Annotated in this window: 51 protein-coding genes and 1 riboswitch (1 of these 52 running past the window's edge); of the genes, 17 read left to right on the plus strand and 34 right to left on the minus strand. The window is 33.0% G+C overall.

The annotated features are described in order from the left end of the window. The 3 genes from KPL50_RS05670 to KPL50_RS05680 all read right to left on the minus strand — a co-directional run. On the minus strand, positions 1–149 hold a 149-nt coding region (locus KPL50_RS05670), incomplete at its 3' end, for an acyl-CoA dehydrogenase family protein (protein ID WP_216297677.1). Positions 150–223: 74 nt separating this feature from the next. Then, positions 224–1003 (minus strand): short-chain-enoyl-CoA hydratase, encoded by a 780-nt coding sequence (locus KPL50_RS05675; RefSeq protein ID WP_216297495.1) that lies wholly within the window; start codon positions 1001–1003, stop codon positions 224–226. Between the two features lie 198 nt (positions 1004–1201). After that, a complete protein-coding gene (locus tag KPL50_RS05680) occupies positions 1202–1840 on the minus strand; it encodes a redox-sensing transcriptional repressor Rex (protein WP_216297496.1) in 639 nt (212 codons plus the stop codon). 265 nt (positions 1841–2105) lie between these two features. Between KPL50_RS05680 and KPL50_RS05685 the strand changes: the two genes are divergently transcribed. Next, positions 2106–4031 (plus strand): ABC-F family ATP-binding cassette domain-containing protein, encoded by a 1926-nt coding sequence (locus KPL50_RS05685; protein WP_216297678.1) that lies wholly within the window; start codon positions 2106–2108, stop codon positions 4029–4031. A 412-nt stretch (positions 4032–4443) separates the two neighbouring features. On the opposite strand, the gene KPL50_RS05690 is transcribed toward KPL50_RS05685, so the two are convergent. Further along, a complete protein-coding gene (locus KPL50_RS05690) occupies positions 4444–5715 on the minus strand; it encodes a M14 family metallopeptidase (protein ID WP_216297497.1) in 1272 nt (423 codons plus the stop codon). 214 nt (positions 5716–5929) lie between these two features. Here KPL50_RS05690 and KPL50_RS05695 point away from each other — a divergent pair, with 214 nt between their 5' ends. Further along, positions 5930–6373: a cell wall hydrolase gene (locus tag KPL50_RS05695; protein WP_216297498.1), complete on the plus strand. Its 444-nt coding sequence runs from the start codon at positions 5930–5932 to the stop codon at positions 6371–6373. A gap of 351 nt (positions 6374–6724) precedes the next feature. Beyond that, positions 6725–7204, plus strand: a complete 480-nt coding sequence (locus tag KPL50_RS05700) for a hypothetical protein (protein ID WP_216297499.1) — start codon at positions 6725–6727, stop codon at positions 7202–7204. Positions 7205–7485: 281 nt separating this feature from the next. On the opposite strand, the gene KPL50_RS05705 is transcribed toward KPL50_RS05700, so the two are convergent. The 12 genes from KPL50_RS05705 to KPL50_RS05760 all read right to left on the minus strand — a co-directional run bounded on the left by KPL50_RS05705 (position 7486) and on the right by KPL50_RS05760 (position 19923). Continuing rightward, entirely contained in the window at positions 7486–8274 is a 789-nt protein-coding gene (locus KPL50_RS05705; protein ID WP_216297500.1) for an OAM dimerization domain-containing protein, read from the minus strand. Further along, entirely contained in the window at positions 8274–9830 is a 1557-nt protein-coding gene (locus tag KPL50_RS05710; RefSeq protein WP_216297501.1) for a lysine 5,6-aminomutase subunit alpha, read from the minus strand. The genes KPL50_RS05705 and KPL50_RS05710 overlap by 1 nt, the downstream gene beginning before the upstream one ends. Position 9831: 1 nt before the next feature. Continuing rightward, positions 9832–11301, minus strand: coding sequence for a hypothetical protein (locus KPL50_RS05715; RefSeq protein ID WP_216297502.1), 1470 nt, complete (start codon positions 11299–11301; stop codon positions 9832–9834). Between the two features lies 1 nt (position 11302). Continuing rightward, positions 11303–12346 (minus strand): hypothetical protein, encoded by a 1044-nt coding sequence (locus KPL50_RS05720; RefSeq protein ID WP_253200472.1) that lies wholly within the window; start codon positions 12344–12346, stop codon positions 11303–11305. Position 12347: 1 nt separating this feature from the next. Continuing rightward, complete coding sequence (gene ablA, locus KPL50_RS05725) at positions 12348–13601, minus strand: lysine 2,3-aminomutase (protein WP_216297503.1); 1254 nt, start codon at positions 13599–13601, stop codon at positions 12348–12350. Between the two features lie 125 nt (positions 13602–13726). Beyond that, positions 13727–14764 carry an L-erythro-3,5-diaminohexanoate dehydrogenase gene (locus KPL50_RS05730; RefSeq protein ID WP_216297680.1) on the minus strand — a complete coding sequence of 346 codons (1038 nt, stop codon included), beginning with the start codon at positions 14762–14764 and terminating at the stop codon, positions 13727–13729. A gap of 12 nt (positions 14765–14776) precedes the next feature. Next, positions 14777–15442, minus strand: coding sequence for a 3-oxoacid CoA-transferase subunit B (locus tag KPL50_RS05735; RefSeq protein ID WP_216297504.1), 666 nt, complete (start codon positions 15440–15442; stop codon positions 14777–14779). Position 15443: 1 nt separating this feature from the next. After that, a complete protein-coding gene (gene atoD / locus KPL50_RS05740; protein WP_216297505.1) occupies positions 15444–16097 on the minus strand; it encodes an acetate CoA-transferase subunit alpha in 654 nt (217 codons plus the stop codon). A gap of 42 nt (positions 16098–16139) precedes the next feature. Beyond that, the gene (locus KPL50_RS05745; protein WP_216297506.1) at positions 16140–16955 is read right to left on the minus strand and encodes a 3-keto-5-aminohexanoate cleavage protein; all 816 of its coding nucleotides are present in this window, start codon (positions 16953–16955) and stop codon (positions 16140–16142) included. A gap of 67 nt (positions 16956–17022) precedes the next feature. Then, positions 17023–17403 carry a hotdog domain-containing protein gene (locus KPL50_RS05750; protein ID WP_216297507.1) on the minus strand — a complete coding sequence of 127 codons (381 nt, stop codon included), beginning with the start codon at positions 17401–17403 and terminating at the stop codon, positions 17023–17025. 204 nt (positions 17404–17607) lie between these two features. Beyond that, a riboswitch (Lysine riboswitch) is annotated at positions 17608–17787 on the minus strand. Positions 17788–17897: 110 nt separating this feature from the next. Next, positions 17898–18791, minus strand: a complete 894-nt coding sequence (locus KPL50_RS05755; RefSeq protein ID WP_216297508.1) for an N-acetyltransferase — start codon at positions 18789–18791, stop codon at positions 17898–17900. A 160-nt stretch (positions 18792–18951) separates the two neighbouring features. Next, a complete protein-coding gene (locus KPL50_RS05760; RefSeq protein ID WP_216297509.1) occupies positions 18952–19923 on the minus strand; it encodes an AraC family transcriptional regulator in 972 nt (323 codons plus the stop codon). 394 nt (positions 19924–20317) lie between these two features. Here KPL50_RS05760 and KPL50_RS05765 point away from each other — a divergent pair, with 394 nt between their 5' ends. The 6 genes from KPL50_RS05765 to KPL50_RS05790 all read left to right on the plus strand — a co-directional run bounded on the left by KPL50_RS05765 (position 20318) and on the right by KPL50_RS05790 (position 26500). After that, positions 20318–21301, plus strand: coding sequence for an ABC transporter substrate-binding protein (locus KPL50_RS05765; protein WP_216297510.1), 984 nt, complete (start codon positions 20318–20320; stop codon positions 21299–21301). Positions 21302–21357: 56 nt separating this feature from the next. Beyond that, positions 21358–22329, plus strand: a complete 972-nt coding sequence (locus KPL50_RS05770) for an iron ABC transporter permease (RefSeq protein ID WP_253200473.1) — start codon at positions 21358–21360, stop codon at positions 22327–22329. Beyond that, complete coding sequence (locus KPL50_RS05775) at positions 22326–23339, plus strand: iron ABC transporter permease (protein ID WP_216297512.1); 1014 nt, start codon at positions 22326–22328, stop codon at positions 23337–23339. Before KPL50_RS05770 ends, KPL50_RS05775 begins: the two co-directional genes overlap by 4 nt. Before the next feature lie 11 nt (positions 23340–23350). Then, on the plus strand, positions 23351–24136 hold the full coding sequence (locus KPL50_RS05780; protein ID WP_216297513.1) for an ABC transporter ATP-binding protein: 786 nt from the start codon (positions 23351–23353) through the stop codon (positions 24134–24136). A 17-nt stretch (positions 24137–24153) separates the two neighbouring features. Continuing rightward, entirely contained in the window at positions 24154–25878 is a 1725-nt protein-coding gene (locus tag KPL50_RS05785) for an ABC transporter ATP-binding protein (RefSeq protein WP_216297514.1), read from the plus strand. Between the two features lie 238 nt (positions 25879–26116). Beyond that, positions 26117–26500 (plus strand): metal-dependent transcriptional regulator, encoded by a 384-nt coding sequence (locus KPL50_RS05790; RefSeq protein ID WP_216297515.1) that lies wholly within the window; start codon positions 26117–26119, stop codon positions 26498–26500. A 58-nt stretch (positions 26501–26558) separates the two neighbouring features. Here the strand turns inward: KPL50_RS05790 and KPL50_RS05795 are convergent, their stop codons facing one another. The 6 genes from KPL50_RS05795 to KPL50_RS05820 form a co-directional block, all read right to left on the minus strand. Further along, positions 26559–27770, minus strand: coding sequence for a sensor domain-containing diguanylate cyclase (locus KPL50_RS05795; protein ID WP_216297516.1), 1212 nt, complete (start codon positions 27768–27770; stop codon positions 26559–26561). Between the two features lie 59 nt (positions 27771–27829). Next, entirely contained in the window at positions 27830–28687 is an 858-nt protein-coding gene (locus KPL50_RS05800) for a formate/nitrite transporter family protein (protein ID WP_216297517.1), read from the minus strand. Between the two features lie 190 nt (positions 28688–28877). After that, positions 28878–29297, minus strand: coding sequence for a hypothetical protein (locus tag KPL50_RS05805; protein ID WP_216297518.1), 420 nt, complete (start codon positions 29295–29297; stop codon positions 28878–28880). 138 nt (positions 29298–29435) lie between these two features. Continuing rightward, positions 29436–30548, minus strand: a complete 1113-nt coding sequence (locus KPL50_RS05810; protein ID WP_216297519.1) for a hypothetical protein — start codon at positions 30546–30548, stop codon at positions 29436–29438. Between the two features lie 268 nt (positions 30549–30816). Continuing rightward, complete coding sequence (locus KPL50_RS05815) at positions 30817–32844, minus strand: urocanate hydratase (RefSeq protein ID WP_216297520.1); 2028 nt, start codon at positions 32842–32844, stop codon at positions 30817–30819. A gap of 188 nt (positions 32845–33032) precedes the next feature. Next, positions 33033–33503, minus strand: a complete 471-nt coding sequence (locus tag KPL50_RS05820) for a two-component system response regulator (RefSeq protein ID WP_216297521.1) — start codon at positions 33501–33503, stop codon at positions 33033–33035. A 328-nt stretch (positions 33504–33831) separates the two neighbouring features. Between KPL50_RS05820 and KPL50_RS05825 the strand changes: the two genes are divergently transcribed. Next, on the plus strand, positions 33832–34938 hold the full coding sequence (locus KPL50_RS05825; protein ID WP_216297522.1) for an AI-2E family transporter: 1107 nt from the start codon (positions 33832–33834) through the stop codon (positions 34936–34938). A gap of 4 nt (positions 34939–34942) precedes the next feature. On the opposite strand, the gene tsaD is transcribed toward KPL50_RS05825, so the two are convergent. Beyond that, on the minus strand, positions 34943–35965 hold the full coding sequence (gene tsaD, locus KPL50_RS05830) for a tRNA (adenosine(37)-N6)-threonylcarbamoyltransferase complex transferase subunit TsaD (RefSeq protein WP_216297523.1): 1023 nt from the start codon (positions 35963–35965) through the stop codon (positions 34943–34945). Between the two features lie 215 nt (positions 35966–36180). Between tsaD and KPL50_RS05835 the strand changes: the two genes are divergently transcribed. The 3 genes from KPL50_RS05835 to KPL50_RS05845 all read left to right on the plus strand — a co-directional run bounded on the left by KPL50_RS05835 (position 36181) and on the right by KPL50_RS05845 (position 38376). Beyond that, a complete protein-coding gene (locus KPL50_RS05835) occupies positions 36181–36816 on the plus strand; it encodes a RusA family crossover junction endodeoxyribonuclease (RefSeq protein ID WP_216297524.1) in 636 nt (211 codons plus the stop codon). A 128-nt stretch (positions 36817–36944) separates the two neighbouring features. Beyond that, positions 36945–37088: a hypothetical protein gene (locus KPL50_RS05840; RefSeq protein WP_216297525.1), complete on the plus strand. Its 144-nt coding sequence runs from the start codon at positions 36945–36947 to the stop codon at positions 37086–37088. A gap of 259 nt (positions 37089–37347) precedes the next feature. Next, the gene (locus tag KPL50_RS05845; RefSeq protein ID WP_216297526.1) at positions 37348–38376 is read left to right on the plus strand and encodes a branched-chain amino acid aminotransferase; all 1029 of its coding nucleotides are present in this window, start codon (positions 37348–37350) and stop codon (positions 38374–38376) included. Positions 38377–38427: 51 nt separating this feature from the next. Here KPL50_RS05845 and KPL50_RS05850 read toward each other — a convergent pair whose 3' ends face one another. From KPL50_RS05850 to glgP, 3 genes are all read right to left on the minus strand, one after another. After that, on the minus strand, positions 38428–39801 hold the full coding sequence (locus tag KPL50_RS05850) for an MATE family efflux transporter (RefSeq protein WP_216297527.1): 1374 nt from the start codon (positions 39799–39801) through the stop codon (positions 38428–38430). Positions 39802–39837: 36 nt separating this feature from the next. Further along, a complete protein-coding gene (locus KPL50_RS05855) occupies positions 39838–40671 on the minus strand; it encodes a hypothetical protein (RefSeq protein WP_216297528.1) in 834 nt (277 codons plus the stop codon). A 117-nt stretch (positions 40672–40788) separates the two neighbouring features. Then, a complete protein-coding gene (gene glgP / locus KPL50_RS05860) occupies positions 40789–42408 on the minus strand; it encodes an alpha-glucan family phosphorylase (protein WP_216297529.1) in 1620 nt (539 codons plus the stop codon). Between the two features lie 330 nt (positions 42409–42738). Between glgP and KPL50_RS05865 the strand changes: the two genes are divergently transcribed. Further along, positions 42739–43290: a DUF4230 domain-containing protein gene (locus KPL50_RS05865; protein WP_216297530.1), complete on the plus strand. Its 552-nt coding sequence runs from the start codon at positions 42739–42741 to the stop codon at positions 43288–43290. Between the two features lie 55 nt (positions 43291–43345). Here the strand turns inward: KPL50_RS05865 and KPL50_RS05870 are convergent, their stop codons facing one another. From KPL50_RS05870 to KPL50_RS05885, 4 genes are all read right to left on the minus strand, one after another. Then, on the minus strand, positions 43346–44290 hold the full coding sequence (locus KPL50_RS05870) for an ROK family protein (RefSeq protein ID WP_216297531.1): 945 nt from the start codon (positions 44288–44290) through the stop codon (positions 43346–43348). 363 nt (positions 44291–44653) lie between these two features. Then, entirely contained in the window at positions 44654–45475 is an 822-nt protein-coding gene (locus KPL50_RS05875) for a YgcG family protein (protein ID WP_216297532.1), read from the minus strand. A 10-nt stretch (positions 45476–45485) separates the two neighbouring features. After that, positions 45486–46055 (minus strand): LemA family protein, encoded by a 570-nt coding sequence (locus tag KPL50_RS05880; protein ID WP_216297533.1) that lies wholly within the window; start codon positions 46053–46055, stop codon positions 45486–45488. Positions 46056–46319: 264 nt separating this feature from the next. Then, a complete protein-coding gene (locus tag KPL50_RS05885) occupies positions 46320–47336 on the minus strand; it encodes a MarR family transcriptional regulator (protein ID WP_216297534.1) in 1017 nt (338 codons plus the stop codon). Positions 47337–47693: 357 nt separating this feature from the next. Between KPL50_RS05885 and KPL50_RS05890 the strand changes: the two genes are divergently transcribed. Continuing rightward, on the plus strand, positions 47694–49358 hold the full coding sequence (locus KPL50_RS05890; RefSeq protein WP_216297535.1) for a SulP family inorganic anion transporter: 1665 nt from the start codon (positions 47694–47696) through the stop codon (positions 49356–49358). A 94-nt stretch (positions 49359–49452) separates the two neighbouring features. Here KPL50_RS05890 and KPL50_RS05895 read toward each other — a convergent pair whose 3' ends face one another. Further along, positions 49453–50847 carry a PTS transporter subunit EIIC gene (locus KPL50_RS05895; RefSeq protein WP_309245141.1) on the minus strand — a complete coding sequence of 465 codons (1395 nt, stop codon included), beginning with the start codon at positions 50845–50847 and terminating at the stop codon, positions 49453–49455. A gap of 264 nt (positions 50848–51111) precedes the next feature. On the opposite strand from KPL50_RS05895, the gene KPL50_RS05900 reads away from it, so the two are divergent. Then, the gene (locus tag KPL50_RS05900) at positions 51112–52311 is read left to right on the plus strand and encodes an enolase C-terminal domain-like protein (RefSeq protein WP_216297536.1); all 1200 of its coding nucleotides are present in this window, start codon (positions 51112–51114) and stop codon (positions 52309–52311) included. A 138-nt stretch (positions 52312–52449) separates the two neighbouring features. Here KPL50_RS05900 and KPL50_RS05905 read toward each other — a convergent pair whose 3' ends face one another. Then, entirely contained in the window at positions 52450–53163 is a 714-nt protein-coding gene (locus KPL50_RS05905) for a GntR family transcriptional regulator (RefSeq protein WP_216297537.1), read from the minus strand. Positions 53164–53388: 225 nt separating this feature from the next. Here KPL50_RS05905 and KPL50_RS05910 point away from each other — a divergent pair, with 225 nt between their 5' ends. Further along, on the plus strand, positions 53389–55389 hold the full coding sequence (locus KPL50_RS05910) for a fructose-1,6-bisphosphatase (protein ID WP_216297538.1): 2001 nt from the start codon (positions 53389–53391) through the stop codon (positions 55387–55389). 45 nt (positions 55390–55434) lie between these two features. On the opposite strand, the gene KPL50_RS05915 is transcribed toward KPL50_RS05910, so the two are convergent. Together KPL50_RS05915 and pepT are read right to left on the minus strand one after the other, a co-directional pair. Beyond that, on the minus strand, positions 55435–56673 hold the full coding sequence (locus KPL50_RS05915; RefSeq protein WP_253200474.1) for a S1C family serine protease: 1239 nt from the start codon (positions 56671–56673) through the stop codon (positions 55435–55437). 355 nt (positions 56674–57028) lie between these two features. Beyond that, positions 57029–57671, minus strand: partial view of a peptidase T gene (gene pepT, locus KPL50_RS05920; protein ID WP_216297539.1) — the 3' portion only. 584 nt of this gene lie beyond the right edge of the window; the window shows 643 of its 1227 coding nt (coding positions 585–1227); the start codon falls outside the window, past its right edge — the gene reads right to left on this strand; its stop codon occupies positions 57029–57031.

A 57671-nucleotide genomic window follows, 5' to 3' on the forward strand; every position in this document is an offset into this window, starting at 1 on the left:
ATATGGTATCTAGCCATTTTCTCTACAGTTTCTGAAGGAAATCTTTCTGTTCTATCTATTTCTGCAGCTATTGGTTCAACTTCATTTATTGTAAATTCCCTTACCATTTGTCTTACAAATTCTTGTTCTTTTGTCAATCCGAAATTCATAAACCTTCCTCCTCGCTATTCTATGATAAAGATAACAAGTAGTAATTGTTATCCTTCTCTTGTTTTTTTAAAATTTATTTATTTTTAAAGCATTTTTCTGATTTTTCAAGAAATGCTATCATTCCATTTTTTTGGTCTTCAGTCGCGAAACATGCTCCAAAAATCTCAGCTTCATAAGTTAAAGCTGTATCTATATCCATTTGCATCCCCCTATTAATTGCTGTTTTACATAACTTAACAGCTATAGGTGCATTACTTGCAATTTTCTTAGCTAATAGTTTTGCTTCTTCAATTAAATTTTCAGGTTCTACTACCTTATTAACAAGACCTATTCTTAAGGCTTCTTCTGCATTTATAATTTCTGCAGTAAATAATAATTGTTTAGCCATACCCATACCTACTAGTCTAGCTAGTCTTTGAGTACCTCCAAATCCAGGCGTAATTCCAAGTCCGGTCTCAGGTTGTCCAAATTTTGCTTTTGATGAAGCTATTCTGATATCACAAGCCATAGATAGCTCACAACCTCCACCTAGCGCAAAACCGTTTACTGCTGCTATTATAGGTTTTTCTAAAGTTTCTAGTTTTCTAAATACTTTGTTTCCTAAATTGCCAAATCTTCTAGCACCCATTACATCAAGATCTTTCATTTCTGAAATATCAGCTCCAGCAACGAAAGCCTTCCCATCTCCTGTTATAATCACTGCGTAAATTTGGTCATCATTAGCAATATCATCAATTGCGAGTTCTAGCTCTTTTAATGTTTCTGTGTTTAATGCATTTAGAGCTTTGGGTCTGCTAATTGTAATAACTGCAACCTTGTCTTCTTTTTGAAGAACAACATTTTTGTATTCCACAACATCCACTCCTTACGAATTAATCCATTATTAACTATTTGTTAATAATATAACAAATGAAATTTAAAAATAGTTGAAGCACTTCGCTCCAACTACATTATATATCTTTATAGCACTTATTTCAACAAAAAAAACGCTTTTTTATTTTAAAAGCAGTGTTTTTTAAATTTTAATTGTGCTTAGTTAACCATCACAATTTTATGGATATGTTCTGTCATTCATTAAACAACTAAGAGTTAAAAGACTTTCACTCAAGTGTACATTTTCCACTATTATTTCTTCCGGCACCTCTAAATCCACAGGTGCAAAATTCCATATACCCTTAACCCCATTTGTTACCAACATGTCAGCCACTGTTTGCGCATTGTTTTTCGACACACAAATTACACCAATATCTACTGGTGTGGCTTTAAGAAATTCCACTAATTCATCTATGTCACTTACTTCAACATCTCTGATTTTTAGTCCTATTAGCTTTGGATTAATATCAAAAATACCTGATAAGTTAAATGCTAACTTTTCAAAACGAGTATAATTGGCAATAGCTTGACCAATATTCCCTGCACCTATTATTATCATCTTATATTCTTTTGATAATCCTAGGATCCCACTTATTTCATTTAATAGTTCTTTTACATTATATCCGTATCCTTGTTGTCCAAAATCTCCGAAACAGTTCAAGTCTTGTCTAATTTGCGATGCTGTAAACCCAATTTTTTCGCCTAATTCTTTTGAAGATATTCTATCAACATCATTTTTTAAAAGTTCTCTTAAATATCTATGGTATTTAGGCAATCTTTTAATAACTGCCATTGATATATTTTTTTTTCTTTCCACAGTTTTCACCCCTCCGCCAACATCATGAAATTCATATTGTTATTTTACCACATTATTATAAGTTAGCACTACTTTTTATTACAATTTTAATAGTTCTTATGATATTTTCGCCATTTTAGCTTGTTTCTAAACTATTTTTTAGAATTATTAAAACATATATTTATTTTTTACTACAAAAATTTCAATATAAATAGTACAATAATATATAAACGGACTTTAATTACTACTATAATAGTAATACTACAGAGCAGGGAAGGTGAACATAATAATAGTTCTAAGTTGCAAAGATATTCACAAGAGTTACGGGATAGATGTTATTTTAGACAAAATAACTTTTAGTATAAATGAAGGTGAAAAAATTGGTTTTATTGGTGCTAATGGAGCAGGCAAATCTACACTTTTTAAAATACTCACAAATCAATTAGATTATGATAATGGTGAGCTATTTATAGATAAAAATAAGAAAGTTGGCTATCTATCTCAGGATCTAACATTAAACTCTGATAGCACCATATACGAAGAAACACTTTTAGTATTCGATAATCTATTAAGCCTTGAAAAAAACCTTAAAGATTTAGAATCAAAAATGAATGAGCCTTATGATGCTTCAAAAGAGGAATATACTAATAGAATAATAAAAGAATATACATTAACTTATGACCTTTACAATAATCGCGGCGGATACACCTATAAAGGAGAAATTAGTAGGGTTCTTAAAGGCCTTGGCTTTATGGAAGAAGATTATGATAAGCCAATAAACATATTAAGTGGAGGTCAAAAGACCAGGGTTGCACTATGCAAGTTATTGCTTAAAAACCCAGATATACTATTACTGGATGAACCCACTAACCACCTAGACTTGGATGCTATAGAATGGTTAGAAGATTATTTGAAAGCCTATAAAGGAACCATGTTTATAATATCTCATGATAGATTCTTTTTAGATACTATTTCTAATAAAACTTTTGAACTTCTTAATGGTCATGTGGATTGTTATAATGGAAACTATACAACTTTTATTGATTTAAAGAAAATAAATTATGAAATTCAATTAAAGGCCTACAATTTGCAACAGATAGAAATAAAAAGGCAAGAAGATATTATAACTAAATATAAGTCCTTTAACAGAGAAAAAAGCGTAAGGGCTGCAGAGAGCAGACAAAAATCCTTGAACAAAATGGAAAGGATTGATCAACCTGACAAGGATCCTAGGGAAACTAGGATTAATTTTGAAACAGAAATCAAAAGTGGAAATGATGTCCTTCATATAGAAAATTTATCAAAATCCTTTGGAGACAATCTTTTGTTCGAAAATTTGAATTTAGATATGAAAAGGTCAGATAAGATTGCGCTTATTGGTGAAAACGGAAGAGGTAAAACCACTCTTTTTAAAATCATAATGGATAAAATGCAAAGTGATAAAGGCATAAAAATATTAGGCAAAAATATTTTTGTAGGATATTATGACCAAGAACAATCAAATTTGAATGAAGAAAAAACCATAATAGATGAGGTTTGGGATGAATTCCCTAAACTTACTACCACAGAACTACGTACTGCTCTGGCCGCATTTTTATTTATAGGTGAAGATGTTTTTAAAAATATATCCACATTAAGTGGTGGAGAAAGATGTAGGATTAATCTTTTAAAAATCATGCTATCTAAATCTAACTTCTTGCTATTAGATGAGCCAACAAATCACTTAGACATTATGTCTCGTGAAGCACTAGAGGATTCATTAATAGCATATGATGGCACCGTTATTGTAATATCTCATGATAGATATTTTTTAAATAAGGTAATTTCTAAAATACTTGAATTGAACCAAGATGGTCTTAAAGAGTATTTAGGTAATTATAATTATTATGTAGAAAAAAAGAAAAATCCTCTTAGGTTTCAAGTAGAAGAAGCACAAGCAGGAATGTCAAAGACTCAAATTAATTTTGATAAAAAGAAAAAAAGAGAAGAATCAAAGTTAGAAAAACAAAAGAAAACAGATCTAAAAGATCTAGAAGATAAGATTGCTTCATTGGAACAAGAATCAGAAAAATTGAATAATGACCTTTGCCTAGAAGAGGTCTATTCAAACCCTACTAGAAGTTCTGATGTAAACAATCAACTTTCAAATGTTAAAAAGGAGCTTCAAGATCTTTATGAAGCTTGGGAAGACTTTATAGATGACGCAGAATAAAAAAATCTGTTTTAACATTTTAAGGTTCGAAATGTAGAATGTTCGGATATCCGATAATTCGTTAACAGACTCTAAGTTTATTCCATGAAAAATTTCCTAACGCACTTATTCGACGTCCTGTCTCAAAAGTGCTAGCAGACCGTCCTGGTCTGCTTACGGAAATTTTTCATTGCATAAACTAAGAGTCTGTAAAACTTATTATATACTATCTGCCACATTCTACATTTCGAACCTTACTTATTATAATTTGACTTTATTGATGAAGTACAATGAAAAAGTATAAAATTTATCCGAAGTGACTTGCAACAAGAAACGAACAAAAGATTAGAATTTCTTAGTCGAATTTCCTGTTTGGAGTTCGGTTGCAAGGCACGTAGGATAAATTTCATACTCTTTTAGTATTTATATACGGTTAAACCAACGCTCCTTCTAATAATACTTTGATGTTATCCTTATAAATTTTATTAAACTGACTTATTGGAAGAGGATTCTCTCCAAGTCCAACTTCAATGGTATAACCTGGTTTTCTATATTTATCTATAAACCAATCCTTATATCCTGCAAAACTTGTAATTCCATAGGTTTCTGCAAGTTCATAACCACTTAGACCTGAAAATATCTCTCCTATTTTTCTAGCTTCCGGACTAGCCAAATTTTGAAAATCCCAGTATATTACCTCCCCTTGACTGTGATAAGCTATTACTAATCTAAAGTTGTTTTTTCTTGTAAAATCTGCTACAGCTTTAGACTCTGATTCTGACTCTGGTGCCGTGCCTGAATATCTTGAAGGTCCTGGTCCATATACTCCATAGCTTTTTTCTGCGTCCTTTGACTTTTGCCACAGAGCATCATAATTATGATTAAGGTCTACCCCCCTTATATTTGCACTCCAATTTTTAGAAAAATCAGTACTTCCATTATTCCACTTAATTAAATCATTGTAGTATGGGTTACTCCTATCTAACCCGTTAAGCACTAAGTCAACTCCATCTGGATTTACCATAGGCATTATATATATACTGCTTTTATTCCATATATCCTGAGCATTATAACCTTCTAAAGGTTGACCCAAAGCATAGGCTTTAGCAAAATTTTCAATAAACTTCATTAAAAGTACAGTAGTTATCCATTCATTAGCATGATGAGATCCATTATAAAAAATCTTATTAGGCCCTTTTCCTAGTTTCACATAATAAAGTTCTTTTCCTAGCTCACTCTTCCCTGCACTAGCAACTTCAATAAATGGATACCGAGCCTTTAGTCCTTCTAGGTCTTTTTTCATAATGTCATAAGTGTAGTCAATATTTGTATAAACCACCTCCAATGAATAAGGAACTATAATCTCACGTCCAACTTGCAAATTATTAGGATTTATTTGAGGATTAGCAGTAATTATACTTCCTACGGTTGTGTAATACCTTCTTGCTATAAGATATAATGTATCTCCCGGTCTAATTCTATAAGTATCATAACCTATTAGAAATCTATTCATAAGTTTATACGTATCATTATTTACTATTCCTGTAGGTGATAGGCCAAAATATCTTTGGAACTTCACAACTGCTGCTGCAGTTTTGGGTCCATAAATTCCATCTATCCCGTCCACGCTATAACCTAATTTATTAAGTAGTGCTTGTATTTCCATTACCTCGGTTCCTCTTGAGCCTATCTTTAGGATTTGCAAATTCCCCCTCCTAAAATTTCTTATACTACTATTTTATGAAATTTTCTTAAAAATGTTACAGTTAAAATGAATAAACTCCATGACTTCTTTAATCATTGTAAACATACTCTGCTTTTAAAATCTATACCGTATTATTCAATAATAAATTTTAAGTGCAATTCTTCATATTATGAATATAATAATACTGTAAAGTAATTTAAGGAGATGGCTATTATTGGCTTACAGTGTTAGAGAGTTATTGGCTAGATTATTAAAGTGTGAAGCTGGTGGAGAAGGTGATAACGGAATGCGAGCGGTTGCTTCCGTAGTTATGAACAGAGTAAACGTAGCCGCTGGTGAGTATCTTAGGATAGGTGAAGGCGATTTAAGAAAAGTCATATTTCAAGAAGGACAATTTGATTGTGCAACTTCTGTACTTGCTGGCATTGCTAATCCACAAACTATTTGGGCAAGTCCACCAGATCAGATTCATTATGATATTGCTGATTGGGCTATAGCTGGCAATAGGCTATATACTACAGGCGAATCACTATGGTATTTCAATCCATTTTTACCAGGTTGTCCATATGAATTTCCATTTAACGGTAGCGGTACATTTCAAGTTACTGTAGGTAATCATTGCTTTTACAATCCCACCGCACTCTATTATAAAACTTAACTGAAATCATTACTAATAATATATTTAGATGATAATTTAAAATAGTTTTTCAAATTGGATATTTATATTTATAGTCCCACCTACCATATGCCTTATTTAGGAGCTAGTTAATCTTATAAGCATTATCCTTTTGAATGTATTCTTTTGTATTATATAATAAGAATATAAGCCCAAAAATATAGAAGGAACTGAGTTCCTTCTATATTTTTGGATCTAACTTATATATATTGAAAAACAAATTGAATGTAAATAAACTAGTATTATATCTCTTTTATTTTAAAGTACCATTATTAAGATTATGAATATAATAATAGTATAAAATAATGTAATAAGTTTTTAGGAGGATATTTTATGTTCATAGACCCATCTTACAATTACAATCAAATTCCAATGTGGAGAGATATTCCTATGTTTCCAGAAGCACCAATGAGGCCATTGCCATCTTCTTATAACAATGATAATGCAAATCAAAAATCTATGCCCGCGACTCCCGCTGCTATGCCTCAACCAGATAAAGTTATGAAAGAACCTAGTAAGACTATGCCCAAGGTAAATGCTGATTACCAAAATCCAGAGATTCCACCTACCTCGCCTATAATAAATAATCCACTATATAATCAAGGTTGGTTAAAAACACAAATAGGTAAATTTATAAGTATAGATTTTTTAATTGGCAATATGTATATTGATCGTCAAGGTATTCTAGAAGAAGTTGGAATTAGTTATATCGTAATTAAAGAAAGCGGTACAAATAATATGTTAATGTGTGATATATATTCTATTAAATTTGTAACAGTTTTTGGTGATCAAGCCAGTAAATGTAGGGTATAAGATAAGGAATAAATTTAATCACAATGTAGCCTATAGGTTAAAAGCTATAGTATACATACCCTTAGCCCATTATATGTATCCATATGAATCAAATAATTAGGTGCCTATATAACGATATAACATCACTTCCTGTATTTAGTCAGTATATAATATGCGGCTTGATTGGAAATGATATAAAAAAATGACGTGCTAATTTATATTTTAATTAGCACGTCATTCCCACTTGTATTTATTAAAAAAGCTTCAAAATTGACCCGTTAAGATTTCTCTAGACTTATTTTTTAAACGAGCCCTCTCTCAACCATCTCTGTAATAGCAAAACTTGCTATGTCCCCAGCGAATTTTCCTGGTCCGAAACCTGCATCGTATCCAAGTTCTTTAGCAAGCTCATGTGTTATTCTTGGACCTCCACAAATTAATACAACTTTATCTCTAATTCCTTCGGCTTCTAATAATTCTACTAGGTTAGTAAGGTTTTGAATGTGTACATCCTTTTGAGTTACAGTTTGAGAAACTAGAAGAACGTCTGCTTTAAGTTCTATAGCTTTTTTAATAAATTCTTCATTCTCAACTTGGCTTCCTAAGTTCAAAGCTTCTATCATAGGGTATCTCTCAAGACCATAGTGTCCTGCAAAACCTTTCATGTTCATTACAGCATCTATACCAACTGTATGAGCATCTGTGCCTGTACTAGCTCCAATTATTACTACATCACGTTTAATGTTTTCTTTTATATACTCTCCAACTTCTTTCATATCCATTACGTCACACTCTACAGTTTGAACATGGATTTCTTCATAGTTTACAGTATGTGTTAATGAACCGTAAATCACATAGAAAGCAAATTCTTTATCTAACGAACCATGATGAGCGCAGATTGGATCTTTAAGTCCCATAGATCTAGCAAGTTGAAGCGCGGCTTCTACTCCTCTTTCATTATCCTCTACTGGAAGGGTAAAGCTCACTTGAACCTTACCATCATTCATTGTATCTCCATAGGGTTTAAGCTTTGTTAAATCTAAACTTTTATCATACTCTTTAACTTCTAATGAATATTGTCCTTCGCTCATTACTTTTTCCCTCCTAACATTAAATCTATAAATGGGTTGAAATAAGCTTTTTCTTTTTGAACAACTCCTGCAAGGCCTTTCCCACCTGTTAAAGGTCTTTTAATTCCTGCAAATTTCCCTTGTTGCAGCGTACTGAATAAGCCTTCTTTTTCAATTTCGCAAATTAAATCTGTGGCTTTATTTAATACCTCATCAACTCTTGTTTCCATCATGCCACCTTTTTTGAAGGTGATTTCTGATCCTAAATCCTTCATAGTGTTAAATATATATTGAGCATTATCTATTGATATCGCTCTATCAGCCATAAATGGAGTATGTATTGCTTCTGTAAGCATTCCAAGAAGATGTAATTTTTGTCCTGTCATAATAGTAACCATGTTAAATAATGCATCTTGCACTTGGCCTTTAAATATATCTCCAGTCTTAAACTTAGTTGGAGGCATATATTTGAGTGGAGCTTTAGGGAAGATTTCTCTTGCCATTTGTGCTTGTGCAAGTTCAAATAAGAATCCATTTTCAACATCTGGGCTTATTTCAAAGGCATGACCAAGTCCCATTTGTTCTTCTGGAATTCCAGCAACTAATGCAAATTGTTCATTTATAAATTGAGATGCAAGTACAGTATGAGCTTCTTCTACTGCATCTGCTGTGGTTAAGTAGTTATCTTCCCCAGTGTTTATTATAACTCCAGCAAATCCATTGATTATTCTTGAGAAATATTGGTCAACTATAGTTCTTTGCATGTTGATATCTCTAAAAAGAATTCCGTATAGAGCATCATTGAGCATAACATCCAATCTTTCTATAGCTCCCATAGCAGCTATTTCAGGCATACATAATCCAGAACAATAGTTACAAAGTCTTATGTATCTTCCAACCTCTTCTCCAACCTCATCAAGAGCTGCTCTCATAAGTCTGAAGTTTTCTTGGGTTGCAACTGTTCCTCCGAAGCCCTCTGTTGTAGCTCCGTATGGAACAAAGTCAAGTAAGCTTTGTCCTGTAGTTCTTATAACTGCAATTACATCTGCGCCTTGCTTTGCAGCTGCTCTTGCTTGAATTATATCCTCATATATATTCCCTGTAGCAACTATTACGTAAAGATATGGACCACTTTTATCACCGAATCTTTCAAGGTATGCTTCTCTCTTACCTCTATTTTCACTAATTTTAGAAGTCATTTCTTTAGCAACTTTATCTACAGCCATTTTGATTTCAAATGCATCATGCATAGGAAGTTTAGTTAAATCTATTTCACCTTTTGCTACTTTTTCTGCAATTTCTTGCGGAGTGCAGCCAGTTTCGATCATAGCATTTCCAATAAACATTGCGGCACCAAGTGCTAATCCATTGCCATTTTTAATGTTGTCTACTACGACATTTGGAATAGGTACTCCAACTTCATCTACCCCATCAATGCCTAAAAGTCTACAAACAGTTCTTTCTACTGTTACTGTAGTATGTATATCAATAAATTCTTGAGTATCTTTTGCTATATTTTTAGCTGATTGTCTAGCTTTATCAACTACAGCCCAATTTAAATTTAATTTGCTTTCCATATTATTCCTCCTCATTATAAAATGTTTTTGCTATATCTACTATTTCCTTTTCAAGTCCTAATAATACGGCTATGTTAAGTGCATCTTTTGGAACTTTATTTTCTTTTGAAACCTTCTCTAGCCTATACTCCATATGCTCTTGTATTATTTCAACAGAGTGAGTTTTATTCAAATCTATCTTATATTTCAAGTCATTAAAGTCTACATTTTTAAGACCTGTTACTTGATAGTGATCCATAGTATCCTCTACCACTCCGTCATAATGAGTTGAAATTAAGCTTACTGACTTAAATTTAGTCAAGTATTTAGAAAGAGATTTCACAAGGTAGTACCCTTCTTTCGGATTAGTACCTCTTGCAAACTCATCTAAAGCTATAAATCCATTCTCTCTTTTTGCACACTCTACCACTTCTTTTAACTTTATTATTTCCGCTCCAAATGTGCTTAAGCCTTTGGTGATAGACTGCATATCATCTGAAACAAAATGAATAAATCCTAGGATTGGAAATTGTGCACTTTCTGCAAACACAAAAAAACCCATTTGACCCAGTAGTAAATTTAGAACAATAGTCTTTAAAGTAACACTTTTCCCACCCATATTAGCTCCAGTTATAATAGTTGTACCAAAACCTAGATCTATGCTAACTGGTGTAAATCGTTTTTTACCTTTTTCTAATATCTCTTTAACTTCGGGGTTAAATGCCTCAGTAAAGTGAATTTTCATATCATCACAAATTTCTGGTCTTATACCATTATAGTCTATGGATAATTTTGCTTTAGCAATTAAAAAATCTAATTTACCTATAGCTTTTATATTCTGCTTAAAGTTCTCAGTTTTTTCGGAAATTTGCAACGTTAATTCTTTTCTAATCCTTAACTCTTCATCTTCTTCTTCTATAACTAAATCTAACCTTAGCTGCTTTAGCTTACTAATTTTTTCCTGAGTATCTGCAGTGAAAATCTCATTTTCCTTTTGTCTTTTCTTTTCCCGAATAGACTTTAAAGTTTTAGAGTACTCATCATAAACATAAAAAGTCGATATTCCACTGCCTTGTGGGTCAAGGAGAGAAATAATTTCTTCTAAAGAGTTCAGATGAACTTCTTCTATATCAAGATCTAACTTATCCAAGATATTTTTTAATTCCGATACTAATATTGAAAAATATTTTAATTCATATAATTCAACTTCGTCTAATATTTCGGATTCACTACATCTTTTAATAGAATTTCTAATATCCTTGAGCTTACAAAAAATTCTTCCAATTTCATTATACTCTTGAGTATATAGTCTCATGGATTTAATTGTATTTTCTAAGCTATTTAATTCATGAGTTAATTCATTTATTTCTGAAGCTTTAAAGGGCACAATATTTTTTCTTTCCTCTAGTCCATAGGTGGTAGTTATTCCTAGTTTATCCATAACAAAAGAAAACCCAATTTGTTCTCTCTGCTGCTTATCTAAAAATTTCATTTTACTCCCCTCCAATTACATCAAATACAGGTACATTTAAATTATTCCTAAGTCCATCTAAAAACTTATACTTATCAAATTCATACCCATAAGGTGATTTTGGATTAGATGTAACACATACTATATTAATTGGATTTATTGTTTTTATGATTCCACCTTGAACTTTGAATTTATAAAGTGTATCCCTAGTTAAAAACAGCTTTGTTCCATCTTCAATTAGGAAAGTTACGCCTTTATACATTTTTGTGGTACTCATTATGTCTTCTAGAAGGTTATTTGAAACTACGCCCTTAATAACTACATAAGAGGTATTTTCATCCATTGCCTCAGCAATTTCCTTAGAAGATCCAAGCGCTGTAAGTACATCTAGAATTTTCATATTATTGTCGGAACGTATAATACCTATTCTTCCTTTGCACAAAACTTCACTGGCCAGCTTTAATATTTCATCATCTACTTCATTTTCTGTGGATAATAATTTAACAGCATGACTAGTTTCTTCTATAACCACAGCCATACTTTTTGAAAGTGCTGCTCCAGTTGATAAAATTGTAGCATTTGTAATTGCTGGAGAAGCAAAAGTTTTTCTACTAAGTGCCCCATCCACAATTACTAGCTTACTTCCAAACTTTTTAAGATCCTCACATATTAAAGTCATATAAGAATTTACGGATGGACCGCCGAGTTCTACATATCCGTCACTTAGTGCTCTGCATATAACTATTTCTCCCATAGGAGTATTAAAACCAGTAGTTTTTAAAATCTCCCGAGTTATATCACTATTTAATAAACATTGCTTCGCAGTAGCAATTACAGTTCCGCACTCTACGTAAATTTTAGGTTTTTCTGTGGCAGTTACTAGATCTTGATCTTCTCCGTCTCTTCCTATAGAGGTAAGGCCAAGGGATATTCTCCCTCTGGCCTCTTTTAATATATGATTTAAGGTTGTTGTTTTTCCTACATTTTTATTCATTCCTATTATAGAAATGCTCTCATATTTTTGAACCATTTGGAAAATACTAGGCATTTCTTGATTGTGTATCATTTTACTCGTGATGTGCTCTTAAATTTCTTTCAAGTCCAACTGGTTCCATTGCCATTCCCTCATGATTTAATAGACCTGCTACTCCTACTTTGTGAACCTTTTTCTTGCCTTCGCAAACGTCGCAGTGGCAGTCTGATGTATAACTAGTTGGTTGCTCATAAGAAGTTATAACACCTTCAAAATTTCTAAGTACTACTTTTTCAGGACTTTGAGATATAAGATAGCTTGGCATTACTGGAATTTTTCCACCACCACCTGGCGCATCAACAACAAATGTTGGTATACAGAATCCTGAAGTATGCCCTCTTAGTGCTTCAATAATTTCTATTCCTTTTGATACTGGTGTTCTAAAGTGCTCAAGTCCCATAGAAAGATCACATTGATAGATATAGTATGGTCTAACTCTAATTTTAACAAGATCATGAACTAAATCCATCATTATATGTGCACAATCATTAACTCCTTTTAAAAGAACAGATTGGTTTCCTAGAGGTATTCCTGCATCTGCCATACGAGCGCAAGCAAGTTTTGACTCTTCTGTAATCTCATTTGGATGATTGAAATGGGTGTTAAGCCATATTGGATGATATTTCTTTAACATATCTACAAGTGCAGGTGTAATTCTTTGTGGAAGAACTACTGGTACTCTTGAACCTAATCTTATTATTTCAACGTGTGGGATCTCTCTTAATTTTTTAATTATATATTCTAATTTATCATCTGAAATAAGTAATGCATCTCCACCTGATAATAATACGTCTCTAATTTGTGGAGTTTTTCCGATGTATTCGATAGCTTTATCTATTTTTTCCATTGGCATAGCATTGTCACTTTGACCTGCGAATCTTCTTCTTGTACAATGTCTGCAATACATTGAACACATGTCAGTTACTAATATTAATGCTCTGTCTGGATATCTATGAGTAAGTCCTGGTACTGGAGAATCTGCATCTTCATGTAATGGATCCAATAAATCAGCGTCTGCCTGGTGAAGTTCTAATGCAGTTGGTATAGCTTGCTTTCTTATTGGATCATGTGGATCACTTGGGTCTATTAATGCTAAGTAATAAGGAGTTATAGCCATTCTTAATGTTTGAACACATTGTTTAACCCCTTCTTCTTCATCTGCTGTTAGAGGTATATATTTTTTAAGTTCCTCTACAGTTTCAATTCTATTTTTAACTTGCCATTTCCAATCGTTCCACTGCTCATCTGTTGCATCTTTAAATAATTCAAATCTCCTATTAACTTTCATGTTAATCCCTCCAGATATAATATTTTTAATTTTATTATTTATATGTCATATATTAATGTGTTTTAGAAAATCTAATATAGCTTTATACCATATTTCTAAAGTACAATTAAATCATCATCTTATGTTTAAACGTATAATTCTTCGAATACACTTCTTAATATTTCATTTTCTCTTAGCTCTTCAAGAGTTATTTCTGCATGCCCTTTAGTATAACCATTTCCTACTATCATAGTAATATCCTTACCTACTCCTTCTGCTCCAAGTGCAGCTTTTGTAAAGCTTGTAGCCATTGAGAAAAAGTAAGCTATTCCGTCATCTTTAACTGGCAGTATTGTTGACATTTCAGTATTTTGAACGTTAACTATATTTATTGCTACGTCTACTTCCTGTCCATTGTTGTGTTCTAAAGTAGCGTTCATTACATCGATAGCGTTTCTAGCATCTCCAATAACTATATGCATTCTTAACCCTAATCTTGCGAGTCTTGTTGCCTCTTCCTCGTTTCTTACAAGACCTATAACATTTCCTGTAGGTCCCACTCTCTTAACTGCTTCATATGAGCAAAGCATTCCTGATTTTCCTGCTGCGCCGAGTAATAGAACTGAATGACCTGGTTTAACAAGTTTAGCAACTTGAGCTGGTGCTCCTGCAACGTCTAAGGCTGCTAACGCTAAATTTTCATCCATATCTTTTGGAAGTTTTGCATATAACCCACTTTGGAACAAAATAGCTTTTCCTTTTATTACAACTCTATCGATGTCTGGCTTAATATCTATAATTTCATCTATTCTTAGTGGAGTTAATGACAATGAAACTAATGTAGAAATTTTGTCTCCAACTTTAAGATCTGTTTTTCCAATCATTGCTTCTCCAATTTTTTCAACTGTTCCGATGAGCATTCCACCTGAACCCGTTACAGGATTTTGCATCTTTCCACTTGCAGCAACAATTTCAAGAATTTTAGCTTTTATTTTTTCAACGTCGTGTCCTGCTTCTTCTTCTATTTGAGTAAAACTAGCTGAATCAATATTTAAAGCTTGAACATCAATTAAAATTTCATTATCAAATATGTTCATATCATTTGAGATTTTAGTCGCTGGTTGTGGTAGCACTCCTTTTGGTTCTAGTACTCTGTGAGTTCCGTATTTACATCCTTTATTCATCATGAGTTCCTCCTATATATCCATTATTTTTAGATTTTTTGATATTATGAGTTCTGCACCCGTAAGTGATTTAACTTCTTCAACTGTTGTGTCTTTATGAATTTCAGTAAGTACAAGTCCCTTGTCCGTAACTTCCATTACTCCAAGTTCCGTAACTATAAGGTTAACTTGTGCTTTTGCGGTTAGTGGTAATGTACATTTCTTTAATATTTTAGGAATTCCTTTTGCTGTATGTTGCATTGCAATAATAACCTTTTTAGCTCCTACTACTAAATCCATTGCTCCACCCATACCAGGAACCATTTTGCCTGGTACGATCCAATTAGCTAAATTGCCTTCTTGATCTACTTCTAGTGCTCCAAGAACAGTCATGTCAACATGTCCACCTCTTATTAAAATGAAAGACATTGCGCTGTCAAAGTATGCTCCACCAGGAAGTATTGTAGAACATTGACCCCCTGCATTAGTTACATCATTGTTTTCCTCTGCCTTTAGTGGAGTAGCTCCCATACCAACCATACCATTTTCTGATTGGAAAGTAACATGGACACCTTCTGGGATATAATTTGTAACTAATGTTGGAAGCCCTATTCCTAAATTAACAAGTTGCCCATCTTTCAATTCTTTAGCAATTCTTTTTGCAATAATTTGTTTTGCAAGCTTACTATCTGTAATCATATTAGTTAGCCTCCCCTATAATATAATCAACCAATACACTTGGAGTAACAATATTATTTGGATCAAGTTCTCCTGTTTTAACAATGCTTCCAGCTTCTACTATTACAATTTCTGCAGCAGTAGCTATAGTTGGATTAAAGTTTCTTGTTGTTCCATAATAAACTGCATTTCCAATTTCATCTGCCACACTTGCATAAACAAGTGCTAAATCTGCTTTAATTGGAAGTTCTAATAAATATTCTTTTCCCTCTATAGTAAGTTTTTGTTTACCGTCTTCCACCATAGTACCAACTCCTGTAGGCGTAAGCACTCCACCAAGACCAGCTCCACCTGCTCTTATTCTTTCAATCAGCGTTCCTTGTGGTACAAGTTCTACTTCCATTTTCCCTTCTGTCATAAGTCTACCTGTTTCTACATTAGTTCCTATATGAGAAGCTATAACCCTTTTAACTTGGCCATTTACTATAAGTTTCCCTATCCCTCTGTCTACAAAACTGGTATCATTCGCTATTATAGTTAAATTTTTTACGTTTGTTTCTATTAGTAAATCGATCATTTTGTGAGGTGTTCCACAGGCTAAAAATCCACCTATCATTATTGACATCCCATCTCTAAGTAAAGGCCTTATCTGTTCTAAAGATACAACTTTATTCATAAATTTTACCTCCTTGTATTCCTATAGGGAATATAACAATGACTATAAACCTAATATTTCTCTTGCTTCCTTAGGACTTGCAATTTCTCTGCCCAGTTCCTTCGCAAGTCTAACCACTCTTTCAACTAATTCTGCATTTGATTTAGCTGGTATGCCTTTTTCAATATAAACATTATCTTCAAATCCAACTCTTACATGACCGCCCATAATAATGGCCATAGCCGCCATTTGAAATTCACTTCTACCAATACCTGATACAGTGAAAGTGCTTCCTGCAGGTATGCTTCCCTCCATAAATACTAAATCTCTTGGAGTTGCCGAAATCCCACCATTTACACCCATAACAAAATTAAAATGCATTGGTGTTTTTATAAACCCCTTCTTTTGAAGCCTTATAGCCATATCTATCATGCCCTTATCAAAAACTTCAATTTCCGGCTTTACAGAAAGTTCAATCATCTTTTTACCAAATTCTTTAATGGTATTTTCAGTGTTTACAAATACATCATCTCCACCAAAATTACAAGTACCTGCATCTAAAGTTGCCATTTCTGGCTTCAAATCAACAGGTTGTAGTCTTTCCGCATTACTCATGCCAACCGCTCCCCCTGTTGATGGTTGAACAATTACATCCGGACATCTATCTTTAATTGCTTTCATGCAGGCACTAAATCTTTCCCTATCTTGAGTAGGTGTTCCATCATCTTGTCTTACATGTAAGTGAATAATGCTAGCTCCTGCCCTATGAGCTTTTTCAGCTTCATTCGCTATCTCTAAAACAGTGTATGGCACATTTGGATTATGTTCTTTTGTAACTTCTGCTCCGCAAATAGCTGCAGTGATTATTAATTTTTCCATGTGATATCTCTCCTTCAAATTATCAATTCGCTAGATGAAAAAGTTTACATAATACGTATCTTTTATATTATTTTCTTTGTCTACCTTTTAGTACTACGCAAGTCCCACTTGCCCTACAAACAACTATTGGTTCCTCTAATAGATCGCATGCTGAATCATTTATTTCTGGTCTTGGTACTATAACTTTTCTTGCTTCAAAAATCATTTTTCTTGAAGAATTTCCCACACTTACTATTTCTCCAACAGCTTCTATAAAATCGCCTGCATAAACTGGTGCTAAGAATTCTACAGCATCATATGCTTTGAATAACCCTTCATCACCATCATTTAAAATTAAAAGTTCTGTAGCTACATCCCCGAATAATTGAAGCATTCTTGCTCCGTCCACTAAATTCCCACCATAATGTGCATCATGAGCACTCATTCTTAATCTTATTAAAGATTTCATTTTAACTTCCTCCTCTTTCTTTGTAGTCATCCAGTTTTTAATACTTATGTATTTAGTAAAAAGTAACCAGTCATTATTGCTAATGTATTTTTGTGTTGCCTCTCTTGTGGATTTATTTTGCGCACAAAAAAGGCACCAAATTTTCAGTGCCTTAATAAACAAAAATACACAAGCTATTAATGCAATGAAAAATTACTTTTTCATTACATAAATAGCTCTCCATAAAAAAATTATGGCAGTGGTAGAGATATTACTCTCTATCCCCAAGAATATATTGAAGAACCAACATACTCTTTCGGCAAATAAGTACTTCATTTTTGATTTTGGATGTTCCTATCCTTAACACTCAAAAATTACCTCTTTATCTGCACCTCTATTTATGTTAAATTATTAAATTTTATTTTTAAAAGTTTTAACCTCTATAAAATATATTATAATCTGTAAATAATCCAATTACAATACCTTTTTTACAAAATTATTATTATTATTTTATTCTAAGCTTTTTTTTCAAACCAATAAGAAAATACACATTCCTCTTCAAATCCAATATGCTTATACATATTCACTGCAATTTTATTAGATGTAATTACTAAAAGTTTTAACTCATCTAAATTTTTCTCGTATAGCTTATTAATACATTTCACTATTAATGATTTCCCCAAACCCCTATTTTGATAAATTGGTGCAATAGCTAATGAATCAATCCATCCTATATTTTCATCACTAGAAAGTTCATATATACCACAAGGTTTCTTATCAAAAAAACATATCCCAATCAAATCTTCATTGTTCGCATATTGAACTATATAATCTCTTACCTCTACCTCATCTATAGTTCCTCCATTAGGACTGCTTTTAAAAGCTTGGTTATGAATATTCATGTATTCATATGAATTTGAAATACAAAGAGGCCTAAGTTCCATTCCCTTGTTTAATTTCAGATTCATATTTTTTCTAACCCTATATCTCATAACTACCGCATCATAAATGTGATTGAATTCCAATTTATTAATATATGAAATAAGGTATTTTTCACTTTCACGAATACCGATTTTTATACTTCTAGCACAACCCATATTGCAAGATTCAACTATTCTTTCTATCAAAATCTTTAAAATCATTTCCGTGTTTTCTCTTTCAACATATACATCTGTAATAAATGCCTCTCCTATGCTGCTGATTTCCTTGGTTATTAAAGCTACACTTCCTTTTATTTGGCCTTTATGAAATAGTATAAAAACGGTGTTCCCATAATTAAAAGTATCACTTTCATATATTTTACTCATTTCTATATAGGTTTTATTATAAGTTAAGTCTGTGCTTTTAATGAAATTATATAGTTCCTTCTTCTGCTGAGAAGATATTATTTTAAACTGTTTAATTTCCATTGGCTCATCCCCCTTTTAACTATTTATCCAATAAATAATAAACGTAATTTTTCTACTGCGTTATGAATTTAAGAAACAAAGATTAAAAATTCTTTAAATTTCCAATTTCTCTATGAAATGAGGATACAAGTATTGCCTTTCGACGCTAGTTCTTATTCTATCACAATCCGAAACCCTTTCGGAATTGTCGGGGTGTGATGCCATGTATTTTCTTAAATGCCTCTGTAAATTTCGATGGGCTTTCATAGCCACACTTTTCTGCGATGTTTTTGATGCTTAATTCATCAGCGCCTAGAAACATCATTGCCCGTTTCATTGTTTCTGTGCGAATATAGTCGAATATAGTCATACTGTAAAGCTGCTTGAAGGATCGTCGCAGCTTTGTCTCACTCATCTCTGCAAGTCTGCACATAGCGATCATAGAGGGAGGATTCAATATGTCCCGGTCTATGTTTGCCTTCACCCTGTATGTTTTTTGCTCATTCTCCCATGTCACATGATTGCGACGGTTATCACTCCATGGCCTCTCGCGCTGTGTATTGCATACAATCAATGACAATAGCTCACCCATCTTACATTCGAAGTTCATCAGAGGCATGTCACCACTTCGTACGCCCCACCGTATTTGCTCAAGAACAAGGGTGATATTTGGGGTATTGTAATGAGTTTCCTGTAAGCAACCTAGATCATCCATTGAAAAAGGTGGGTCAAGAGGTCTATCCTTAAGGAATTTTTGAATAAACTCTTCAAAAACCAGAACACAGGTATAGCAAGTGTGAATATTTGCGGGGAAGGTTATTTTTAGTGACTTTTTAGGATTAACAATCACATGGTTTATTGGAGTCAAGAGTTTTGGAGACTTCCCCCTCTGGGTAAATGTAATATCCCCGCAATCCACACAGAATATCAACATGCAAGGCTTTTCTATCTCCATTGTATAGGACAGTGTCTTAGTGGGAGTGAACCAAGCGCTGCTGACAAAGAGCCCCTTCGCTGCATGCATTTCCATGATCCAGCCATTTTCCCAACTGGGTGGGAAGTTGTATTTGATGCCATTACCATAAGGTCGTTTCTCCAAACCAAAGCTGGCTGCCATAGCTCCAAAACCCAGTTCAAATTCATTCGTAGTCATATTAACACCCCTCTTTCCTCACAAAGTAAACACAACAGATTATGATACCTGTGTATTACAAATTGCTAATTATAGTGTATTATAACATTTCCATAAATAGGGGACAAGCATAAAAAAACATCCCAAAACGGTACAATCCTACTCCAAAATCAATAAATCATAAATAGAAAAACAGCTAAAAAATACTGTTGAATACTGCGTTTAGGTCAATTTCTATTGTATTCTAAGTTCTACTTAGTTATAAGTTGTCCTGTTGACATACTAAAAAGTGATTGGTACAATTGCTAATAGTTAGAACACTCTAACATTTACCCTTTAGGCTTTATGAAATTGTCCTTATTTCACCCACTAACCCTGAAAAACTTGTTTTTATCTAAAAGGAGGAATATATAAAATGAAAAACAAATTGATTTCCCTATTATGCGTAGGAGTAATTCTAGCATCCGCACTAGTAGGCTGCAGTACTGCAAACACTTCCAAATCGCCCGATAATAAGTCTTTGACTGTGGAAGACCCGTCGAAAAATGTTTCTGCAACCCGAACCATATCTACTAAACTTGGTGATGTAGACGTTCCTGCAAATCCCCAAAGGGTAGTTGTACAGTATCTCATGGGAGACATTATATCCCTTGGCATTAAACCCATTGGTATATCTGAAGTATATGATGGTGCGGCATATCATGAAATAACTGCTGGCATTAAAGACTTAGGACACTTTGGAAGCTGGGATGTTGAAGCTATTATGCTTTTGAAGCCTGATTTAATTATCACCATCGATAAAGAACAGGTTGGAAAGCTTTCTAAAATTGCACCTACGGTTTATGTTCCTTATGGGGATATCTCAACAGAAGAAAGAGTCACACTGATTGGACAGGCATTAAATAAGGAAAAAGAAGCTAAGGAGGTTATTGGAAATTATTACGCAAATATTGAAGCATCAAAAAAGAAATTGCAAGAAGCGGGGTTTAACAACCTAACAATCTCAGTATTAGAAGGCGACCAAAAAAGTATGGGTGTGAAGGGAGCAAGATTTGGAGCAGGAATGGTAGCCTACAATTCACTTTCCCTAAAAGCACCAGAAAAAGTTCAAAAAAATATTATAGATAAGAATTCCTTCGCAGAAGAAATCTCCTTTGAGGTACTCCCTGAGTATTGTGGCGATTTTATCATTCGTAATGTATATGAAGGTGTAGAGGATTTAACCAAAAATGAAATATGGAATTCTCTTCCTTCAATTAAGAATAATCGCTTGATTGAAATGGAGTTTGGGTTGAGCTATTACACGGATATTTATTCAGCAAATGCCCAAGTAAATTATATTACAAATGCTTTGCTTAAAGCTCACAGCAGTAAGGTAATTGGAAAGGATAAACAATGACAAGCATAAGTTCTATAGAACCGAAAAAAAAGGGGCGACTCAACTTCACCCTATATATGATATTAGGAGTAGCACTCCTAATATTGGCAACTGCAGCTTCAATTTCTTTCGGAGCGGCCAACATGGATTTGTCAATGGCATGGGGCGCAATTTTCAGTTTCGATTCTAATCTGACAGAGCACCGTATTATACAAACTCTACGATTTCCCCGTACGGTGGCAGATATAATTGTAGGAGCCAGTCTGGCAGTAACAGGTGCAATTATGCAGGGAACTACTCGAAACCCACTTGCAGACTCTGGACTTATGGGAATCAGTTCTGGAGCCACCTTTGCAATGGCACTATGTTTTGCTTTTTTACCTGAACGCAATTATGCTCAAACTATGCTATTTGCCTGCCTTGGTGCCTCAGTGACAACCGGTTTAGCTTATTTTATTGCATCTATGGGAAAAAGAGGCATGACACCCCAACGCCTTGTTTTGGCAGGTATGTCTATCTCTATGCTTTTTGGAGCCTTAAGCTCCGCCGTTGCTATCAAATACAATATAGGACAAGCATTAACCTATTGGACTGCAGGGGGTACAGCTAGTGCAAAATGGATTGAACTGTTAGCAATTAGCCCTCTGTTTTTTATTTGTACAGCGGCTGCAATTATTATTTCCCCCTCCGTCACTGTGCTTAGCCTTGGAGATGAAGTTGCCGCGGGACTTGGACTTAACACAACTCGGGTCAGGGCAATTTCCACACTGATTGTGCTGGTGCTTACCGGACTTTCGGTAGTTACGGTCGGCCCTGTTGGTTTCGTTGGTCTTATAGTCCCCCATATCGTGCGGTATATGGTAGGTGTAGACTACCGCTATATTATTCCTGCATCGGCATTGTACGGAGCTGGTTTTTTGGTTGTAGCGGACCTTTTGGGACGCCTGATTAACCGCCCTTACGAAACACCCCTGGGTATTATCTTTGCTATTGTAGGCGTTCCTTACTTTCTTTATCTCTCCAGAAAACAAAGGAGGGAATTTGAATGAAGAAACAAAGGTATACCCTTGGAAAAGGCTTACTTACACTATTGATTCTCGTTGTACTTGTGCTAGCTATCGCCATTTTCAGTATCAATTCCGGCAAAATGAACCTATCGCTGGTGGAAGTGTTAAATGTAATTTTAGGCAAGGGTACGGATCAGCAGAACCTTATTGTGTTCCAGTTCCGGATGCCTCGCATTGTGCTTTCTATACTTGTAGGCATCGGTATGGGCGTGTCGGGCTGCATCATGCAGAGCCTTCTTAAAAATGATATGGCAAGCCCTGGTACCCTTGGCATCAGCTCTGGCTCCGGGTTATTTATGCTGATTTATGTGGCTGTATTTTCCATAAAGGGATATTCATCCGCATTCACACTGCCTATGATGTCCTTTGTTGGGGGCATCACCGCTGCTGTACTAATTTTTCTATTATCTTACCGCAAAGGGAGGAATATCTCCTCCACAGGTCTGATTCTCACCGGCGTTGCCATGAGCAGTGGCTACGGCGCTTTGTCCCTAATGCTAACCCTTAAGCTTGACAGAACGCAGTTCGAGTTTGCGCAGCGCTGGCAAGCGGGAGACTTGTGGGGGGCTGATTGGAAATATATTGCAGTGCTGCTTCCATGGACACTGATACTATTTTTTTATGCACTTTATAAGTCTCGAATGCTTAACATCTTCAATGTAGGAAATCAGACAGCCACAGGCCTGGGCGTTAGAGTTAAAAAAGAGTTTTTAGGGCTGTCCCTAGCGGCGGTGGCGCTCTCCTCTGGTAGCGTGGCACTAGGTGGAAATTTCTTCTTTGTTGGGATGATTAGCCCCCACCTAGCTCGCAAGCTGGTTGGCCCAAATCATAAGCTACTTATACCTGCTTCTGCACTAATTGGGTCTCTAGTTGTACTTGTTGCAGACACCATCACCCGTACGGTAAGTCTAGGTGCGAATATTCCAACCGGTATTATTATCACCGTTTTGAGTACTCCATACTTCCTCTACCTACTGGCTAAATCAAATTAGGAGGCATAGATATGAACAGTATTGTAACAGACAACTTAGATATAGCTTATGACGAAACATTGATTGTAAATGCGCTTAATATGAAAATACCCCATGGACAGATAACCTCTATTATTGGTCCTAACGGATGCGGCAAGTCTACAGTATTAAAGGCTGTTGGCCGTATCTTAAAACCGAAAAATGGCCTGATTTATTTGAACGGCGAGGATATTCGCGATTTCTCCACAAAAGCGGTTGCCCAGGCAATGGCTGTGCTCCCCCAAACACCAACGGCTCCCAGTGGACTTACTGTGAAGGAACTAGTAGCCTATGGACGTTTCCCCCATCAAAAAGGCTTTGGAAGGCTGACTGCGGAGGATAATAGAATTGTGAAATGGGCCCTTGAGATAACAAAGCTTACGGGGCTTGAACACCGAGAGGTAGATACACTTTCAGGGGGGCAGCGTCAGAGAGTATGGATAGCCATGGCCCTTGCACAGCAGACAGATCTGATTCTTCTGGATGAACCAACAACATACCTTGACCTTTCACATCAGTTGGAGGTGTTGGAACTTCTCCATTCCCTAAACAAAAATCAAGGCTGTACCATTGTAATGGTGCTACATGATTTAAACCTTGCAGCGCGTTTTTCCGATTATATGATTGCCATACGTGGCGGCGACATAATCAAGCATGGAACGCCAAAAGAGGTAATGACTGTCCCTGTGCTAAAAGAGGTATTCACTATCGATGCTCAAATTGTTCATGAACCCAGTACAGGAAGACCGGTGTGCATTACCTATAATTTACTCAAATAGAAAAGGAGTGTTACCATTTGAAGGTTTGCTTAAGAGTTCTAAAAGGTGCAAAAAAATATTGGATTTATATCTTTATAGGAATGATTTCTGTAATTGTTTCTACACTACTTCAGCTTTATTCTCCCTGGGTGATTCGTGAGCTTACTGCCCTTGCCATAAACGGCGACCCTGAAATCGCTTCTAAGTCCCTTGTAATGGGACTTACGCTGCTTGCAACCTACATTTTAATGTGTTTTTGTTCTTTCACCAGGGGATATTTCACCCATTACGGTGCATATCACTATGTCGCAGATTTACGTACAGCTTTATATAATAAAATGCAGCATCTTTCCATGGGATATTATAATGATAAACAAACAGGTCAGCTGGCTAGTCGCATCATGAACGATGTGGTTAATACTGAGCTTTTAATCGCCCATGCTGTACCTGATTTAATAGTTAATGTGTTGACTTTGGGAAGCGTCGCTGTAATACTTTTTCTCATTAATGTTAAACTTGCCTTTATCAGCCTAATTGCCATTCCATTTTTGATGGCCGCTAATGTAGGGTATTCCAAATATGTCCGCCCTCAATGGCGACTGAATCAGAAAGCCTTGGGGGAACTGAGCGGCGCCCTTCATGATAATCTTTCAGGCATGAAAGAGATTCAGGTATTCAATCAACAGGATTATGAAACAGAAAAAATTGCCAGTCTTGCACGTAACCAAACCAATGCCTTTCTTAATGCCACAAAAATGGGCGAACTATTTCATCCGTCTATTGTGTTTCTTAGTTCGGTAGGTTCTGTAGCAGTTATTATTTACGGTGGCTATCTTAATTCCATAGGAGAGGCTTCTATCGCCGACATAGTAGGATTTATTATGTATCTTACACTATTTTATCAGCCCATCACCAACCTGTCCGGCGTTAACGAAAACCTAAACAATGCCATAGCTGGCTGCGAACGTGTATTTGAGGTTATGGACGAAGTTTCTAGTGTACAGGAAAAGCCGAATCCTACAGAATTAAAGAATGTGAAGGGGGCGGTGGAATTTTGCAACCTTACATTTCATTATAACCCTGATCTGACCGTACTTTGTGGCATCAATCTAAAGATTAAGCCAGGTCAAACAGTTGCTTTGGTAGGCACCACAGGAGTGGGAAAAAGTACTATTGCTAGCTTGCTCAACCGCTTTTATGACCCTGTAGAGGGTGAAATACGAGTAGATGGAATCAACATTCGGGACGTATCCCTTAAAAGTCTACGTGACAACGTCAGCATGGTGCTTCAAGACACCTTTCTATTCACCGGTACAGTATACGAGAATATCGCTTACAGCTGTAAAAATGCATCACGAAAACAGGTGATAGAAGCATCTAAGGCGGCCAATGCCCATGAATTTATAGAAACATTGGAAAATGGCTATAAAACCCTTATTGGTGAACGTGGAGTTCGCCTATCCGGCGGACAAAAACAGCGAATCTCTATTGCCCGAGCTTTGCTGCGAAACGCGCCTATTCTGATTTTGGACGAAGCAACCTCTTCGTTGGATACCAAAACAGAAAGGGAAATCCAGCATTCCCTAGAATATTTGTTCAAAGGGCGTACCACACTGGTTATTGCTCACAGGTTATCCACAATCCGCTCAGCAGATCAGATTGTGGTTCTAGATGGATCAGGCATTGCCGAACAGGGTACTCATGATGAACTTCTGCAAAAATGCGGTTCCTATGCCAAGCTGTGTTCTATGCAAGCTTCATAGCCAATACTCCAAACCCTCAAATAGTAAAACATCCTGCCAAGAAGAACCCTCTTCTTGACAGGATGAAATATAATATTTAAAATTTATTAAATTTTTTGTGGTCATACAACAATAGAAATCTATTTCATATGCTCCTTACATTTTAGGTTTTATAAACACTCTTTATTTTTATTAAACAACAGGTTATAATTAAAATATTAGAATGGTGTAACTTGATTTTTGAAATGGAGGAAAACTAATGAAAAACCTGACTTTTACCATGGAAAACTACCTTGAAGCTATCTATACCCTATCTGCTGATGGGAAAGGAGCGAGAGTATCCGATATAGCTGAAATTCTTAATGTAACAAAAGCAAGCACTAATAGTGCCATGTCAACTCTCTCTGAAAAAGGATTAATTATAAACGAAAAATATAAGGAGGTATTCCTCACTCCCACAGGACTTAAGTTGGCTGAATTCACATCTAAAAAGCATGAAGTGATTAAGAGATTGTTTGTGGAAGTTTTAAAGATTGATCCTTATGTTGCGGACAAAGATGCCTGCGCAATTGAGCATGTTATCAGCAGTGATTCGATTTATGCAATGCAACAATTTCTTTCTAATTTTACAAAAGAAAAATGAAGTACTTATTATGTTATAATATACTTTTCGCTATAGCATATAATATAAGAAAAACTTCTTAATCTTTTTCCTTTACTGCTCTCTTATACTCATACATTCTATCATCAGCAAGTTTCACTAGCCCATTGTAACTTACCGCTTCCTGAGGGAACCTTGCAATACCATAGCTAAAACTACAGGTAATTTCATTCCCTTCGAAAGTAAATGGGTTGTTTTTCAACTGCTTAAATGATTGTTGAAGTTTTACATTTAAACTTTCTGAATCTATACCCTTATATACAGCAATAAATTCATCTCCACCATATCTAGCCAAAATATCTGTTGCGCCTACACTTGCAATTAAATTTTTGATGAAAGCTCTAATATATGTATCTCCTGCTAAATGCCCATAAGTATCATTAATAACCTTCAATCCATTTAAGTCAAAAATAGCTAGCTCAAATTCCTCATTATAACTAAGTGCGCTATTAAAGTATATATCAAAGATTTCTTCGAAATATCTTCTGTTGTATATATTGGTTAACTTATCATATCTAGATAGATATATTGTCTCTTCATACAATTTGTGTTTACTAATAGCTATTTCAATTTGACTTATGAAATGCTCCATGCTTCCTAAATCTTCCTCACTAAATGCATTAGCATAATTGCAATCTACATTAACCAATCCGTAAAGTTTGTTTTCAATTATGATAGGTGCACTAATACATGATTTTATATCCCACGGTTCTTCACTCTTACAAACGTTTACTAAGTCAATCTCTTGTAATTCATCAATATCATTAATAATAATTGTTTTTTCTATATTCCCCTTCGTTTTTATCCAAGCAAAGGAACGCTCCAAGGGTAACCTAAAATTGTTTGCTGAGCCCGTATCAAAGCCTTTTGATACGGCAATCTTTAGCATTCCATTATCATCTAAAATCAAAACACTTCCAAATTCTGCATTTCCAATAATACCTATTGCTTTATCTAATATCAATTCAAATAATTCATTTATGTTATTTATGTCAATAATAGATTGGCTTACTCTAAGTATAGCTTGATTTAAATGTAATGATTTATTTATTTTCTCTTCAAGCATCTTACTTTCTTTAATAATCTCTTCACTTTTCTGCAACGCATCTTTAGCACGACTTAATTTAAAAATATTTAAAATTAGCAACAGTATCACAACTATAAACATAATATCTATGGCATATTCATTTTTAGAATATAGTATGAGAATACAAGCTGCAAATAACAATAGGAATCCAATTTTTTTTATCATACCGTAACTCCTTTTAATTACAAATACTAATTTTATTGAGATTTAATTCTAAATCAATTTTAAGCAGCTTTTTCATGTTTAGTGTCAATATCTTTTAAAGCTGCTTTATTATATATTAGCCAGTAGGCTAGTCCTACAAAAATTCCGCCCCCAACTATGTTCCCTAGTGTTGTGGGTATCAAATTTTGAACTATATTTACAAGATTAATATTTTCTATTTTTCCTGCAGTTTGGTGAGACAATTCTACATAAGTAGGGTTAAATTTTGCAAACAAACCCAATAAGAGATAGTACATATTTGCAACGCTGTGTTCAAAACCTGCAATGACAAATGCCATTATTGGAAAAAAAGAAATAAATACTTTACCAACTATATCCTTTGCCGCATAGGATCCCCACACAGCTAATGATACTACGAAATTGCAAAGGATCCCGCTGGTAAACGCCTCAGTAAATGTAAGCCCACATTTATAAGCGGCTACCTTTATTGCATATCCACCAAGTCTCCCTCCATTAGTGTTTAATAAACCACTATAATAAATTAAAGCCACAATAATAAAGGCACCAAAAAAATTCGCAAAGTACACTATTGTCCAATTTTTAATCATTTTTTTTAGTGTTATTTTCTTTTGAGCATAGGCTACAGTCAACAAACAGTTTCCAGTAAACAGTTCCCCACCGCAAATTATAACAAGCATAAGTCCCACTGGAAATACTATTCCCGCAATAAGTCTAGCTACTCCTAGATTTTCTATGCTATGAGATGCCATTGCTGCTGAGAATCCTCCGATAGCTATGAATGCCCCCGCCAATATTCCGAGAATAAGCGTCTGAATAAATTGATTATTTGCCTTTTGTACTCCAATGGATTCTACATAGTTACATACTTCCTTTGGGCTTAACATCGATTTTTCCATACTAAATCTCCCTCTATAAATTTCATTTTATTTGCAATATTTTATGAAAACAAAGGCGCAAAAAATAAAAGGAATTTAAATTATTCATTCCCTAGTGCTTATGTAAGACATCTTCAAAACTAACTAATCATATGCCATTCTAAGCTTTGAAGATGCCTAAATAATAAATCTGCATGTATCTTATTTTTAATTATCCAATTGTCTTATATATAACTTGTCCTATATAAGTGCATATTATAATTATTATCATTGATAATACCACTTGAACTGTTCCTTTCTTTAGTGAAAAAGGAGAATTTTTGCTAGTTTTTTTAACCACTGCAATTTTTTTAGTGGTCAATCTATTATCGTGTTGTACCGCTTTAGGATTAGGATAAATTACTTCTTCTTTTAAATAAGCAGCTATGCTTATAATTAAAATAAAAGCTGATAGAATTATTGCAATAGAGAAAAAGTTCATATTCATAGCGTAACCTATCAATGCTGCTATTGGTATAATAATTCCCAGTAACATGAGTAATTTACTAACTATTGATTTTGATATAGACTTTGACTTAGTCTGTACATGAGCTTTTGTGTTTAGAGGCCTATAAGTATTATCCTTTTTCATAATAACCCTTCTTCCATATTTTTTTCCAAAACTCTTAAGGTTATTATACCAAATTTTTAAATATTTGTTAACAATATTTTATATAGCATCTAAAATAAGCTAAACTGCTTATTTTAGATGCTATATATTTTTTTAAATTCAAAAGGCTTCCATATAAAATATATCAATATCCTCGAATAAGGTTGATTCTGAAATAGAATCCTCAGGAAATTGTTTAGCCAAAACTTGTTTGAATTTTTTTAGCTGCTGGTCAGAAATTTCTTCTTTCTTTGGCAAGGAATTCACCACCTTAATAAGATTATCAGCTTTTAATTTATATATAAATTCATTACCTATAATGCTTATATTATTTTCATCATCAAATTCCATATCTCCAGTTGTATCAATACTTATGCTTATATTCTTTAAATTGCTTATTGATTTATTATCACTATTAATTTTAGCTATATTAAGATATGCACTTACTCCACCCTTTGAATCCACTTCATTTTCCACCGAACTTCTAAAGGCAATCATTTTACCATCCTTAGATATCACAGCATCAAATATTTCTTCTTTATCTTTACTCGAATCAAAAATCTTATTACCATTAAGATATAGATTAGCTTTTGGTGTTGGAAACATATGTGGTGTATTGCTATAAAGAATATTTTTATTATTAATAGTAATATCTCTTATTGTACCCACACAAGATATAACCTCAGACTTATTTTTTATGTCGTATACCGCATATCCTGATACTGAAGGATTAATGTGCCCTGTCACCAAAATATTCACATCATCTATCCACTTCAAATCAATAATCTGTTGAACATTTTTGTTATTTATAACAATTTCTGTAAGCTTTTCAGTTTTAATGTCATAGATAACTACATGTGGAGGATATAATGCTTTTCCCTGATTATAATATCTAAATACTATTTTTGTTTTGTCTGGAGAAAGTTTCAATAAATCCTTCAATTTTGAATTATCCCCAATGGATTTAATTTGCTGCTTTATTTCATCATAAAGATAAACATTATTATTTTTTTCGAATGCTATCTTTGTTATTTTACCATTTACTATGACTTCTTCTTCACCCTTAACTTCATTATTTTTACTGGGTATAATTTCTTTATTTTCACTTTTATTTTTAATGAGCTTATATATTTTATTTGGGCCTACCATTAGAGCAATTATGCTTAAAACTAAACATAAACCAATAATGAATAGTTTGACATTTTTTTTTACTTTTTTATCATATATATTCATAATTTTGCTCCTCTTACAATCATAAGAATAATTACTTTTTTTAATCATTGGAACATAGACTATTATACCCCACTTGTATTAGCGTATCAACTAGAATGTTTAATATTTAACACATTTTCTATATGTTAAAATTTTCATTTAGGCAAGGACTATATATGTTTGTATTCTTGCATTTTTTAGAAAATTTAACAATATATTTATAAGCGGACGTAAAAAAAGGCATAAGTCTAATTAACTAGTGCCTTCTTTTATCTGTCAAAATGTCTTTCTATTTATTAAAAACTTCTTCTATTACTTTTGAAATTATTGCATCATCTGTTAAATATGGCAATGTAATATGATCAATGTTAGCATTTTTTTTATTGTAATCTATGCTTGTTTCTATTGAGTGTGGATTTCTAGCCCAAGCACGCCTAGCTACCCCACCCATAACATCCCAAGCCATTGATGACTTTATAATGCTATCTATTCTATCACTGCCATCAAGAACAAGTCCAAAACCACCATTAATAGATTTTCCTATACCTACCCCTCCACCATTATGAAGAGCAATTAAACTCATACCTCTAGCAGCATTTCCTGCAAAACATTGAACTGCCATATCTGCCATTACGTTACTACCATCTTTTATATTAGAAGTTTCTCTAAATGGAGAATCAGTTCCACTTACATCGTGATGATCACGTCCCAGCATTATGGGACCAACTTCTCCGAGTCTCACCATATCATTAAACTTCAAGGCAATATCTATTCTCCCCTGCGCGTCTTGATAAAGTATTCTAGCCTGGGTTCCAACTACCAATTTATTCTTTTCTGCATCTCTTATCCAAATATAATTATCTCTGTCCTGCCCACGTCTATTTGGATCAATACACCCCATAGCCGCCTTATCAGTTTTTACTAAGTCATCATGATTTCCACTTAAGCAAACCCATCTAAAAGGTCCATAACCATAGTCAAAAAGCATTGGTCCCATTATGTCTTCTACATAAGATGGAAATATAAATCCATCTTTCTCATCTACACCATTCTTAGATATTTCTATAGCACCTGCATCATAAATAGCTTTCATAAACGAATTCCCATAATCAAAGAAATAAGTTCCTCTATCTACCATTGTCTTAACTAGCTCAAAATGTTTAATCAAAGTTTTATCAACCAAATGTATAAATTTATCTCGGTCTTCTTTTAATAACCTGGTTCGTTCGTCAAAGCTCACGCCTTGTGGTGCATATCCTCCATCATAAGGAGCATGACAGGATGTTTGGTCTGATAATAAATCTATCTTTATGTTTTTATCTACTACATATTGGAGTAGATCTACTATATTTCCGTGATAAGCAATAGAAATACACTCTTTTTTCTCTATTTTTTCTGCCACAATTTTAAATATATCTTGAAGGTTATCTGAGGCAATATTCACCCAACCTTGATCCAGCCTTGTTTTAATTCTTGAATAATCAACTTCTGCGATAATCCCAATGCCATTTGCAATTTCTATAGCTTTAGGTTGAGCCCCACTCATTCCGCCAAGTCCAGAAGTTATAAATGTTCTACCTCTTAAATCACCATTGTCTGGTATTCCAAGTTTCAACCTTCCTGCATTAAGTAAGGTGTTAAATGTTCCATGTACTATTCCTTGCGGTCCTATGTACATCCATCCTCCTGCTGTCATTTGACCATAGTTTGCAACTCCAAGCTGAGTTGCTACATGCCAATCCTTTGGATTATCAAACATCCCTATCATAAGACCATTAGTTATAATAACCCTTGGAGCTTGTGGTGATGATTTAAAAAGTCCTAGTGGATGTCCTGACTCTAGTACAAGAGTTTGATTTTCCGTTAAATTTTCTAAATATTTTTTTATAAGTGTATACTGCATCCAATTTTGACATACCTGTCCCGTTTCGCCATAGGTCACTAATTCATATGGATATAATGCTATGTCTGAATCTAAATTATTATCAATCATTACTTGAAATGCTTTACCCTCTAAGCAATTACCGTTATATTCATTTATGGGTTTTCCATAAATACGACCTTGTGGTCTATAGCGGTATCCATATATTCTTCCTTTTGTAATTAATTCCTCCATAAATTCTGGAGCCAGCTTTGCATGATGTTTTTCGGGAATATAACGAAGTGCATTTTTAAGAGCAAGCTCTGCTTGCTCTTTTGAAAGAGTGAATCCTCTGTCTGGAGCTCTTCTTATTCCAGAAGCAAATTCAGGCATACTTGGCAGTTCATCATCTATTTTAATAGTCATAGCCTGTTCAATTTCAAAATTATTAATCATATATGCGCCCTCCTGTGTTAACAATATTATGTAATGTACCTACTTTAAATATTGTTATTATTTTTATTTTCTGTATATTAAATATATTCTGCACTTTTTTACATATCCCTTCAATTTCTCATCATAAATAGCCATCAAATATTGTTTACACGTTAATACTTCATTATGCTACATTACTCATATACTCATTAACTAAAATTTATATTTTCACCACAATATTTGCAAAACTTAACAAGTTTCTCACCATCATCTACTTTTCCCCCACAGTATGTACAGAATGAAGGCTTCAACTTCCTACTATGTTTATTTAATGATTGTCCATTTCCACCCATGATTTTTTGCAATTTGTCTTTAGTTACCGGTGTATGTATAAACCCATCTATTGCACTATTATTAAAATCCTCTAATTTAATATCATTACTTGAGGATAAAATACACTTTGTTTCAGGATACAGGTCTTTTATCTGCTCCAGTATTTTATCACCTGTTTTTTCTTTCATAATGTAATTTGCTATAATAAGGTTACAATTTAACTCTCGTACATCGCTAACTGCATTATATTCATTACTTATTATAACCTCATAGCCCAAATTTATAAGCATGTCCCTCATAATAAAATTCTCAAATTTACAATCATTAACTAAGAGCACTCTATTCATATTCTTTCTCCTATTCCAAATATTTGTTACTCTTTTAATATTTATTCCACTAAATAAACAGGACTTTTAAGATTTTGTCTACGTTGCAAAATCAGTACCTATTTAATAGTTATTGCTTTTAAGAAAAGTGTACCATTATATTTAAAACTTTACAATTTCTTTTACATATGAAGATGCAGGTCGTTGATATTTTATGTCAATTCGCACTACCATAAACTTATTATAGCCTTAAAATTATTATAAATATTTTTTATATACATTATTTATGATATAATCATTTCATGATATTTATACTAAAATAATTATTAATTGAGGAAGTGAATTAGGCTTGTTTAACGATAAAAAAATCCCTTATGTAAAATTAATTCCTGTAATATTATTATCGTTTATTTTATTCAGAATTGTAAATGATATAGAATTTCTTACCAACGCCTTTAGTGTTTTTATATCCTACATAAGCTCCTTTATATGGGCCTTCGGTATTGCTTACTTATTAAACCCTATAATGGTTAGCATTGAAAAAAAATTCCATACAAAGCGTGCTTTAACATTACTTATTATGTATGTATGTGTTTTAAGCATATTATTTTTTAGTGTCACCATTTTAACTCCCAATATAGGCGTAAGCATTCGAGAATTGACAGATGCAACTCCTGGATACATATCTAAAACTAAAATTTGGTTTTCTAATAATATGGATAAAATTCAATTACTTGATAAATATGGTATAACCAAATATTTAGAAGATTCTACCTCAACATTCATGTCTAAGTTTACTGGTTATCTAAATACTGGTATTAATTTTGCTTTCCTAACAGCTGTAGGCTTTACCTCTTCTTTTATGAAGTTTCTTTTAGGATTTGTTGTGTCCTTATATCTTTTAGAAGATAAAGAAAACTTAATAAGGAATATAAAAAGACTAATTTATGCAGTCTTAAAAAAAGAAAATGCAGATGGTTTTCTGAATTTTTGTAAAGAAGCTAATTTTATCTTTTCAGGTTTTGTTTTAGGTAAATTTATTGACTCTGTTATTATTGGTATTATATGCTTTATAGGACTTAGCATATTTAAAATGCCTTATGTTACACTTATAAGCTTAATAGTCGGAGTTACAAATATGATTCCTTATTTTGGACCATTAATTGGAATGATTCCCGCTTTTTTTATTACTCTGCTTGATAGCCCTGTAAAAGCTTTTTGGGTACTTTTATTCATCATTATTCTTCAACAATTTGATGGCTTATATTTAGGCCCAAAGATTCTTGGAAAATCTGTTGGTTTAAGCCCTCTGCTTATTATCCTTTCGGTACTCATAGGTGGTGGAACCTTTGGAGTCCTTGGCATGTTCCTTGGAGTACCAACCATGGCTATTGTTATACTATTAGCTAATAGATTCATTAGTAGGAGATTAAAAGAAAAGGATATTAAAATATAATATCCTATCTTTCTCCAAGTTTTAAGTTTGGTATTGCATTAAGTTTTAGCCCCGAAACTCTTCCTTTAATTAATTCAAAGTAAGCTGCGCTTCCAATCATAGCTGCATTATCAGTGCAAAGCACCATTTCAGGAAACAGAACTTCTATATTTTTCTTTTGCCCTTCTTTTATCATAGTTTCTCTAAGGCAGGAATTTGATGCTACGCCACCAGCTATTGCCATCTTATCTACACCCTTTATTTCGCATGCCTCTAAGGCATTATGGACCAAAACATTAACCACTGCCTTTTGAAAGGATGCCGCAACATCAGGTATATTAATCTCCTCATTTTTCATATTCATTTTATTTAGGTAATTTAGCACGGAAGATTTAACTCCACTAAAAGAAAAATCCAAGCTGTTGTCATGAAAATTAGCCCTAGGAAACTTTATAGCTTCCGCATTGCCTTCCTTTGCTATTTTATCTATTTTAGGCCCACCAGGGTAACCAAGACCAATAGCGCGGGCCACTTTATCAAAGGCTTCTCCAGCTGCATCATCTCTAGTTTGTCCCATAACCTCAAACTCACCGTGGTCCTTCATATATACAATAAATGTATGCCCACCTGAAGCTACTAAACATATAAATGGTGGTTCTAGCTCCTTGTATTGAATAAAATTAGCACTAATATGACCTTCTATATGATTAACTCCAATTAAGGGTTTATTAGTTGCATATGCCAGTCCCTTGGCATATTGAACGCCTACCAGTAGTGCTCCAACTAGCCCTGGTCCATAAGTTACTCCTATGGCATCTATATCCTCTAATGTAACTTTGGCTTCATCCAATGCCTCTTGAACTACAGCACTTATTACTTCAATATGTTTTCTAGAAGCCACCTCTGGAACAACGCCTCCAAATTTTTCATGTATATCTATTTGTGATGCAATAATATTTGATAGAATTTCCCGACCATTAACTACCACTGCCGCTGCTGTCTCATCACAACTAGATTCTATTGCAAGTATTTTAATTTGCTTTTCCATTGTTTTACCCACCTTTAACATCGTTTGTAATTTCTTCTTATATTCATATTAATTATACTTTATTAATTTTAGCATTTCAATTTTTATATACTTTTTTAAGTGTTCTTACTGAGAATCTCTACTCTATGATATAATTATGTATGTAATTATATCATAGAAAATTAAGTTAAGACTAATAATTATCATCTATTGGAAATAGATCCTAGGGGGAAAATATGAGTAACGCCTATGCAAAAGTCATAATAAAAGGCTCACCTATTTCAAAATCTAATTTTAAACTATTCAACATGAATGGAAGAGCCATTTTACCTTATAATTCCGGAAAATACCATGATAGATATGCTTTATATGAAGAAGAAATTGCTTATCAATGCAGAATTCAAAATTCCAATATTTTTTTAACAGAATCTCTTATTGCTGTTTTAAAAGTATACTATAAGAGCATCAAAAGACACCCAGATACAAACAACATAACAAAAAGTATCTTTGATGGTATAGAGAAGAGTGGACTTATAGTAAATGATGCACAAGTTACAAGACTTATTATTGAGGAGTTTTATGATACAGAAAATCCCAGATTCGAATTAGAGCTTTTTGGTGAAAGTACCTATGCTATGAATTACTCAATAGTTGAAAAGAAAGAAAAACAGCAACCTATTAATTATGACCCACCTTCAAATAAGAAAAAAACAATAGGTTCTAAAGCAAATAAATCGAGTTCTGCGGTGGTTAATAGCTGCTCAAAACTCATATGTGAAGTATGTGGAAAGTCTGTATTAAAAGATAATTGTATCTCTGCAAACAAAGGTAAAACTTCGCTCTGCAAAAACTGCTTCAAAAAATTATTTTAAGTACAATTTCTTCTATCATAAAAATCATAAAATGGAATAAACTGTCCCTCCTTATATATACATAATACCAATAAATATGGCTATGCTATTAATATAAATAGCGCAAAATATGAAGGGAGACAGCACTCATGAACAGAAATAAAAAAACCAAAAACAAAAAGGCTAATGAAGCTATAAGTAACATGGAAAACACTGCGAGTTTTAAATCCTTAAATGATATGCCTAATAATAGATTGCAGGATAAAAAAAATAATCCTGAAGGATTAGAGTGATAATTTATCACAATATAATAAAATGATGAGTTTAAAAATAACAAATTGAATAAAAAGTTGCAATAATAGATCAAATTTTTTATTATTGCAACTTTTTATTCATTTTAAAAATATAATGAATTTAATTTGTTAAAATGTTGATAATAAATACGACACGTCCATATTATATGTTATAATAATTTTAAATAAAATATATTTTATAATAATCTTATATAAATTATATTTTAATTTAAAAAATAATACATAGTAGGGGGTCCATATGAGTAAAAATGTTAACATCGATTGGAATAATTTAGGTTTCACTTACATGAAAACAGACTTACGTTATGTTTCAATATGGAAAGATGGAAAATGGGACGCGGGAAATTTAGTTGAAGATAACAACATTACTATAAGCGAGGCTTCAACAGCTATTCATTATGGCCAACAATGTTTCGAAGGCTTAAAAGCTTATCGTACAAAGGATGGTAAAATTCAACTGTTCAGACCTGATGAAAACGCCAAACGTATCAATAGAAGTTGTAATCGTATTCTTATGCCTGAAATACCTGTTGAAAAATTTATTGATGCATGTATTCAAGTTGTTAAAGCAAATGAAGCTTTCCTTCCACCATATGGAACTGGCGCAACACTTTATCTTAGACCTTACGTAATAGGCATAGGTGATAATCTTGGAGTAAGAACTGCACCTGAATTTTTATTCGGCATATTCTGCTGCCCTGTAGGTGCTTACTTCAAAGGTGGAATGTCTCCAGTAAACTTTATGATTTCAGAAGAATTTGATAGAGCAGCACCACATGGAACTGGAGCTGCAAAAGTTGGCGGAAATTATGCTGCAAGTCTTTTAGCTCATGTACAAGCTGTAGAAAAAGGATTTGCAGACTGTATCTACCTTGATCCTGCAACTCATACTAAAATTGAAGAGGTTGGTGCTGCAAACTTCTTTGGAATTACTAAGGATAATGTATTTGTAACTCCAAAATCACCCTCAATACTTGCTAGTATAACTAAATACTCACTATTACACGTTGCAAAGGAATACTTAGGATTGAAAACAGAAGAAAGAGATGTTCTAGTAAATAATCTTTCTGAATTTAAAGAAGCCGGAGCATGTGGTACTGCAGCTGTAATATCACCTATCGGTGGTATAGAGTATAAGAGTGAACTTCATGTTTTCCACAGTGAGACAGAAGTAGGCCCAATTACTACAAAACTTTACGATACGCTTTATGGAATTCAATTTGGGGACGTAGAAGCTCCAAAAGGATGGATTGTAGAAGTAAAATAATAATTCATATAATAAAAGGGCTACCAATATAAAAATTGGTAGCCCTTTTATTTATGTATCCTCAAAAATCAATTCATTATTATAAATATTTCTTGTTTTATATAGAGTTAAGCTCAAAATAAATCTCACTACTAGGTCTAAGCCCATAACTACCCATATAGCATTTATACTCATACTAAATTTATATGTTAATATTAGTGATAAAGGAATTCTTATTAACCAAATTCCAACACCGGCTACAATCATGGGTACCTTTGTATATCCAGCCCCTCGTAACGCTCCATTAAAAACCCCTGCAATATTTTGTGGAAGTTGCACAATTCCCATTACTATTAGGTATATTACTCCCATTTTAATGATTTTCGTATCATTTGTAAGAAGTCTCATAACTGAGCCTGGAAAAAATATTAATATAAAAGCGCTTACGCTAGTAAGCATAGCTGAGCCTTTAAGTAGTTCCTTCATATATTTTCTCCCCAATATAGAATCTTTGGCTCCCACTGCCTGACCAATAAACGCTGTGGCTGCAACACCAAATCCCATGGCTGGCATAAAAGAAATTGATTCAGCTTGAAGTCCAAGTTGATAAGATGCCATAGCTATTTCACCATAAGATAATATGACTCTTGTTAGAATTATAGCAGATATTTGCCAAAATATTGACTCTAAGGCTGTAGGCATTCCTACTTTATATATTTTACTAATTTGTATTAAGTCTAACTTAAAGAATTTTCTATTAAGTAATGAACACAATATCCCAGATTTATTAAATAGCACATAAATACCAATCATAGCGCCAGTAAACTGTGCAATTATTGTAGCAATGGCAGCTCCTCTAATTCCCAAAGCAGGCATACCAAGCTTACCAAATATAAATATAAAGCTAAAAACAATATTTGTTAAATTCATTATTAATGCTATTTTCATTGGTGTTTTGGCATTTCCTGTAGCCTGCAGCACTCCTGCCACTACAAGCATTATGGCCATAAAAGGTAGACCCCAGGATACTATCTTTAAATATATTACTGCATTAGCTAACAGGTCTGGTTTTGGATTGAAAATTTTCAGTAATAAGGGGGCCTTCCAATAGACTACTTGCTGGAACATAAAAACTAATATTATTGAAGATAACAGTGTTTGTTGAATAACCTGTTTAACCTTTTTAGAATTGCCTGAACCATAAGCTTGTGCTACAAATACAACCCCACCCGTTGTTATCCCCTTAAATAAAGCCCATATAATTTGTGTAATCCTTGAACTAAGTCCAAGAGATACTATTGCAATAGCGTTAATACGCCCTATCATTGCCATAGAAACAAATCCGGCTGTCATCTGAAGAATATTTTCAATAGTTATAGGCAAAATCATGGAATAGATTTTTTTACGTACTTGTTTTGTATCAGTAATTTTTTCTTTATCCTCCAAGCTGTTCCCCCCCTGTTGCCATAATTCTTTATTTTCTTATTTCTTTATTTCGTTATTACCATTTTCCGTATAAGATATTTCATTAGTTTCTTCTTTACTAGTTAGTTTTTTTCTTACCAATAGGTCTTTGCCCCCTGCATCCGCCAGATGTGAATGGTGATGAATTGTTTTATCTATAACCTTATTTACATTATCAATTATGTCTTTGCTAAGCTTTGTGTATGAATCACTTTCAAGTATAGTGTTTTTCACACTATTTTTGATTACATCAAAATGAGTAAAATTATTGAATTGCAAATCCTTAAACTCATTACTTATATTTTCGATTTCTAAAAGGCTATCTCCGACTAATTCAAATAGCTCTTTTAGAACCTCATTATTTTTAATTACTCCAGGAATTTTAACACTAAGTGTACTAACGGCACTATCGGAAACTTCATCTCCCTGTTCATTTACTATTTCTAATAATATATCTGATTGACTATTTATTAATTCTCTAATAGTTTTGTTTTCCAAAAATCTTTTAATAGCCACTTCACTGTTACTTCTAACAATAAAATTATCACTTAAATCATCATAATTTACTTTTATATCTTGCATATCAAAAAAACTCAGAAAATAATTCTTAAAATACTCTCGAAACACCTTAAATCTAAAACCATGTTTATTTGAAAACACGCAATAAACTCTGGTAAATACTGGTTTGTTTCTATCATTCGAATTACATGTATCTAAGATGATAATCCAATCCTTATATTTTTTTATAACTTCATACCTCTTAAAAACTGAGTCTTTAACAATAAATTCAGCTCCTATGTCATCACTGAGCATTTTCCATACATCTTCATGTGTAGGACCAAATAACCTCATCAATTTCATCTCCTTTTATGTAGTTATATCTCCCTATATAATAACTTATCCGGGATTTAAATTCTAGCATTTCCCATTAAAAATAAAAAAAGCCATGATTTTATCATGGCTTTTTTATTACTTTATATACATCTTGTTATAGTATTCATCTAGCATTCTCTCTACTGAGAATTCATAGCTTGTAGTTTTAATACTTTCTTTCATCATTTCTACCCATTTTTCTCTGTTTTCATAATAAGTAGTCATAACTCTATTTATTAAAGTGTCATAAAGAGCCTCTGTATCGTGTTTATCTAGTTCTACTGGAGATAACTCATCAAGCCCTACCGCATCTCCAAATTGCCATCCATTTACACCATCCAAGCAAGCTTCTGGCCACCAACCATCTAGAATAGAACAATTAAGTACACCATTCATCGCAGCTTTCATACCTGAAGTTCCACTAGCTTCCAAAGGTCTCCTTGGATTATTTAACCAAATATCCGAGCCTCTAGTTAGCATTCTTCCTATATTCATGTCGTAATTTTCTAGGAATACTACACTATTTGGATACTTCTTCATCATTCTTACAAGCTTTGCCACTATTTCTTTTCCTATATCATCAAGAGGATGAGCTTTTCCTGAGAATACAATTTGAACTTTTCCACTTTTTAGTAGTGGAGAAATAATCTCTTCACTCGTGAATATCAAATCGCTTCTCTTATAGGGTGCAGCCCTTCTCGAGAATCCAATAAGTAACTTATCTGCATCTAGCTCTACTCCAGTTCTTTCTTTGATAAATCCTATTAGCTCCTTTTTAACAGTAAGGTGAGTTTCCCATAGATCTCCATTGTTTTCATAAGCCTTAGTAATTCGAACATCTACCCAGGTTGGCTTATGTATTCCATTAGTAATACCAATAATTTCAGACCTTCCAGCAACAGTTCTCCACATTTTATTTGCAGTTGACCTGTGAAGCTGTGCTACGGCATTTGCCTTTCTTGATAATCTAAGTCCAGCTACTGTCATATTAAATGGTTCTCCACCAAATCTAATCATTTGCTCCCTAGTTAATCCATTAAATGCTCCCATGTACTCTAATTTATCCACAGTATGAGATTCGTTACCTTCAACTATTGGAGTATGAGTTGTAAATACCACTTCTTCGCGAGTCTTATTCCAAGACTCCTCAAAACTAAATCCTGATTGCATTTTTTCTTTTATAAGTTCTGTAGCTGCAAGCACCGCATGACCTTCATTAAAATGATACACGTCTATTGGAATATTCAATGCTCTTAAAGCCTTTACTCCCCCAATACCTAACACTATTTCTTGAGCAATTCTTTCTTCTCCAAACCATCCATATAATTGTCCAGTTATCCAAGCATCAGCATTTTCTGGTATATCAGTATCTAAAAGATATAGTGGATTATTTCCAAACTCTTCTAATTTCCAAACCTTACACACTACATCTAACTTTCTTATGTTAACAGTTACTTTTACCCCTGTATCTTGTAGAAAATCATATTCATAATTGTGATATGTATCATAGGCTTTTCCATTTTCATCTATAAGTTGCTCTGTATATCCTTGTTTCCACTTAAGCCCTATTCCCACAAGTGGTAAATTTAAATCTTTTGCTCCTTTTAAATGGTCACCTGCAAGTATTCCTAGTCCACCTGCATAAGCTTTAAAATCTGGATGTAGTCCATACTCCATACAAAAATAAGCAACTCTTGGAAGATTATTATTATCCATTAAATTTTCCCTCCTATATCCTTTTTAATAATAAATAATTATTTATTATAATTTTCATTACCTTATAAATTTTCAGTTTATTTCATCTGTAGCTTTTATAATTATTATACATAATTTTTATGTTCAGTGCAACCGTTTGCACTGAAATATTTTAGTATGGCCTTATTTTTATATAATTATAGGAGATTCCTTCTGAAATGTTGTTAAGCACCATATAATATAATAGCCATATTATATTATCATTTTAATATTATAAGGAGTTGCTTTAGCATGAATTTACACTCCCTCTCTAAACTATTAAAACGCAAAAATAAATCTTTTTTTTTAATTATGCTATTGTGTACAACTATCTGCACCATAATAATTTATTCCATTATAAACAATTTTAATAATGATAAAGTTATAAGTAATACTCTTATCGCAGAAAGGTTGTCCAAAATATCAGAACTATCCACATTAAAATATAGCTATTCTAATATAGTAGCTATAACTGATATTAAAAAATTCAAAAATTTTTATATTCCCTTTACTGAAAAGTCTTTTCTAATCAAATACAGTGGCTATATTAAAGGTGGGGTAGATTTAAAAGATTTAGATATCCTTATAAATAAAAAAAGCATTACTATAACTTTAAAAAAATCTAAAATTCTTGATCATGTAATAAATAATGAAGATTTTTTTGTTTATGATGAAAAGTCCTCAATGTTTAACAAACTTAGTATTCAGGATATGATTAATGAAATCACTAGTCAGAAAAATAAAATTGAAGCTGATTTAATTAAAACAGGATTTTTAGATGGAGCTAATGCTAATGCCAAATTACTTTTAGAAGGTATTTTAAGGGATATGGGTTTTGAAAGTGTAACCATCATTTTTAAGTAAGGCTCATTCAAATAAATAGCAAGCTAATATACTATTTATTTGAATGTCCTTATGTTTATAGTTTGTCTAACATTGCTGCTCCAATAATACCAGCATCATTTCCGAGCGTTGCAATTTTTATGTTACAAACAGGCAGCTCTTTAAACAATTTATATTTTTTAATATCCCTTAGTAAGGAATCCATAAAAAATTCTCCCGCTGCCGAAACACCACCACCAATGGCTATCATTTCAACATCCAATATATTCACTATATTACAAATTCCTATAGCAAAATACTTAATAAATCTTTGTAGGACTAAATTAGCTAATTCATCTCCTTGTTTCGCACAATCAAAAATTACTTTAGCATCAATATCCTCCAAATCTACTATCTTTTGAAGTATTAATGTATCCTTACTATCTTGATTTATAAGTTTTTTAGCATACTTAATTATTGCTGTAGCAGACGCGAAGGTTTCAAAGCAACCATTGTTTCCGCAGGCACAATTATAGAAATTTTCTCCTATTATCATATGTCCTATTTCAGCTGCATAACCATTTTTTCCTCTATGTAATTTACCATCTAATATTATTCCCCCACCTATACCCGTTCCAAGTGTTAAGAAAACTGAATTTAAATTATTTTTCATTATTCCGAATAGATACTCACCACCAGCTGCAGCATTGGCATCATTTTCTATGAAAATTCTTTTGCCAGTTTTTTCTTTAAGTATTTTGCATAAATCTACATTTTCCCATCCTATATTTACACATTCCTTTACTATTCCGCTCTTATAATCAACCAATCCTGGAACTCCAATACCTATAAGTTGGATATCTTCCATAGAAATATGAGAAACTTCCAAGGTTTTATATATTAAATTAACCATGTCCTCTATTACTACTAGAGCAGTTCTCGAAGCTAAGGTTGGTGTGCTCTTTTTAATAAGTATCTTCCCTTCATTTGTAACTATACCTACAACTATATTAGTTCCACCTAAATCAATCCCTATACGCATAATTTTTACCTATCCTCTCGTCTCTAAATGTAAATCCTTTTCAAAAAAATAACTAGCAGAGTACTCGTCCATTTTTTACGTTTTTTATAATATATTTTTACAAATATTTAAAAGCAGAAAATTAATTGTTTTTCTGCTTTTAAATATTTGATTCTCCTAGTAGGGGTCCTAGAGGGTACATTCAAATAAATAGCCAATTGCTAACTTTTCTATTTTAATGCGCCTAATTAATATTATACTTTTAATTTTATAAAATTAAAACTGTAATATAGTCCAATAATTTAGCTTATTTTTATTACGTTTCACCAAATCAATATATTAAACCACCCTTATAGTTGGAGGAACTGTTCTTCTGAAATGCCGTTAAAAGCCTCCTGATGAACCTCCACCACTTGATGACCCTCCTCCAAAGCCTCCAGAACCTCCTCCTGAACTCCCTCCGAAGCCACCACCATTTCTTCCGCCCCGTCTTCCTATTGAACTCCAAAATAGCAATGTAATTATAAATCTAGTTATCCTTCCCCTATTAAGAATAAAGTCAAGAAAAACTAATACAATAACTCCTATTACTAGAAATCCATTAGACTTTTTAGATACATTTGATTTTTTTACATTTTCACTATATTGAGGAACATTAATATTCTTATCTAATTTTACTCCATATTCTTTAGCTATACTATCCGCTAAAACTGAATATGCTGCCCTAAGTCCCTGTCCATATTGAATTTCCTTGAATTTTGGCACTGCAAGATCATTCATTACTCTTGAGGAGTATATATCTGTAATTGCACCTTCTAGAGCTGTCCCTACCTCTACTCTCCACTTTTTTTCTTTTACTGATAATAAAATTAATAGCCCATTATTCTTATCCTTTTGTCCTATACCCCATTTTCTAAAAATACCATTGGCATAGGATTCAATAGTTTCTCCCTGTAATGAATCTATTACCACGACAGTAGCCTGGGCGCTTGTTTTATCTTCTAATTCCTTACCTACTGACAAGATATATTGCAGCGAGTCACCGTCTATTACTTTAGCATAATCATTAACATACTTTAATTCTGTTGGTACAGGAAATTCAGTATCTGCATTTACTAAATTACTACCTATTGCCCCACTTAGTAAAAATATGCTTATGATAACTACAAAAAATTTTCGAATTCCTTTTGTTAAATAAGTTTTCATATTTTAGCACCTACTTACTAAAGTTAACTTTTGGCACTTCTTTAGCCGATTCACTAGCTTTATAATATGCCCTTTCTTCAAATCTAAAAATTCCAGCAATAATGGTATTCGGGAACTTCTTAATGGTGGTGTTGTAATTATCAACGCTTTTGTTATAATCTTGCCTTGCTATACCTATCCTATTTTCAGTACCTTCTAAAGCTACTGTTAAATCCCTGAAATTAGCACTAGATTTTAAATCTGGATATCTTTCTACAACTACTAGAAGTCTTGATAATGCGGTTCCAAGTTCGCTATCTGCTTGTGCTTTATCCCCTACGGTTTGAGCACCTCCAAGTTTAGTCCTAGCTTCAGCTATTTTTATAAAAATGTCTTTTTCTTGAGATGCATAACCTTTCACTGTTTCTACTAAATTTGGAATTAAATCCGATCTTCTCTGAAGTTGAGTATCTATGTTTCCTTCAGAAACCTTTACCTTTTGCTCTAAACTCACCATTTTATTGTAGCCCCCAATAATAGGCATTGCTATTACTAGAATGATAGCGACAACAATTGCAACGATTCTAAAAGTTTTATTCATTTCTATACCACCTTCCTATTTTATATAATATATAATAGTTATTAATTATTTAATCCATCTATTTTTTAATACAAACTTATCCTCATATAATAAGTTATTAATTATTTAAGGATACTATACTAATTTGCTATTTATTCTTAAAAATTATGTATCAACAAAAAATATAATATTCAAAAAACAAAAAAGATGATTTCTGTTCAAAGTACAGAAATCATCTTTAATAATGGATTTTTAAGTATCTATAAGTTTTTATTTAATAAATTTCTAATTTTTCAATGACCTATCTTTAATAATAGCAAAAGTTTTTTTTATATACTCTTGTGTCTTATAATTCCCTAATATATTATTCATTCTCTCCAAAAGACCATTTAAATCTATAAGCTCCTGCAAACTTATATCCTTAAGTTCTTGAAAAATCAATAGTGTTTTTTGATTTTTCTTATAGTCTTCTATTATCAAATTTTCACCAAGCTCCGATATATCTAAGTAATGGGCATTTTTTATTAAAGCTTTTTCTTTATGGATAAATCGCTTACTATTTAAATTTTTTACTATTACATGAACTGTAGAAGGTGACCAAAAACTAATTTCACTAAGTTCACTTGAAGTAATTCCCGGGAAAGCAGCTATTATCCATAATGCTCTAAGTTGAGGATAAGTAACATTAAATTCTTTAAGAGGTTCTCTATGATTGCTTTTAACCGTTAAAATGAATGTCCTTAGAAGATTATATAGATTAATTGTCTTCTTTATAATATTTATTGTATCTATATCAAAATCTTTGAAATCAATTTTTAAATTCATTTCATTAATTTTCTCAATATAATCAAAAATGAATTCTTTATTTTCTTTAATGATAATTTTAGTGAAAATATCATTAATAAAATCTAATTCACTATGTGAAAATAAGCCTATTAAGTCAAAAAGGTAAAATTTTTTTTCCTTATCTTGTTTGTTTATATCAATAAACCATATACCGGATTCTGATATCTGAAATTTATACACCTTTTTATTAATAGTTTCTTCTTTGAATATCAATTTTTTATTAATTAAAATTTTAATCATATTACTAACCGTAGGTGAAGTCCAACATCCAATCCTTGCTATATCGCTAAGTGATGTTCCTGGATACACTTTAATAATCCAAAGAACTCTAAGTTGTGGTAGTGTTATACCAGTTGTCTCAACCATCCTTGAGTAATTGGATTCAATTTTCAAAAAAGCATATCTTGCTAGATTATACAACGAATGTATATTAAACAAATACTCATTTTGTTCCATTAACTATCCCCTTATGTGTCCTTATATGTTAGTTATTATTATATAAATTATTAGATTGATGTGATTGTCTATCAATCAATAGATTGTACCAAAAATATTATAGCAAATCAACAAAAGTATTTTATATTATATAAAAGTACATATGCATAATTGTTTTTCTTCGCAAAATATGATAATATTATATATGAGATGTAGTATTTAATATTACATATAATTTTATTGTTTTTAAACTTTTGATCTTAATCCCAGTATACTTTTAATAAAATAATATTAAAGGTAACTAACTTCGAGCAAAATTATGCTTGAGTGTATTTTATTTTTAATATTCGAATACTAATTAAATAGAGGAGTGAAAATATGTTCGTACCAAAACTAGTTACCTGTTTAAAAACCTATTCAAAGGAGCAATTTTTCAAAGATTTCGTTGCAGGAATCATTGTTGCTATTATTGCTTTGCCTTTAGCTATAGCTCTTGCCATAGCCTCTGGAGTATCTCCAGAAAAAGGAATCTATACTGCCATTGTGGGGGGCTTTGTAGTCTCTTTACTAGGTGGAAGTAAAGTTCAAATTGGAGGCCCAACCGGTGCTTTTGTAGTTATTGTATATGGCATAGTTGAAAAATTTGGAATTGATGGACTAATCGTAGCTACAATCATGGCAGGCTTCTTTCTTATAATAATGGGAGTTCTGAAATTTGGAGGTATGTTAAAATTCATTCCGTACCCTATTACTACTGGATTTACAAGTGGTATCGCTATTATTATTTTTTCCACTCAGATTAAGGATTTCTTTGGGCTGACCATGAAAACTGTTCCTTCAGAATTCATTCCTAAATGGATTGCTTATTTTAATAGTTTAAACACTTTAAATTTACAAAGTGTGATTATTGGTATTCTTTCACTTTTAATAATTATATATTGGCCTAAAATTAATAAAAAAATTCCAGGAACACTTATTGCAATAGTATTAACTACCATAATTACTATTGTATTTCATTTGAATATAGAAACCATTGGAAGTCGTTTTGGTGACATTTCAAGTGCATTGCCTAGTATTTCTCTTCCTCACACTTCATTTGGTATGATAAAAGAGCTAATGCTTCCAGCTCTAACCATTGCAATCTTAGGTTCAATAGAATCGCTTTTATCTGCTGTAGTAGCTGATGGTATGATTGGTGGTTCTCACCGTTCTAACATGGAACTTGTGGCGCAAGGTGTGGCAAATATTTGTTCTGGACTTGTGGGTGGTATCCCTGTAACTGGTGCCATAGCAAGAACTGCCGCAAATGTGAAAAATGGTGGTAGAACTCCTATTGCTGGTATAGTTCATGCATTGGCTCTATTAATAATACTTCTATTATGTATGCCATATGTAAAACTTGTGCCTATGTCATCTTTGGCCGCCATATTAATAATAGTATCTTATAATATGGGTGAATGGGAATCTTTTCAAAAAATATTTAAAGCACCTAAAAGTGATGCCTCAGTGCTTTTAGTTACTTTTTTACTAACAATATTCTTTGATTTAGTAATTGCTATCGGAATAGGCTTACTTCTTGCCTCATTACTATTTATGAAAAGAATGGCAGATGTTTCGGATGTTCGATATATTCTTGATGAATATGAAGATGAAGACAAAATAGAGCTTATTGATAGCATAAAGACCCCAGAAAATGTATCCTTATATGAGATTAATGGACCTTTCTTTTTCGGTGCAGCCGACAAATTTATGCATGCAATTAGGGAAATAGGTATTCCTACTAAAATCTTAATTGTTAAGATGTCCAATGTACCTGCTATGGACGCTACAGGATACCACGCATTAGAAATGCTTTATGATATTTGCAAAAAACATCATACTCACTTAATATTATTAAACCTTCAATCACAGCCTACTACTGTTCTTGCTAAATATGGATTTATAGATAAGTTAGGAGTAGAAAATATCTGCAGTAATGTTGATGAAGCTATTGAAAGAGCTAATATTTTATTGGAAAAACCTAATGCACTACTAAAAATATAAAATTATAAGGCAGTTAAAAAGTACACTGGCATGAGCCAATGTACTTTTATTTTTTAAATCATAAATTTAAATTTTATATCTTAGTAATCAAAAATTAGCTATTAATTTGAAATTCGTTTTTTGTTACTTTTGTTTTATTAACTAATACATAAGTAACTGAAAATGAAACCACAATCGCTATTACTATCCCTAAAACTGCATATAAGAAATAAGGTCCAATATAGGCAGCGATACTAAAAATGCTGGAAGTAATATATCCATATAAGCGAACTCCGAAAGCAGCGATTACTGCTGAAGCCACCGAACTCCCTATTGTAGCCGCAATAAAAGCCTTGCGATGTTTTGCTAATACACCAAATAATGCCGGCTCAGTAATTCCTAGAAGTCCTGAAACAGCTGCCGATAATATAACTGACTTTTGTTGCTTATTTTCTGTTTTAAAATAGATTGCGAAAGTTGCACCTGTAATAGCCATATTCGCCATGAACATCATAGGCATTAGCATATCATACCCATTTTGAGAAAAATTTTGCAGAGCAATAGGGGTCATTGCATGATGCATTCCTGTAAATACTGCAATGGGACGAATTGCTCCTACAACTACACCGGCGAGTATTGGAGATATAGCAAATAAAGCACGAATAATAATAGCCAGTCCATTACCAAAATACGTTCCTGTAGGTCCAATTACAATTAGTGTAAGTGGAATAATAACAAACAGCGTAAGGGTCGGGGTAAATACCGTTCTTAATACCTCAGGCATCATTTTATCTATCCATTTATGAATGTAACTTAAAGCCCAAACTGCAATAATAATTGGTATAACAGAAGCACTATAGTTAATAACAGGAATTGGAATTCCCAGGAAAACAAATCTGCTAATTTCACCTGCTTTTGCTGCATTAACTAGTGTTGGATACATCATGCCACCAGCAATAGCAAGGGCCATATAAATATTCGTTTTAAAAATTTTAGCAGCAGAAACTGCTAAGAAAAATGGTAAGAAATTAAATACACCACTAGCTATTAAATCTATAATAATTACTGTATCACTTGTAGCAGATATTACTTTAAGCGCTAACAATCCCGATAATAAACCTTTAATCATACCTGCTCCAGCAATGGCGGGTACAATTGGACCGAATACTCCAGAAACTATATCGAGAAGTTTGGATACCAAGCCTTTGTTATTCTGTTCTTTTTCTGTATTTTTTGAATTATCATTACTAATCTCTAGTTTTGTATTCATAGCTTCATAATAACTTTCTACATTTGTTCCTATCACTATTTGAAATTGGTTATTTTGTGACTTAGTTCCCATTACACCTTGAAGCTTTTCAATATTATCCTTTTGTATTTTTGAGTTATCATAAATATCAAATCGAAGTCTGGTCATACAATGCCACAGGTTCTTTATATTTTCTTTACCTCCAACATATTTTATGATGCCATCTATTGTATCTCTGTTTACTTTATCTACTTTGTTCACTTTGTTATCCCCCTTTATTTTATTCAAAATTGGTATGGCTACATAATAGCATATAAAAAGCCGTAATGAAAACGGTTAAAAAAACCAACGAAAAATACAAATGCTTATATACCAACGATCCAATGAGTTTTTTTTAAGATTGGTATGGTAATTAAACCAATAATCACTAATTACCACACCAAATTGACCTATAGTATTTTATGTGTTTAACTTTAACTAATAAAGACATTTAATCTAATTAAATTTATTAAAGGAGTTTTTCTATTGGAGCCAACAATTATTACTAATATATCTACTTTTATTGTAAACCCTTCTCGTCACAATTTGGTTGTAGTCAAAATAGAGACTAATAAAAATGTTTATGGATATGGTTGCGCCACATTTCAACAACGTCCGCTAGCAGTTGAAAGTATGATTGAAAACTATTTGAAGCCCTTATTAATTAATAAAGATGCTAATAATATTGAGGATCTTTGGCAAATGATGATGGTTAATGCTTATTGGAGAAATGGTCCGGTTATAAACAACGCCATTGCGGGTATTGACATGGCATTATGGGACATCAAAGCAAAACTCGCCAATATGCCGCTTTATCAGTTATTTGGCGGTAAATCAAAGGATGCTATTGCAGCATATATGCATGCTGATGGTTTAACTTTAGATGAGTTATTCACTAATGTGGATGTGCTTATTGAAGAAGGTTATTTCCATATTCGCTGCCAATTAGGTTTGTATGGTGGCAAAAACCAACAAATGTCTAAACCAGACAACTCTACTTTTGGAGCATATTACAATCCTGATGTATATATGAGGGATACTGTGCACATGTTTGCTAAGTTAAGAGAACGTTATGGATACGATATTCATTTTATTCATGATGTACATGAACGTTTATCTCCAAATCAAGCCATTTCGTTAGCAAAAGATTTAGAGCCCTACAAACCGTATTTCTTAGAAGATATTTTGCCTCCAAATCAAAATGAATGGTTATCACAATTGCGTTCTCAATGTACTACACCAATCGCTACGGGAGAACTATTTAACAACCCTATGGAATGGCAAAACATTATTATTAATAGACAAGTTGATTTTATCCGTTGTCATGTGTCTCAAATTGGAGGTATAACGCCTGCCCTTAAACTAGGTGCTCTTTGTCAAAATTTTGGTATAGGTATAGCGTGGCATGGTCCATCAGATATGACTCCTATTGGTGTTGCTGTTAATGTTCATTTAGATATGTTCCTCCATAATGCAAAGGTTCAAGAATTTCAAGTTATTGATGAAAATACTAAAAAACTCTTTCCTAACTCTGTAGAAGTTAGAAGAGGATATATTTATCCAAGTGATTCTGTTGGTATAGGGGTTGAATTCAATGAAGAAGCAGCGAAATCCTACCCTGTTGTTTATCGTCCTCATGAGTGGACCCAATCTCGCACACCTGATGGCACCATTCATACGCCTTAGAATAAAAAACTCTAAGTTCGATTAGATGCTACCGAAAAAGTATCTTTTGAAAAAAAAATCGCTAAAAACCAAAAAAGATGATTTTTTTGGTTTTTAACGATTTTTTCTATGTATTCGTATCCATTAATTAAAGTTTTTTTATTTGCTCTGTCTATATTGAAGATTCGAAGCATTGAATGGTGACATATAGGAAACTGAATAATCTAAATTTATCATTTCACTGTATTCAAAAACTTTAGAATTTTCTAAAACCCCTCTATTTACTATTTTCATTGCGGGTATTCCTTTTTTACAATTTAATATAGCTGCGTCCTCTTTGCTCAAAACTACAGGACTATAAGTGGTTATAAAATGCGAAATCTTATATTTTTTTCCATATACATAACTATGGACTGAATTTTTTATGTCATCTTCACTTAAATCCTCAAAATAACTACAGGGCAAATTAGACACTTCGATTTGGACTTTACGGTAGTCTACAATCCTAACCCTTTTAAATTCCCATAATTCTTCATTTCCTCTTATATCAAATATTTCTTTTAGTACGTTATCAGGCTTAATTCTTTTAAAATAAATTAATTCAGATTTAATCTCCTTAAATTTATTTTCTGTTAACGAATTATAGATTAAGGGATTTTTATAATAGTCTTCACTTACAAATAGACCTGAGCCTTGGACAGCCGTTACTATCCCTATTTTAATTAGTTTTTTTAAGGCTTCCCTGATTGTGTACCTTGAAACCTGATAATGTGATGCCAATAATCTTTCTGTTGGTAATTTCCCCCCCGCCTCATATTTATTCTGGTATATTCTACTTAGGAGATTTTCAACAACAAAATCTTTTTTTTTCATATTTATATAGACTCCTTTACCCGGCATGCGCCTTTATTATTGCTATTCTACATAATGCCTATAATATCCTTTAATAATATTAAAGTACGCTGTCTCCTATATAATAAAAATATTTCGTTTACATATTACCATATTCTATAATAATGTATTATAATATTAAGTGTAGCCTTTATATTAAATAAGCTACACAAATAATATTATGAAAGTTATAAAGGAGAGTCAACAATGATATTTTCTAGTGAGACACCCATTGATACTATAGAAGAAGATTTGAGATATCTAAAGTTATTGGCTAGCAAGTATCCTACAATTTCAGATGCCTGTACAGAAATCATAAATCTGCAAGCTATTTTAAATTTACCTAAAGGAACTGAGCATTTTCTTACAGATATTCATGGTGAATATGAATCTTTTACTCATGTTCTTAGGAATGCCTCTGGCGTAATCAAAAGAAAAATTAACGATATTTTTGGTAATTCACTTAGAGAAATTGAAAAAAAAGAACTAGCAACCATCATATATTATCCAGAACAAAAGTTAGACCTAGCACTTAGAGAAGAAGCTGATATAGACGATTGGTACAAAATCACCCTTCATAAGCTTATAAAAATTTGTAGAACTATCTCCTCTAAATATACTAGATCTAAAGTTAGAAAAGCACTACCTTCAGATTTTGCATACATTATTGAGGAATTACTTCACGAACAACAAAACACTTTTAATAAACAGGAATATTACAATGGAATTATTCAAACCATAATCAAAATTGGTAGAGCTAAAGAATTTATAGTTGCTATTTCAAACTTAATTCAAAGGCTTACTATAGATAGACTTCATATTTTAGGGGATATTTATGATAGAGGACCTGGCGCACACATAATCTTAGACACTCTTATGCACTACCATTCTATTGATATACAGTGGGGTAACCACGATATACTTTGGATGGGTGCAGCCGCTGGCTCTGAAAGTTGTATTGCTAATGTTCTTCGTATTTCAACAAGGTATGCGAACCTGGACACCGTTGAAGAAGGTTATGGAATAAACTTATTGCCTTTGGCGACCTTTGCGCTACATTTTTATAAAGATGACCCTTGTAAATCCTTTAAACCTAAAGTTTTGTCTGAAAATAATTATAGAGAAAACGACCTTAATTTAATGTCTCAGATGCATAAAGCCATTTCTATAATTCAATTTAAACTTGAAGGCGAGGTAATAAAAAGGCGTCCTAACTTTGAAATGCAAAACAGGTTGCTCCTCCATAAAATAAACTATGAAAAAGGTACCATTACTGTTGATGGAAAAGAATACACACTAAACGATACTAATTTTCCAACTATAGATCCTACTGACCCTTATAAATTAACTCAGGAGGAGAGGGAACTTGTAGACAAACTTAAATCTTCCTTCTCTAATAGCGAAAAACTTCAAAAACATGTGCGTTTTTTATACTCTAAAGGCAGTATGTACTTAAAGTATAACTCCAATTTACTTTATCATGGTTGCATTGCACTAAACGCAGATGGTAGTTTTAAAAAAATGAAAATAGATAACATTACTTATAGTGGTAAATCCTATATAGATCGAACTGAACGAATAGCTAGGGAAGCCTACTTCGGAAAAGCCAATTCAGAATCTAAGTTTTATGCCTTGGACACTATATGGTATTTTTGGTGTGGTTCTAATTCTCCGCTATTTGGTAAAGATAAAATGACTACCTTTGAGAGATATTTTATAAATGACAAAATAACTCATAAAGAAATTAAGAATCCATATTATAGCTATAGAGATGATGAAAAAACATGCAATAATATATTGTGTGAGTTTGAATTAAACCCCAATGATTCACACATTATAAATGGTCATGTTCCAGTAAAGACTAAACAAGGTGAGAGTCCTATAAAAGCTAATGGTAAACTTTTAGTTATCGATGGTGGTTTTTCTAAGGCCTACCAACCAGAAACAGGCATAGCCGGATATACGCTTATTTATAATTCCTATGGCTTGCTACTCGCATCCCATGCACCTTTTGAATCTACTCAAAAAGCTATTGATGAGGGCGTGGATATCCTTTCTTCTACTATAGTCTTAGAAAAATCCACAAATCGTATACGTGTAACGGATACAGATGTTGGCTTTGAAATTAAGGATCAAATTAAAGATTTAGAGCTGCTTCTTACAGCATATAGAAAAGGCCTTATTAAAGAACAACGGGTAACCTTATAACATACCATTAAAGCCACTTGGCGCTTAGCGCCAAGTGGCTTTACTTTAAACAGAAAGTGTTAAATTAAGTTTTACTGTCTTGCCATTTCTAACTACTTCTACTTTAACTACATCACCGGCTTTATGTGTACTTTTAAGCTTATTTAGTTCATCCACAGTTTTAATCTTTTGGCCATCGAACTTTACAATAATATCAGCGGGTTTAATACCTGCCTTTTCTGCAGCACTAGCTTCTTTAATTTGTTGAATATATACTCCTACTGGAATATTGTATTTTTGAGAAGCATCTTCAGTAACATCGCTGCAAGAAATTCCTATACTGAGAATTGGTTTAATTAAAGCTTCCATTTTAGGGTTTACTGTATTAATTGGTATTGCAAAACCCAATCCCTCCACCCCATCTTGACCTATTTTAGCAGTATTTATTCCTATAACTTGACCCTTAGTATTCACAAGAGGGCCACCACTATTCCCTGGATTAATAGCTGCATCTGTTTGGATAAATTTCAAATCTTTATTCTCAATGCTTACTTGTCTATTGACTGCACTAACAATTCCTGTAGTAACAGATCCTAAAAATTCTTTTCCTAGGGGATTCCCAATCGCTACTACTGATTCTCCTACTTCAAGCATATCCGAATCTCCAAATTCAACCACACCTGGGACTTTAGTTCCCTCTGCTAATTTAATTACAGCCACATCACTTGCAGCGTCATAATTAATTATTTTTGCGGAGACTTCTTTTCCATCACTAAGCATAACTTTAATATTCTGTGCTCCACTTATAACATGATAATTAGTTAAAATATATCCATCTTCACTAAATATCATCCCAGTACCCACACCTTCTGGTTGAGCACTCTGACCTCTAAACGAGCTACTTACACTGGTGCTACTGGTGGAAATTGCAACTACTGCTGGACTTACCTTTTTCACAATTTCAGGTGTAGTTAATGTTTCTGTGCTATTAGTAGTTGCAATCTTTGCTTTTGTATCTGTAGTAGCCTTTGTAGTAGTTGCTTTAGGTGCGCTAGACGTAGTAGTATTTGTATTTGTATTTTTCATCATATTCATTGTAACAACAGCAGCACCTACCCCTCCAAGGGTAGAACATATTGCACCTACCAGTATATAGGACACTATTCTCTTTCTCATTCCACCTCCATCTTTTTTCGCCTTTTTATCGTTTATTTCTGTGTAACTGGTGTTTTCTAATTGTAGAGGCAAAGTTTCACTTTGTTTTTCATAAAGGTCATCTTTAGGCATATTATTATTTTCATTCATATTATTTTCCTCCTTATTGGATTTGGTTTTTGTAAGATATATAAAAGTTATTATCACTTATCTAGTTGAAAATTATAGTAAATCGAATATTTAGATTTCTTTTTCAATTTTTTCTTATATTTTATCCTTAAGTATATATTAAGACTTCTATGTTACAGTTTAGTGTCAACTTTATTAACAAACCTTTAATAAATATTATTTATACTTTAATTATTATAGACAACTATTCGTATTTATAAAAAAAATAGTGAAATCATTATATGAAAATATAATGATTTCACTATTTGACCACAATTCACCACTTACTTATTATTGATTTTCATATGCCCTGTTATTTTTGGGATAGCTATTTGTATTATTTACCAGCATATAGCTCAACTATTTTAAGTATTACTTCAACAGCCTTCTCCATGGCAAATGTTGGAATAAATTCATATTTACCATGAAAATTATGCCCCCCCGTGAATATATTAGGTGTAGGAAGCCCCATAAATGAAAGCCTTGCGCCATCTGTACCGCCTCTAATTGGTACCATTATAGGATTTACTCCTACTTGTTTCATAGCTAAAAAGGCTGTATCTACAATATGTTTAACTGGCTCTATTTTTTCTTTCATATTGAAATATTGGTCCTTGATTTCTATTTCAACAGTGCCGCTACCATATTTTTTATTTAGTGTATTTACTATGTTTTTGATAAATAATTTTCTATTTTCATAACTTTCACTATCAAAATCTCTTATGATATATTGAAGTTTAGTTTCTTCAACCTCTCCATTAAGAGCAATTAAATGATAAAACCCTTCATACCCTTCTGTAGTAGCTGGTGTCTCATTTGAAGGTAGTGAATTCACCAATTCATTTGCTATAAGTGTAGAATGAATCATTTTCCCTTTTGCTGAACCAGGATGAACATTTCTTCCATGAATAGAAATTTTTGCTGATGCAGCATTAAAATTTTCATACTCTAGCTCCCCAATAGTTCCTCCATCTATAGTG

Source organism: Clostridium sp. CF012 (assembly GCF_018861755.1).
Classification (GTDB): Bacteria; Bacillota; Clostridia; order Clostridiales; family Clostridiaceae; genus Clostridium_AD.

Coding starts and splice junctions, on each gene's coding strand:
- KPL50_RS05700 (WP_216297499.1), top strand. CDS start 6,725: ATGTTCATAGACCCATCTTACAATTACAATCAAATTCCAATGTGGAGA.
- KPL50_RS05705 (WP_216297500.1), bottom strand. CDS start 8,274: ATGAGCGAAGGACAATATTCATTAGAAGTTAAAGAGTATGATAAAAGT.
- KPL50_RS05710 (WP_216297501.1), bottom strand. CDS start 9,830: ATGGAAAGCAAATTAAATTTAAATTGGGCTGTAGTTGATAAAGCTAGA.
- KPL50_RS05715 (WP_216297502.1), bottom strand. CDS start 11,301: ATGAAATTTTTAGATAAGCAGCAGAGAGAACAAATTGGGTTTTCTTTT.
- KPL50_RS05720 (WP_253200472.1), bottom strand. CDS start 12,346: ATGATACACAATCAAGAAATGCCTAGTATTTTCCAAATGGTTCAAAAA.
- ablA (WP_216297503.1), bottom strand. CDS start 13,601: ATGAAAGTTAATAGGAGATTTGAATTATTTAAAGATGCAACAGATGAG.
- KPL50_RS05730 (WP_216297680.1), bottom strand. CDS start 14,764: ATGAATAAAGGATGTAAATACGGAACTCACAGAGTACTAGAACCAAAA.
- KPL50_RS05735 (WP_216297504.1), bottom strand. CDS start 15,442: ATGATTACAGATAGTAAGCTTGCAAAACAAATTATTGCAAAAAGAATT.
- atoD (WP_216297505.1), bottom strand. CDS start 16,097: ATGAATAAAGTTGTATCTTTAGAACAGATAAGGCCTTTACTTAGAGAT.
- KPL50_RS05745 (WP_216297506.1), bottom strand. CDS start 16,955: ATGGAAAAATTAATAATCACTGCAGCTATTTGCGGAGCAGAAGTTACA.
- KPL50_RS05750 (WP_216297507.1), bottom strand. CDS start 17,403: ATGAAATCTTTAATAAGATTAAGAATGAGTGCTCATGATGCACATTAT.
- KPL50_RS05755 (WP_216297508.1), bottom strand. CDS start 18,791: ATGGAAATTAAACAGTTTAAAATAATATCTTCTCAGCAGAAGAAGGAA.
- KPL50_RS05760 (WP_216297509.1), bottom strand. CDS start 19,923: ATGACTACGAATGAATTTGAACTGGGTTTTGGAGCTATGGCAGCCAGC.
- KPL50_RS05765 (WP_216297510.1), top strand. CDS start 20,318: ATGAAAAACAAATTGATTTCCCTATTATGCGTAGGAGTAATTCTAGCA.
- KPL50_RS05770 (WP_253200473.1), top strand. CDS start 21,358: ATGATATTAGGAGTAGCACTCCTAATATTGGCAACTGCAGCTTCAATT.
- KPL50_RS05775 (WP_216297512.1), top strand. CDS start 22,326: ATGAAGAAACAAAGGTATACCCTTGGAAAAGGCTTACTTACACTATTG.
- KPL50_RS05780 (WP_216297513.1), top strand. CDS start 23,351: ATGAACAGTATTGTAACAGACAACTTAGATATAGCTTATGACGAAACA.
- KPL50_RS05790 (WP_216297515.1), top strand. CDS start 26,117: ATGAAAAACCTGACTTTTACCATGGAAAACTACCTTGAAGCTATCTAT.
- KPL50_RS05795 (WP_216297516.1), bottom strand. CDS start 27,770: ATGATAAAAAAAATTGGATTCCTATTGTTATTTGCAGCTTGTATTCTC.
- KPL50_RS05800 (WP_216297517.1), bottom strand. CDS start 28,687: ATGGAAAAATCGATGTTAAGCCCAAAGGAAGTATGTAACTATGTAGAA.
- KPL50_RS05805 (WP_216297518.1), bottom strand. CDS start 29,297: ATGAAAAAGGATAATACTTATAGGCCTCTAAACACAAAAGCTCATGTA.
- KPL50_RS05810 (WP_216297519.1), bottom strand. CDS start 30,548: ATGAATATATATGATAAAAAAGTAAAAAAAAATGTCAAACTATTCATT.
- KPL50_RS05815 (WP_216297520.1), bottom strand. CDS start 32,844: ATGATTAATAATTTTGAAATTGAACAGGCTATGACTATTAAAATAGAT.
- KPL50_RS05820 (WP_216297521.1), bottom strand. CDS start 33,503: ATGAATAGAGTGCTCTTAGTTAATGATTGTAAATTTGAGAATTTTATT.
- tsaD (WP_216297523.1), bottom strand. CDS start 35,965: ATGGAAAAGCAAATTAAAATACTTGCAATAGAATCTAGTTGTGATGAG.
- KPL50_RS05835 (WP_216297524.1), top strand. CDS start 36,181: ATGAGTAACGCCTATGCAAAAGTCATAATAAAAGGCTCACCTATTTCA.
- KPL50_RS05840 (WP_216297525.1), top strand. CDS start 36,945: ATGAACAGAAATAAAAAAACCAAAAACAAAAAGGCTAATGAAGCTATA.
- KPL50_RS05845 (WP_216297526.1), top strand. CDS start 37,348: ATGAGTAAAAATGTTAACATCGATTGGAATAATTTAGGTTTCACTTAC.
- KPL50_RS05855 (WP_216297528.1), bottom strand. CDS start 40,671: ATGAGGTTATTTGGTCCTACACATGAAGATGTATGGAAAATGCTCAGT.
- glgP (WP_216297529.1), bottom strand. CDS start 42,408: ATGGATAATAATAATCTTCCAAGAGTTGCTTATTTTTGTATGGAGTAT.
- KPL50_RS05865 (WP_216297530.1), top strand. CDS start 42,739: ATGCTATTGTGTACAACTATCTGCACCATAATAATTTATTCCATTATA.
- KPL50_RS05870 (WP_216297531.1), bottom strand. CDS start 44,290: ATGCGTATAGGGATTGATTTAGGTGGAACTAATATAGTTGTAGGTATA.
- KPL50_RS05875 (WP_216297532.1), bottom strand. CDS start 45,475: ATGAAAACTTATTTAACAAAAGGAATTCGAAAATTTTTTGTAGTTATC.
- KPL50_RS05880 (WP_216297533.1), bottom strand. CDS start 46,055: ATGAATAAAACTTTTAGAATCGTTGCAATTGTTGTCGCTATCATTCTA.
- KPL50_RS05885 (WP_216297534.1), bottom strand. CDS start 47,336: ATGGAACAAAATGAGTATTTGTTTAATATACATTCGTTGTATAATCTA.
- KPL50_RS05890 (WP_216297535.1), top strand. CDS start 47,694: ATGTTCGTACCAAAACTAGTTACCTGTTTAAAAACCTATTCAAAGGAG.
- KPL50_RS05905 (WP_216297537.1), bottom strand. CDS start 53,163: ATGAAAAAAAAAGATTTTGTTGTTGAAAATCTCCTAAGTAGAATATAC.
- KPL50_RS05910 (WP_216297538.1), top strand. CDS start 53,389: ATGATATTTTCTAGTGAGACACCCATTGATACTATAGAAGAAGATTTG.
- KPL50_RS05915 (WP_253200474.1), bottom strand. CDS start 56,673: ATGAATGAAAATAATAATATGCCTAAAGATGACCTTTATGAAAAACAA.